The 56876-nt window shown below is 65.6% G+C and carries 52 protein-coding genes, 1 pseudogene and 1 riboswitch (2 of these 54 cut by a window edge); of the genes and pseudogenes, 13 read left to right on the forward strand and 40 right to left on the reverse strand.

The features are described 5' to 3' along the window. The 5 genes from ACFUTU_RS07160 to ACFUTU_RS07180 form a co-directional block, all read right to left on the reverse strand. Positions 1 to 71: the 5' portion of a gamma-glutamyl-gamma-aminobutyrate hydrolase family protein gene (locus ACFUTU_RS07160; RefSeq protein WP_377962596.1), read on the reverse strand. The gene continues 670 nt to the left of window position 1, outside the view; only the first 71 of its 741 coding nucleotides appear in the window; it begins with the start codon at positions 69 to 71; the stop codon falls past the left edge of the window. A 1-nt stretch (position 72) separates the two neighbouring features. Further along, complete coding sequence (locus ACFUTU_RS07165; protein WP_377962600.1) at positions 73 to 846, reverse strand: SDR family NAD(P)-dependent oxidoreductase; 774 nt, start codon at positions 844 to 846, stop codon at positions 73 to 75. A 60-nt stretch (positions 847 to 906) separates the two neighbouring features. Then, positions 907 to 2298, reverse strand: coding sequence for a glutamine synthetase family protein (locus ACFUTU_RS07170; RefSeq protein ID WP_377962603.1), 1392 nt, complete (start codon positions 2296 to 2298; stop codon positions 907 to 909). A 276-nt stretch (positions 2299 to 2574) separates the two neighbouring features. Then, a complete protein-coding gene (locus tag ACFUTU_RS07175) occupies positions 2575 to 4281 on the reverse strand; it encodes a sulfite reductase flavoprotein subunit alpha (RefSeq protein ID WP_377962606.1) in 1707 nt (568 codons plus the stop codon). Next, positions 4271 to 5644, reverse strand: a complete 1374-nt coding sequence (locus ACFUTU_RS07180) for an aldehyde dehydrogenase family protein (RefSeq protein WP_377962609.1) — start codon at positions 5642 to 5644, stop codon at positions 4271 to 4273. Before ACFUTU_RS07180 ends, ACFUTU_RS07175 begins: the two co-directional genes overlap by 11 nt. A gap of 436 nt (positions 5645 to 6080) precedes the next feature. Between ACFUTU_RS07180 and ACFUTU_RS07185 the strand changes: the two genes are divergently transcribed. The 5 genes from ACFUTU_RS07185 (at position 6081) to ACFUTU_RS07205 (ending at position 13389) form a co-directional block, all read left to right on the forward strand. Continuing rightward, on the forward strand, positions 6081 to 7541 hold the full coding sequence (locus ACFUTU_RS07185) for an APC family permease (protein WP_377962612.1): 1461 nt from the start codon (positions 6081 to 6083) through the stop codon (positions 7539 to 7541). A gap of 134 nt (positions 7542 to 7675) precedes the next feature. Then, entirely contained in the window at positions 7676 to 9040 is a 1365-nt protein-coding gene (locus tag ACFUTU_RS07190) for an aspartate aminotransferase family protein (protein WP_377962615.1), read from the forward strand. A gap of 167 nt (positions 9041 to 9207) precedes the next feature. Beyond that, positions 9208 to 10317, forward strand: a complete 1110-nt coding sequence (locus tag ACFUTU_RS07195) for an alcohol dehydrogenase catalytic domain-containing protein (protein ID WP_377962618.1) — start codon at positions 9208 to 9210, stop codon at positions 10315 to 10317. Positions 10318 to 10479: 162 nt separating this feature from the next. Further along, positions 10480 to 11973 carry an aldehyde dehydrogenase family protein gene (locus ACFUTU_RS07200; RefSeq protein ID WP_377962621.1) on the forward strand — a complete coding sequence of 498 codons (1494 nt, stop codon included), beginning with the start codon at positions 10480 to 10482 and terminating at the stop codon, positions 11971 to 11973. 144 nt (positions 11974 to 12117) lie between these two features. Continuing rightward, entirely contained in the window at positions 12118 to 13389 is a 1272-nt protein-coding gene (locus tag ACFUTU_RS07205; protein WP_377962624.1) for a M20 family metallopeptidase, read from the forward strand. 397 nt (positions 13390 to 13786) lie between these two features. On the opposite strand, the pseudogene ACFUTU_RS07210 reads toward ACFUTU_RS07205, so the two are convergent. The 14 genes and pseudogenes from ACFUTU_RS07210 to ACFUTU_RS07275 all read right to left on the reverse strand — a co-directional run. Then, positions 13787 to 14470: pseudogene (locus ACFUTU_RS07210) on the reverse strand (magnesium chelatase domain-containing protein); the annotation flags it as partial. Continuing rightward, a complete protein-coding gene (locus ACFUTU_RS07215; RefSeq protein WP_377962627.1) occupies positions 14470 to 14826 on the reverse strand; it encodes a YraN family protein in 357 nt (118 codons plus the stop codon). The gene ACFUTU_RS07215 and the pseudogene ACFUTU_RS07210, both read right to left, overlap by 1 nt. A gap of 139 nt (positions 14827 to 14965) precedes the next feature. Continuing rightward, a complete protein-coding gene (locus ACFUTU_RS07220) occupies positions 14966 to 15292 on the reverse strand; it encodes a DUF2469 domain-containing protein (protein WP_003806068.1) in 327 nt (108 codons plus the stop codon). A gap of 60 nt (positions 15293 to 15352) precedes the next feature. Beyond that, positions 15353 to 16024, reverse strand: coding sequence for a ribonuclease HII (locus tag ACFUTU_RS07225; RefSeq protein ID WP_377962630.1), 672 nt, complete (start codon positions 16022 to 16024; stop codon positions 15353 to 15355). A 2-nt stretch (positions 16025 to 16026) separates the two neighbouring features. Next, the gene (lepB, locus tag ACFUTU_RS07230; protein WP_377962633.1) at positions 16027 to 16866 is read right to left on the reverse strand and encodes a signal peptidase I; all 840 of its coding nucleotides are present in this window, start codon (positions 16864 to 16866) and stop codon (positions 16027 to 16029) included. Then, positions 16867 to 17547 carry a signal peptidase I gene (gene lepB, locus ACFUTU_RS07235; protein WP_377962636.1) on the reverse strand — a complete coding sequence of 227 codons (681 nt, stop codon included), beginning with the start codon at positions 17545 to 17547 and terminating at the stop codon, positions 16867 to 16869. It abuts the gene before it with no gap. An 85-nt stretch (positions 17548 to 17632) separates the two neighbouring features. Beyond that, the gene (gene rplS / locus ACFUTU_RS07240) at positions 17633 to 17992 is read right to left on the reverse strand and encodes a 50S ribosomal protein L19 (protein WP_111905994.1); all 360 of its coding nucleotides are present in this window, start codon (positions 17990 to 17992) and stop codon (positions 17633 to 17635) included. A 213-nt stretch (positions 17993 to 18205) separates the two neighbouring features. Next, positions 18206 to 18994 carry a tRNA (guanosine(37)-N1)-methyltransferase TrmD gene (gene trmD, locus ACFUTU_RS07245; RefSeq protein ID WP_377962640.1) on the reverse strand — a complete coding sequence of 263 codons (789 nt, stop codon included), beginning with the start codon at positions 18992 to 18994 and terminating at the stop codon, positions 18206 to 18208. Beyond that, positions 18995 to 19576, reverse strand: coding sequence for a ribosome maturation factor RimM (rimM, locus tag ACFUTU_RS07250; protein ID WP_377962644.1), 582 nt, complete (start codon positions 19574 to 19576; stop codon positions 18995 to 18997). Positions 19577 to 19722: 146 nt separating this feature from the next. Beyond that, complete coding sequence (locus ACFUTU_RS07255) at positions 19723 to 19965, reverse strand: RNA-binding protein (RefSeq protein WP_076802241.1); 243 nt, start codon at positions 19963 to 19965, stop codon at positions 19723 to 19725. A 1-nt stretch (position 19966) separates the two neighbouring features. Beyond that, entirely contained in the window at positions 19967 to 20380 is a 414-nt protein-coding gene (gene rpsP / locus ACFUTU_RS07260) for a 30S ribosomal protein S16 (RefSeq protein ID WP_102972220.1), read from the reverse strand. Positions 20381 to 20573: 193 nt separating this feature from the next. Then, positions 20574 to 21008: a hypothetical protein gene (locus tag ACFUTU_RS07265; RefSeq protein WP_377962647.1), complete on the reverse strand. Its 435-nt coding sequence runs from the start codon at positions 21006 to 21008 to the stop codon at positions 20574 to 20576. A 118-nt stretch (positions 21009 to 21126) separates the two neighbouring features. Further along, on the reverse strand, positions 21127 to 22002 hold the full coding sequence (locus tag ACFUTU_RS07270) for a VOC family protein (protein WP_377962650.1): 876 nt from the start codon (positions 22000 to 22002) through the stop codon (positions 21127 to 21129). Positions 22003 to 22080: 78 nt separating this feature from the next. Then, positions 22081 to 23163 (reverse strand): amidohydrolase family protein, encoded by a 1083-nt coding sequence (locus ACFUTU_RS07275; protein WP_377962653.1) that lies wholly within the window; start codon positions 23161 to 23163, stop codon positions 22081 to 22083. Positions 23164 to 23237: 74 nt separating this feature from the next. Continuing rightward, positions 23238 to 23345: riboswitch (TPP riboswitch) on the forward strand. Here ACFUTU_RS07275 and thiC point away from each other — a divergent pair. Continuing rightward, positions 23341 to 25158 carry a phosphomethylpyrimidine synthase ThiC gene (thiC, locus tag ACFUTU_RS07280; RefSeq protein ID WP_377962656.1) on the forward strand — a complete coding sequence of 606 codons (1818 nt, stop codon included), beginning with the start codon at positions 23341 to 23343 and terminating at the stop codon, positions 25156 to 25158. (Overlaps the previous riboswitch by 5 nt.) On the opposite strand, the gene ACFUTU_RS07285 is transcribed toward thiC, so the two are convergent. Next, positions 25159 to 25893, reverse strand: a complete 735-nt coding sequence (locus ACFUTU_RS07285; protein ID WP_377962659.1) for an alpha/beta fold hydrolase — start codon at positions 25891 to 25893, stop codon at positions 25159 to 25161. 56 nt (positions 25894 to 25949) lie between these two features. Further along, positions 25950 to 27530 (reverse strand): signal recognition particle protein, encoded by a 1581-nt coding sequence (gene ffh, locus ACFUTU_RS07290; protein ID WP_377962662.1) that lies wholly within the window; start codon positions 27528 to 27530, stop codon positions 25950 to 25952. Between the two features lie 83 nt (positions 27531 to 27613). Between ffh and ACFUTU_RS07295 the strand changes: the two genes are divergently transcribed. Then, positions 27614 to 28990, forward strand: coding sequence for a glucose-6-phosphate dehydrogenase (locus ACFUTU_RS07295; protein WP_377962664.1), 1377 nt, complete (start codon positions 27614 to 27616; stop codon positions 28988 to 28990). Between the two features lie 68 nt (positions 28991 to 29058). On the opposite strand, the gene ACFUTU_RS07300 is transcribed toward ACFUTU_RS07295, so the two are convergent. Both ACFUTU_RS07300 and ACFUTU_RS07305 read right to left on the reverse strand, forming a co-directional pair. Then, on the reverse strand, positions 29059 to 29397 hold the full coding sequence (locus tag ACFUTU_RS07300) for a P-II family nitrogen regulator (protein ID WP_009356573.1): 339 nt from the start codon (positions 29395 to 29397) through the stop codon (positions 29059 to 29061). Continuing rightward, positions 29394 to 30770 (reverse strand): ammonium transporter, encoded by a 1377-nt coding sequence (locus tag ACFUTU_RS07305; RefSeq protein WP_377962667.1) that lies wholly within the window; start codon positions 30768 to 30770, stop codon positions 29394 to 29396. The genes ACFUTU_RS07300 and ACFUTU_RS07305 overlap by 4 nt, the downstream gene beginning before the upstream one ends. 226 nt (positions 30771 to 30996) lie before the next feature. Between ACFUTU_RS07305 and ACFUTU_RS07310 the strand changes: the two genes are divergently transcribed. After that, complete coding sequence (locus ACFUTU_RS07310) at positions 30997 to 32238, forward strand: MFS transporter (RefSeq protein ID WP_377962670.1); 1242 nt, start codon at positions 30997 to 30999, stop codon at positions 32236 to 32238. Positions 32239 to 32245: 7 nt separating this feature from the next. Here ACFUTU_RS07310 and ftsY read toward each other — a convergent pair whose 3' ends face one another. The 7 genes from ftsY to coaD form a co-directional block, all read right to left on the reverse strand. Further along, on the reverse strand, positions 32246 to 33460 hold the full coding sequence (gene ftsY, locus ACFUTU_RS07315) for a signal recognition particle-docking protein FtsY (protein WP_377962673.1): 1215 nt from the start codon (positions 33458 to 33460) through the stop codon (positions 32246 to 32248). 42 nt (positions 33461 to 33502) lie between these two features. Beyond that, positions 33503 to 37102: a chromosome segregation protein SMC gene (gene smc / locus ACFUTU_RS07320; protein WP_377962676.1), complete on the reverse strand. Its 3600-nt coding sequence runs from the start codon at positions 37100 to 37102 to the stop codon at positions 33503 to 33505. 117 nt (positions 37103 to 37219) lie between these two features. Further along, on the reverse strand, positions 37220 to 38191 hold the full coding sequence (gene mutM, locus ACFUTU_RS07325; protein ID WP_377962679.1) for a bifunctional DNA-formamidopyrimidine glycosylase/DNA-(apurinic or apyrimidinic site) lyase: 972 nt from the start codon (positions 38189 to 38191) through the stop codon (positions 37220 to 37222). 6 nt (positions 38192 to 38197) lie between these two features. Next, positions 38198 to 38899 (reverse strand): ribonuclease III, encoded by a 702-nt coding sequence (rnc, locus tag ACFUTU_RS07330; protein WP_377962682.1) that lies wholly within the window; start codon positions 38897 to 38899, stop codon positions 38198 to 38200. A 21-nt stretch (positions 38900 to 38920) separates the two neighbouring features. Further along, the gene (gene rpmF, locus ACFUTU_RS07335; RefSeq protein ID WP_009356569.1) at positions 38921 to 39124 is read right to left on the reverse strand and encodes a 50S ribosomal protein L32; all 204 of its coding nucleotides are present in this window, start codon (positions 39122 to 39124) and stop codon (positions 38921 to 38923) included. 36 nt (positions 39125 to 39160) lie between these two features. Next, positions 39161 to 39685, reverse strand: coding sequence for a YceD family protein (locus tag ACFUTU_RS07340; protein WP_377962684.1), 525 nt, complete (start codon positions 39683 to 39685; stop codon positions 39161 to 39163). A gap of 168 nt (positions 39686 to 39853) precedes the next feature. Beyond that, the gene (gene coaD / locus ACFUTU_RS07345; RefSeq protein WP_377962687.1) at positions 39854 to 40333 is read right to left on the reverse strand and encodes a pantetheine-phosphate adenylyltransferase; all 480 of its coding nucleotides are present in this window, start codon (positions 40331 to 40333) and stop codon (positions 39854 to 39856) included. 104 nt (positions 40334 to 40437) lie between these two features. Between coaD and ACFUTU_RS07350 the strand changes: the two genes are divergently transcribed. Both ACFUTU_RS07350 and ACFUTU_RS07355 read left to right on the forward strand, forming a co-directional pair. After that, the gene (locus ACFUTU_RS07350; protein WP_377962690.1) at positions 40438 to 41646 is read left to right on the forward strand and encodes an aminotransferase class I/II-fold pyridoxal phosphate-dependent enzyme; all 1209 of its coding nucleotides are present in this window, start codon (positions 40438 to 40440) and stop codon (positions 41644 to 41646) included. Between the two features lies 1 nt (position 41647). Continuing rightward, positions 41648 to 42430 carry a spermidine synthase gene (locus ACFUTU_RS07355; protein WP_377962693.1) on the forward strand — a complete coding sequence of 261 codons (783 nt, stop codon included), beginning with the start codon at positions 41648 to 41650 and terminating at the stop codon, positions 42428 to 42430. Positions 42431 to 42451: 21 nt separating this feature from the next. Here ACFUTU_RS07355 and rsmD read toward each other — a convergent pair whose 3' ends face one another. The 4 genes from rsmD to ACFUTU_RS07375 are packed head-to-tail and all read right to left on the reverse strand — an operon-like array spanning position 42452 to position 47353. Then, positions 42452 to 43057, reverse strand: a complete 606-nt coding sequence (gene rsmD, locus ACFUTU_RS07360) for a 16S rRNA (guanine(966)-N(2))-methyltransferase RsmD (RefSeq protein WP_377962696.1) — start codon at positions 43055 to 43057, stop codon at positions 42452 to 42454. Positions 43058 to 43102: 45 nt separating this feature from the next. Continuing rightward, a complete protein-coding gene (locus ACFUTU_RS07365; protein ID WP_377962699.1) occupies positions 43103 to 45322 on the reverse strand; it encodes an ATP-dependent DNA helicase RecG in 2220 nt (739 codons plus the stop codon). Beyond that, complete coding sequence (locus ACFUTU_RS07370) at positions 45319 to 46305, reverse strand: DAK2 domain-containing protein (RefSeq protein WP_377962702.1); 987 nt, start codon at positions 46303 to 46305, stop codon at positions 45319 to 45321. The genes ACFUTU_RS07365 and ACFUTU_RS07370 overlap by 4 nt, the downstream gene beginning before the upstream one ends. 22 nt (positions 46306 to 46327) lie before the next feature. Then, positions 46328 to 47353 carry a thiamine-phosphate kinase gene (locus ACFUTU_RS07375; protein WP_377962705.1) on the reverse strand — a complete coding sequence of 342 codons (1026 nt, stop codon included), beginning with the start codon at positions 47351 to 47353 and terminating at the stop codon, positions 46328 to 46330. Positions 47354 to 47472: 119 nt separating this feature from the next. On the opposite strand from ACFUTU_RS07375, the gene ACFUTU_RS07380 reads away from it, so the two are divergent. Beyond that, the gene (locus ACFUTU_RS07380) at positions 47473 to 48024 is read left to right on the forward strand and encodes a DUF3515 family protein (RefSeq protein WP_377962708.1); all 552 of its coding nucleotides are present in this window, start codon (positions 47473 to 47475) and stop codon (positions 48022 to 48024) included. A gap of 47 nt (positions 48025 to 48071) precedes the next feature. Here ACFUTU_RS07380 and ACFUTU_RS07385 read toward each other — a convergent pair whose 3' ends face one another. From ACFUTU_RS07385 to leuC, 6 genes are all read right to left on the reverse strand, one after another. Then, the gene (locus ACFUTU_RS07385; RefSeq protein ID WP_377962711.1) at positions 48072 to 49208 is read right to left on the reverse strand and encodes a D-alanine--D-alanine ligase family protein; all 1137 of its coding nucleotides are present in this window, start codon (positions 49206 to 49208) and stop codon (positions 48072 to 48074) included. 17 nt (positions 49209 to 49225) lie between these two features. Beyond that, on the reverse strand, positions 49226 to 50278 hold the full coding sequence (locus tag ACFUTU_RS07390; protein ID WP_377962714.1) for an NAD(P)H-dependent glycerol-3-phosphate dehydrogenase: 1053 nt from the start codon (positions 50276 to 50278) through the stop codon (positions 49226 to 49228). After that, entirely contained in the window at positions 50275 to 51021 is a 747-nt protein-coding gene (locus ACFUTU_RS07395; RefSeq protein WP_377962717.1) for a lysophospholipid acyltransferase family protein, read from the reverse strand. Before ACFUTU_RS07395 ends, ACFUTU_RS07390 begins: the two co-directional genes overlap by 4 nt. Positions 51022 to 51031: 10 nt before the next feature. Beyond that, positions 51032 to 52357 carry a UDP-N-acetylglucosamine 1-carboxyvinyltransferase gene (gene murA, locus ACFUTU_RS07400; protein ID WP_377962720.1) on the reverse strand — a complete coding sequence of 442 codons (1326 nt, stop codon included), beginning with the start codon at positions 52355 to 52357 and terminating at the stop codon, positions 51032 to 51034. A 190-nt stretch (positions 52358 to 52547) separates the two neighbouring features. Next, entirely contained in the window at positions 52548 to 53150 is a 603-nt protein-coding gene (gene leuD, locus ACFUTU_RS07405; RefSeq protein WP_377962723.1) for a 3-isopropylmalate dehydratase small subunit, read from the reverse strand. 9 nt (positions 53151 to 53159) lie between these two features. Next, positions 53160 to 54614, reverse strand: a complete 1455-nt coding sequence (leuC, locus tag ACFUTU_RS07410; protein WP_377962726.1) for a 3-isopropylmalate dehydratase large subunit — start codon at positions 54612 to 54614, stop codon at positions 53160 to 53162. Between the two features lie 112 nt (positions 54615 to 54726). Here leuC and ACFUTU_RS07415 point away from each other — a divergent pair, with 112 nt between their 5' ends. Together ACFUTU_RS07415 and ACFUTU_RS07420 are read left to right on the forward strand one after the other, a co-directional pair. Beyond that, a complete protein-coding gene (locus ACFUTU_RS07415) occupies positions 54727 to 55446 on the forward strand; it encodes an IclR family transcriptional regulator (protein ID WP_377962729.1) in 720 nt (239 codons plus the stop codon). Positions 55447 to 55626: 180 nt separating this feature from the next. Continuing rightward, positions 55627 to 56876, forward strand: the 5' portion of a protein-coding gene (locus ACFUTU_RS07420) for an HNH endonuclease (protein ID WP_377962732.1). The gene runs 607 nt beyond the window's last position; the window shows 1250 of its 1857 coding nt (coding positions 1-1250); the start codon lies at positions 55627 to 55629; its stop codon lies off the right edge, out of view.

Raw genomic sequence — 56876 nt, forward strand, 5'->3', positions numbered from 1 at the left:
GAGGGCATCGGGCCAAACGCGGTGTCGACGGTTTGTCTGGCCGCTGAAATGGCGATGAGGGGGGCCCGCATGTCAGTACACCAGCCAACCGCCGTCGACGTGGATGGTGGTACCGGTCACCCAGCTGGCCTCGTCGCTGGCCAGGAACGCGACAGCGTTGGCAACGTCGGATGGCCGGCCGATCCGTCCGAGCGGCGTACGGTCGAGGAGGAACTTCACGGCTTCCTGGTTTTCCAGGACGGATTTGGTGAACGGGGTCTCGATGAAGCCGGGGGCGACAGCGTTGACGCGGATCTTGGAAGCCGCGGTTTCGATGGCCAAAGCCTTCGTGAACATCAGGAGTGCACCCTTGGAAGCGTTGTAGTGCACCTGGGGATGCCCGCTGCTGGCGATGACGATGTGGGCTTCGACAGAGGTGATGTTGACGATGGCGCTGGTTGAATCGTCGCCACGGGCGGCGGCGCCCTTCTCCAGCAGCGGTCGTGCCGCCTGGCTGACCAGGAACGGTCCGGTTGAGTTTACGGCGAAGACCTGGTCCCATTCGGCTACGCCGAGGTCGTCGAAGTTGCTGCCCTTGACAATGCCTGCGTTGTTGACAAGGGTGTCCAGCCGGCCGAACTTCGCGTCGATCTCGGCCATGCCGCTGTGGACCGAGGCTTCGTTGGCGACGTCCATAACAACAGGAACCATCTCCGGGTGCTGGGCGACCAAGCGCTCGAGGGCAGCCTCGTCACGGTCGAGGGCTACGACGGTGGCGCCCTCCTTGAGCAGCTTTTCTGCGATTGCAAGGCCGTTTCCGGACGCGGCTCCGGTGACTGCAGCGATCTTTCCGGGGTGAGTAGTCATTGTGTGCTTCTTTCTGGGTATGAAATGTGGAGAATGAACGTTCTTTAGCTGCTCTGTGCGCTAGATCCGTTCCAGGTAACGGGCGATTTCGAAGTCGGTGACACTGGTCTGGAGCTTGCGGAGCTCCCAGCGCCTCGTCTGGACGTAGTGGTTCACGAACGTTTCGCCGAAGTACGCCTTGGCGACCTCGCTTTTCTCGAACTGTTCGATGGCCTGGTCAAGTGTTCCGGGCAGCTGCTTGACCTGGTGTCCTTCTTCCAGGGCATAGGCGTTGCCTACGACCCGCTTGGGAGCGGTCATTTTGGTGTCCACGCCGTGCAGGCCGGCGGCGATGCTTGCGGCGATGACCAGGTAAGGGTTGGCGTCGGCTCCCGGCACCCGGTTTTCGATGCGTGCAGCACTGCCCTTTGACGGGATCGACCTGATGGCGACTGTACGGTTGTCCAGCCCCCAGGTGGCACTGGATCCGGCCCACTGACCGCCTTCGGTCCGCTTGTAGGAGTTGATAGTGGGCAGGTAGAGGGCTGTCAGCTCCGGTGCCGTCTCGACGACGCCCGCCAGGTAGTTGTACCCGATGGCGCTCAGCTCGCCGGGTTCTTCGGCATTGGCGAAGGCTGACTTGCCGGATTCCGGATCCCAAAGACTTTGGTGCATGTGCCCGGACGATCCGGCCCACTCGGGATTGATCTTGGCCATGAACGATGCCGTGTAGCCGGCCTCAGCGGCCACTTCCTTGACGGTGACCTTAAGCCGGAGGGCGTTGTCCGCTGCTGCAAGAGCATCGGAATAGTGGATGTTCATCTCGAACTGGCCGGGTCCGTTTTCGCTGTTGCTGGCCTCGATGAAGATGCCCTGCTCGGACAGGCGGCGCCGGATCTCACCGATGAGGAACTCGGTGCCTGTGTCCCTGACGAGGCTGTAGGTGTGGCTCCCGGCAGTAATGGGGGTCAGATCCCGCCAGCCTTGGGCAGCAAGCTCCGTCGGAGTGCCCTTGAACAGGTAGAACTCGAACTCGTAGGCGCAGACCGGCGAGTAGCCGAGGTCTTCGGCTTTCTTGATGACCCGCTTGAGAATGCTCCGGGGGCAGATCGCCGCAGGTTCGCCCGACATCTCGTAGGCGTCGCAAATGACGGAAGCCACGCCGGGTTCTCCGGGAACGACCTTCAGGGTGCTGAGATCCGGGAGGAGCGTCACGTCAGGGTAGCCTGAGTCCCAACCCGTATAGCTGAGATCGGAAATGATTTCGTCTTGAATATCCCAGCCGAAGATGATGTTGCAGATATTCGTCCCGCGCTCAGCGACACTTTCGAGGAAATACCGGGCGGGGATGCGCTTACCGCGCCACACACCGTCCAGGTCCACCACGCCCACCTTGAAGGTTCTGATGTCGTTTTCGGAGACGAACTTTTGCAGTTCGTCGTGGGCTGACGCCGTTGCGGATTGATCCTGCATGTCAATAGCCTCGAGTTCTTGGAGGTCCTCCGGGACCTGTGTGATCGGATTCACTGTGTACCTCTTTATCCTCATTGATATTGGTTACTAAAAACACTAAATGGGGGGTGTGCTTGGCGTATGTGCAAGATGCACATCATGATTGCCGGCTGCATGCATCCGGTAAGCCAGCTCACATTTGAAGGCCCTCGCATCGCACGGGCCAAAGACTTTTACGTGTTCCTGCCCGGTTCCAAGGGCCCGAAGTCTTCTCGGAACCGGGCAGGGTGAGTGGGCCTAGTAGACATCCTTGACGTAACGTCCTTCGCCCTTCATGGACTGCAGGTAATCGTGCGCCTTGTCGGAGGTCATTGCGCCGTAGCTGCCGAGCACGGCCAGCAGGGCTTCGTCGATGTCAGGTGCTATCTGTTTGCCACCGCAGACATACACCGAGGCTCCTCCGGATAGCCACGCAAAGATCTCTTTACCTTCTTCGCGGATCCGGTCCTGGACGTAGACCTTGCCCTGTTGATCCCGCGAGAAAGCCAGGCTGAGACGATCCAGCACGCCGGTTCCCTGCAGTTCTTCCATTTCCGCCTGGTACAGCCAGGACGGCCTTTCGTGGCGGTCCCCGAAGAAAAGCCAGTTCCGTCCCCGGGCCTGTGAGACTTCACGTTCACGGAGGAAGCCACGGAACGGGGCAACTCCGACACCGGGACCGATCATGATCACGTCAGCTGAGCTGTCGGGGGGCAGGTGGAACTCGTGCGCCGGAAGCGGGAACACTTTCATGGCCGTCCTGGTCTGTGCGGCGGACTGGAGGAAACCGCTGCACGCACCCGTATGCCGGCGGCCGGCAATCTCGTATCGCACGGAGGAGACCGTCAGGTGGACGCGGTCCCCGTCAGCGAGAGGGCTGGATGCGATGGAGTACGACCGGTGCTGCAGAGGCCTCAGCATGGAGAGGAACTCCTGGGGGTCGACGTCCTTTGAACGGGTTTCCTGCAACACGTCCAGCATGTCCCGTCCCCACAGCCAGTCCTCCAAGGCGTTCCGGTCACCGGACTCGACCAGGCTCCGCACAGGATGGTCCATCCCAAGATCCTCGACAAGCCAGGCCACGATGCCCAGATGGGGCAGCCGGAGCTCATAATCGTCTTGAAGCGACTCGCGTACAGTCTTGCCGTCATCGCCGAACACCTCGCTGCCCTCAAGGCCAAGGAACGCGAGCAGGTCTGCCACGAGCTCGATGGAGTTGGTCGGAATCACAGCAAGTGAGTCACCTGGCCGGTAGTTGCGGCTGTCACCGCTGACCTCAAGCTCGTAATGCCAAACCTCTTTTTCGGAACCCGGCGCGCTCAGGAGACGCGCCTCGACGACCGTGGCGGTATCAGGCTCCCGGCGTGTGCTTTTGGGCTGCTCGGCAGCCCTTGTTCCCTGGACAGTGGAGCCGTCCGGGTTCGTCCCTGGCTTCCTCGGAGCAACGGTCTTGAAGGTCTCAAGCATGCCCTTGATCCACTTGCCCGACGTCAGGTCATAGTCAACGTCGCAATCGAGGCGGTCGAGGATCCTTGTGCCGCCGAGCTCGCCGAGGCGCCCGTCAAGGTCGATGCCGGCCTTGCAGAAGTCCTCGTACATCGAGTCGCCAATGGCGAGGACCGCGAAGGGAACATCCTTGAACAGGTCAGATTCGGCGCTTTGGAGCTGGTCCCAAAACGGCTGCGCGTTGTCCGGCATGTGACCGTTGTCGTGTGTGGCGGTAACGATCAGTACGCGTTCCTTGCGTGCCGCATCTTCCGGGCTCAGCATGTCCAGGCTCATGAGCTCCGCCGCATACCCCTGGGCATTTGCCTTGTCCACGATGTTGGAGGCAAGGAATTCCGCGTTCCCGGTCTGGCTGCCGTAAAGGACGCTGAGGGCCTGCACAGCGGTGCCTGTTTCGCTGGAAACTTCGGAAGAGGTGCCTTGGTCAGTGCGGACCAGTTCCCCTGTATCAGTTGTCACGATCAGTCCTTACAAAGACGGTTTTGAGTTCGGTGTAGGCCTCGATGGCCGCTTGGCCCAGTCCGCGGCCGATGCCGGACTGTTTGAAGCCGCCGAAGGGCGTTTGCATCCGGATTGAAGAGTTGGAGTTGACTGAGAGCGCGCCGGACTCCACTCCCCGTGCCGTCCTGAGCGCCTGGCCCACATCGTTGGTCCAGATTGAGCCGCTCAGCCCGTAAATGGAGCTGTTTGCCAGAGCGATGGCTTCTTCTTCGGTGTCAAAGGGAATGACCGAGGCGATGGGGCCGAAGATCTCATCAGTTGCCACCCTGCTCTTGGGGTCCGGCGCAATGACAATTCGAGGTGCCATCCAGAAACCGGGACCCTCCGGTGCTTCGCCGGCGGTGACAACGTTCAGCCCTTCACCCAGGAAGCTCGAAACGGATTCGCGGTGGCCCGCCGACACCAGGGGGCCGAGGTTCGTTGTGGCGTCGAGCGGGTTACCGATCTTCAGGGCCCGGGTTGATTCGATGAACCCTTCAACGAACTCGTCGAAGACTCCCCGCTGCACGAGAAAGCGGCTGCGGGCGCAGCAGTCCTGCCCGGTGTTGTCGAAGACTGACATGGGAGCCGCCTGAACACACTTGGCAAGGTCGACGTCGTTGTAAACGACACTTGCAGACTTGCCGCCCAGCTCAAGTGTCACCCGTTTCATCGTCTTGGAAGCAGCCTGGATAATCGACCGGCCGGTTTCGGTGGAACCGGTGAAACTGACCTTGTTCACGCCGGGGTGTTCGGCAAGGGCGTTACCAACGCGTGCCCCGGATCCGGTAATAACCTGGAGCGCGTCGCCTACGACGCCCAGTTCGTTCACGATTTGGCCGAGACGGACAGTGGACAGCGGGGTAAGGGCCGCCGGTTTGACGATGACAGCGTTGCCGCAGGCGAGGGCGGGTGCAATACCCCATGACGCAATTGGAAGGGGGAAGTTCCACGGGGAGATTACGGCTACGACGCCCATGGGCTCGCGGAAAGTCATGCTGATGCCGCCGTCCACGGGGATGGTGTCTCCGAGGATCTTGTCGATAATGCCCGCATAGTACTTGAAGCATTCAGCGACTCCGAGCACTTCCTGGCGGGCGGCGGCCAGCGGTTTGCCGACGTCGGTTGATTCGAGCAACGCCAGCTCATCGCTGTGGGCTATGACTGCATCGGCGATGGCCCAAAGTGCATCACGGCGCTCGGCTATCGGCTTCCGCGCCCAGATGCTTTGCGCCTTCCTGGCACGTTCGACGGCGGCGTCGACTTCTGCCAGGTCGTGCGAGGGGACTTCGCCGATCAGTTCCTCGGTAGCGGGGTTGTAAACGGAAATGATGCTGCTCATACTCGGTGCTCCTTCAGGAGAGTGGTCTTCGTCGGAAGATTCCTAGTCCGTATGGGAAGTCTGGGAAGCTCCGTTGTTACCGAGCATGCCCGCGCACCCGTTCCATGAGCGAGTGCGACGGGCACCACATCAATGAGCGCCATGTGCAAACTGCACACTGAAGCGATCGGGCGCGGAAACTGTGCATTGCGACCATGAACGGTGGCGACAGTGTGCAGGGCTGACACAGGCACGGGCAGCACCGGACCTTAGGCTGTAACGCAGTTCACACGCTTGTGCGGCAAGGGGGCCGCCAAAGCTGAGTTCCGCGACGCCTGATTCGGTTCCGTCTTATCGAAGGCGTCGTGAAGATCATCGAACTTCGAACGTCCTGGAGGGACGAATGGCAACTAACGATGTTAAATTTGAGCCCGTGGATGCGGGACCCAACGGAATCTTGAGTCCGGACAAGCTACTTGGCCGCGGGCTCGGTGTCGGGTCGATCGTGTTCATGGTCGTGGCGGGTGCCGCACCGATGACAGCTGTGGTCGCCGGCTGGCCCGTGGTGGTCTCTGCTTCCGAAGGCACGGGCGGCCCACTGTTTTTCCTGATTGCTACGGCGATCCTGTTCCTGTTCGCCGTGGGCTTCACACGGATGACACCCTACGTGAAGAACGCAGGGGCCTTTTACTCGTACATTCAGACGGGCCTCGGCCGGGGCATGGGGCTTGGTGCATCAACCTTCGCACTCGGCACATACCTGCTCCTGTTTCTCGCACTGTGTTCCTACTTGGGATCGGCGGCCCAGACCACTGTCCATGACCTGGGTGGTCCGGATCTTCCCTGGTGGCTGTGCAGCCTTGTGCTAATGGCAACGTGCGGTGCCCTTGCGTACCGGGATGTCGAGCTCTCCGCCAAGGTCCTTGGCGTGGTCCTGGTCATCGAAACTGTCGTTCTGTTGACAGTGAATATCGGCGTCGTCGTGCATGGTGGTGCCGAGGGGTTGAGTGCTGACTCGCTCTCCCCCGCACGCTTGGGGGAAGGTGTGCCCCCGTTGGGTGTCATGTTTGCCTTCTTCTCGTTCATCGGCTTTGAGGCGACCGCGGTTTTCCGCAACGAGGCGCGTGACCCCGACCGGACAATACCGCGCGCGACGTACATTGCCGTTCTCGGCGTCGGCATCTTCTACACCTTCACCGCATGGGCCATGCAGGCCGGCGTCGGTGACAGCCACATCGTCGAAGTGGCAACAGACGATCCCACCAGTATCGTGGTCGGTCTGGCTGCCAAGTACGTTTCGCCTGTCCTTGCCACTCTCCTTCAGGTCTTCCTGATCAGCAGCCTCTTCGCGTGCATTCTGACGTTCCAGAACGTCCTCACGCGCTACCTGTTCACCCTGGGATCCCAGGGCGTGCTGCCGGCAGGGCTTGGCACCGTCCATCCTCGCCACCGGGCTCCCTCGAAGGCCTCCTTGACTGTGTCGATTGTGGCAATTGCCCTGCTTGGAGTCGAGGCGCTCATCGGGCTTGACCCGGTGACGGAGGCCTACACCTGGTTCTCCGGATCTGCGACGCTCGGTGTGGTGGTTCTGATGGCCCTGACCTCATTCTCGGTGCTCGTGTTCTTCCGGAGAAAGGCAAAGGGAAAGCTTTGGGCCACGCTGTTCGCGCCGGCACTTGCAGTGATCGGTCTCGCGGTGATTGTCTTCCTGGTCGTGCAGAACTTCGGCCTTCTTGTCGGCGGCGAACTCGCGGCAGGCATCCTGCTGTCGGTGATGGGAGCCCTGTTTGTCGGCGGTTTGATGACCGCCCTGGTAATGCGTTCAAAGCGGCCCGCTGCCTACGCCGCGCTGGTGCCAGCGATGTCAGACCAGGAGCACGAACCCGCTGAAAGCCGGAACGGCGCAGCCGCGGAATAAGAGCGGCACACCCCGCCTCCGGTGCCCGGGTCGTTGTCACCAACGACCACACGGGCACCGGAGGCACTGCCGTCGTATCCGTCTCGTCGTGGCAGTGCCAAAGAAGCCAAACCTTAAAGGAGTTTTCCAGTTCCATGAGCGCTCTGTTGAAGCAGACCATTGACAAGAGGTATCCGGTGGTCACGCATGGCCAGGGAGTCTACCTGTACGACTCAGCCGGTCGGCAGTACCTGGACGGTTGCAGCGGCGCCATGACTGCAAACATCGGCCATGGGGTTGAAGAAGTTGCAGAGGCCATGAAGGACCAGGCCGGCCGCGTGGCTTTCACATATCGAACCCAGTTCACCAATGCGCCCGCCGAGGACCTGGCGCGTCGGCTCACCGCTATGGCTCCCGGCGACCTTGACTGGGCGTTCTTCGTAAACAGCGGCTCGGAGGCGTCCGAATTCGCCATTCGGTCAGCCGTCAGCTACTGGCGCGAAAGGGGCGCCCCGGGCAAAGTCAAAGTCCTCGGCCGGAACATCAGCTATCACGGCATGACTATGGGAGCGCTGTCGATGTCCGGGCACGCAGCACGCCGCCCCGACTACGGGCCGTTGTTGCATGCGTTCTCCTTCGCCCCGCCAGCCTATGCATATCGCTTCGCTCAGCCGGGCGAGAACGAAGAAGACTACGCGCTGCGGGCTGCGAAAGCCTTCGAAGAAGCCATTCGGAACGAGGACCCCGGCACAGTCGCAGCAGTGATCGTGGAACCAATAGTGGGAGCCGCCGGCGGGGTCCTGACACCTCCGGCCGGCTACCTCTCCCGGCTGCGCGAAATCTGTGACCGGTTGAATGTGCTGCTGATCATTGATGAGGTAATCACGGGTATCGGGCGCACGGGAGATTGGTTCACGAGTTCCTACGAGAACGTCGTGCCGGACCTTCTTCTTATGGGCAAAGGATTGAGTGCCGGTTATTCCCCTGTTGCTGGCGTCCTGCTGCGAAGCCACATCGTCGAGGCGCTCAGGGACGGCAGCGGCGTCGCTCCGTTCGGGCACACCTTCTCGGGGAACCCCCTCGGGGCAGCCACCTGCCTGGCGGTCCTGGACTTCATGGAACGCCGGAACGTCCTCGCAAACGTCCGGCAACGGGGGGAACAGCTCGAAGAGGGTCTGCTCTCCCTGGCAACCCGGTACCGGTGCATGGCCGACGTCCGCGGCCGGGGCCTCCTGTGGGGCTTCGAGTTCGTTATGGACCAGGAAAGCAAGCAGGCACCCGATCCGTCGCTCGGAACGGCCAACACATTCGTGCAGGAATGCCTCGCCCAGGGACTCATTGTCTATCCGGCCGGCATCGCCCCGCTGAACAACGCTGTGATCCTGTCCCCGCCCTTGGTGATCAACGAAGAGGAGACACGGGTACTCCTGGCGAAGCTGGAGAAAGCGCTCCGCGCCATGGAACGCCACGTTGAGCGCTGGGCAGCAGCGGGTGACAACCGGCGTGGAATCCGAGTTTGAACTGGAAGCTGACCTCATCCCTTCAGGTCAACAGTGGAGCCGGCGCTGGTCACCTTGCACATAGCGGTCGTAAAGGCTGTTCCCTCCACACACTTTTGAAATTCCACCAGGGCTGAAGATGGTCGAAGCGACCCATCTGCAAGCACCTCAACCAACGAGGAAGCCAAGTGACTACACCGATTCTTGCCGCCGTGCTGGAAAAGCCCGGATCCCCTCTCCAGATCCGCGAACTGCTGCTGGACGATCCGGAGGACCATGAGGTTCTCATCCGGACCGAGCGCGTGGGACTGTGCCATAGCGATCTGCACTACCTGAAGGGGTCGCTGGATATCTCTCTGCCGGCTGTCCTCGGGCATGAAGTCGCAGGCATTGTCGAGCGTGTTGGCTCTGCGGTCACAAGAATTAAGACCGGTGACCGGGTCGTGGCAACGGTCACCCCCTCCTGTGGAGCCTGCCGTAACTGCATCAGCGGGCGCCCGACCCAGTGCGAACGGGTCGATTCAATGCGTGAGCGGGCTCGCCCCAGGCTCCTCTCACCTGATGGATCAAGCGTTGAGTCGCTCGGCGGTATCGGCGCATTTGCAGAGGCCTTCCTGGTGAAAGAGGCATCCGTTGCAGTGGTCGGCTCGGACCTGCCTCCCCAGGTGGCGTGTCTTCTCGGTTGCTGCATCAGCACGGGAGTCGGCGCGGTTATTCACGGCGCAAAGGTGGGGTCAGAAGATACTGTTGCCGTAGTCGGTTGCGGCGGTGTTGGAATAGCTGCCATTCAGGGTGCCAGGTTGGCTGGGGCCCGACGAATCATTGCCATTGACGCCGTGCCGGCGAAGCTGGAGCTCGCCCTCAACTTCGGAGCCACAGACACTGTCGTCTCATCACCCGACCCGACAGAAACCCTCGGCCAGGTCCGATCACTTCTTCCCCAGGGTGTCAGCCATGCAATCGAGGCGGTGGGCCGCAGCCAGACAGCGGAACTCGCCTTTTCGCTCCTGAGCCCGACCGGAACCGCCACCATCCTCGGTCTCATGCCCACAGGGTCCGAACTGCGTATCCCCGCAGATGCACTTGTCTACGGTGACCGACATCTGCAAGGCGCCTACATGGGCGCGAACAGGTTCCTCAGCGACGTCGACATGTTCACAGACCACTACCTGAACAACCGACTGGATCTCGATGCAATGGTCACCAAGGAACTGCCCTTCGAACGCATCAACGAGGGGTTCGAAGCGATGGCGGAAGCATCAACCATCCGCGTGGTGCTGAACATGACCGACAGGTAATCGTGATCCGGAGAACCTTGTAAATCGTTCCGGCACGAAAGCGGCGCGACGAGGCGCTGCAAATCCTCCCACACATGAACAGCCATACGTCCGGGCCCAACATTCGCCATCGCTGGCCATGGACGAAAAAGACAACAAACGAAACCAGAGGAGCCACCTTAAATGACTGCTGAAGGACTAGCACAACTGACAGACATTGCCCCCGACCTCGTCGAGCAACGCTCCTTTGTTGACGGTGCATGGCTGCAGCTCGAAGAAAGCGGCCGCTACCTCACCAACCCGAATACCGGCGAACCCCGACAGCCGATGCGCAAGACCGCGAAGAATGATGTCGAACGCGCACTCGCCGCAGCAGCGACACTGCACGGGTCCGGAAAACTTGAAGACATCAAACTCCGCGACCGTCTTGAGCTCCTGACAGAGGTAGCGGCGTCCCTCGATGCCAAGAGCGAAGAAATCGCATTACAGGACAGCATCAACACCGGAGTCCCTATCCGGACCACCCGCCTGATTGCCGGCGCACTCGGGGACAGAATCCGCGGAACTATCAGTGAAGCAGAGCAGCTTGGTGAATCGGAGACCCTTGACCATGACAGGTCTGTGGTCATCCTGCGCAAGCCACTCGGCCCCGCCCTCATCGTCGGTCCCTGGAATGCCCCAACCTTCACCGTGGTCGGCAAGGTGGCGGCAGCCATCGCGGCAGGTTGCCCGGTGATTCTCAAACCCTCCGAGAATGCCCCCGGCGGTTGCCAGCTCTTCGCCGAGTCGATCGTGGCTGCCATGACCGAGCTTGATTACCCGAGCTCCGCGTTTCAGCTGGTTCATGGAAATTCGGAGACAGGGTCACTGCTGACATCAGACCCCAGGATCGAGGCTCTTTCGTTCACGGGCGGCGATTCCGCAGGCCGCACAGTCGCGCAGGCCGCCGCATCCAATCTGGCGGTGATGCAGATGGAGCTCGGATCCAACAATCCCGTGATCATTCTGGATGATGCCGATGTCAGCTCTGCGGCTCGGTCCATTGTGCAGGGCATGACCCGTCTCAACGGCCAGTGGTGCGAGGCGCCCGGCAAGGTCCTGGTTGACGAGTCCATTCACGACCGTTTCGTTGAGGCCATGAAGTCCGAACTCAGGAAGCTCCGGGTCGGAAACGCCCTGGATGAATCGACGCAAGTGGGTCCCCTGGCATTCCAGCGGCAGCGCGATGGCTTGAAAGCCTCAGTGAACCGGCTCCTCGAGCTGGGGGGCAAGCTCGTCACTGGCGGCGAGCTGCCGGATCTTGACGGTTGGTTCATGGCGCCGGGGATGATCGTCGGATGTGCCGCCGAGGCAGCCTCCGAAGAGCTTTTCGGGCCGCTCGTAACGGTACATGCCGTACACACGGTTGAGGAGGCGATTAGCCATGCCAACGGCCTCGCAACCGGCCTGGACGCCTACGTTTTCGGCGGCAACGAAGCAAGGGCCGTCGAAGTGGGATCCCGTATTCGTGCCGGTGAAATCCGCATCAACGGCACCTTCATGAGCGACCTCGCCGGAAATTCGCGCCAGAGCTTTTGGGGCACCAGCGGTATCGGTGGTCACGGTCCGCAGTATGGGGTCCGTTTCTTCACCGGCGACCGCGTGATTGGCGTGGACAGGACCGACCTTCCGCTCTAAGGGTCATATCCGACCGCAACATGAAGCCACGCCCCGCGGCGTTTGAGACAAATTTCCGGGAAACGTGACTCACGGTCACGAAGCGGGTCCCCGCGTATGTCAGGAATGGCGCAGCGGGGCGGCCAACACGAGAAAGTCCTTCAAATGACAGATACGACAACAACAGATGCGGTGCCGTTTTCAGCGCTGAGCTTCCTTGAGGGTGCCTCGGCGGCGATCCCGTCCTTTGGAAGTGACTTGGTTGATTTCCGCAGGGAAATGCACGCAGAACCTGAAGTCGGCCTGTATCTGCCCCGTACCCAGGCACGGGTCCTGGAAGCGCTCAAGGAACTCGACCTCGAAGTAACGCTCGGACAAGCCGCCTCCTCGGTGGTTGCGGTACTACGCGGCGGGGCCACCCCGGCCCCGCCCGGCATCCGCCCCACTGTGCTGCTCAGGGGTGACATGGACGCATTACCCGTGGCGGAAAAGACTGGTTTGTCGTTTGCCTCGACCAATGGAGCGATGCATGCCTGCGGCCATGACCTGCATACAGCGGGCCTCATAGGTGCTGCCCGTTTGCTCTCGTCCATACGTGACCGCCTGACCGGTGACGTCATCTTCATGTTCCAGCCGGGGGAAGAGGGACATGACGGGGCCCGCATCATGTTGGAAGAAGGTGTTCTTAGCGCGGCTGGCAGACGCCCGGATGCTGCCTACGCCCTCCATGTCGTGTCGGACATGCCGTCAGGTGTGTTCACGACCCGCGCTGGCGCCTACATGGCAGCCTTCGGAGATCTCTCCGTAAAGGTTATCGGGCGTGGCGGGCATGGCTCCCGGCCCTTCCAGGCCCTGGACCCCATTCAGGTAGCTGCTGAAATGCTTGGTGCCCTACAGACGTATGTCACCAAGCGCTTCAACGTTTTTGATCCCGTAGTCCTGTCCGTGGGCCAATTCCATGGCGGTTCAGCCTCTAATGTCATACCAGACTCGGCGGAATTCTCGGCCAGCGTCAGGTCCTTCAGCCCCGGTGTTGAAGCGCGGCTCGCCCAGGAGCTGCCGGACCTTATCCGGCAACTGGCGACCGCGCATCAATTAACCGCTGAGGCAGCGTTCACTCCGATAATGCCGGCGACCACCAATCACGACACCGACGCCGAACTTTGGAGCAGGACTGCGCGCACATTCTATGGTGAGCAACGGTTCGTACCGAGCCCCAACCCCCGGACAGGCTCTGACGATTTCTCACGTGTCCTCGTTGAGGTCCCCGGAGCGTACGGGCACCTCGGAGCCGGGTCTCCGGATGTCGACCCCATGGAGTGGGCTCCCATGCACTCGCCCAGGGCAACGTTTGATGACAGCATCCTGGTCGACCAAGCACAATTTATGGCGGGCGTGGCACTGGGAAAGCTACAGGAGCTGGAGGTTTTGGGGTAGCGGCGGGCGCAGCTTGATCGTTCCCGGAACATCCAGCACCTCCACTTGAAGCAGTGCGCGTGGCAGCACTGGCGTAGGAGCTCCGAATGGACGGCAACCCACTCACTCAAGTTGACGCAAGCCCAACCTGACGTCAGGCAGGTACTCACAACGAGTGGGAACGGGGATCGATTCTTCTCTTCCTGAAACTCGCAGAACTAAATCCGGGCACGGCCCCAAGCGGCAGCGCAGCGTATTGGTTCTGGTTGGAACGTCTTCGCCAGAAGTGGCCATCGTCATCGGTGGGTTGGAGCATACATGATGCGGTGCCATGAGGATCTCCGCACATTATCGACCAGAGACCGCAGTGAGGCGGCTCAACCTGAACGCTTTGAAGCATCCTCACTTTAGGATGGACTCCCGGCGGACCGGTCAGCAGAAGGTGGTGGGCACCGGCGGCAGCTACCTCAAGGGCACAACGCGCCTCGGCCTGGCCGGACACGTCGCACATGTCCGGCACGGGCACTTCCACTGGTGCAGGCTCCGCCGCCGCCGGCTCTTCCTCCGGTACGAAATCCAAAGCGAGGTCCTGCGGATCAGCGCCACAATCAAACACCAGCCGCGCCAGGGTGCTGTACCCCCGGACCCTGGCGCCGGGAACAAGCTCCGCCTCAACCACATTGGCCTGCGCCACCACAATGTCGGAGAATCCCGCCTGCACCGCAGACATCACTGCCGGAAGGATCCCGCGGACAGGCCTGAGCCGACCGTCCAGTCCGAGCTCGGCAATGAAAACGGTGCGCCCGGTGGGCCTGATGTCCTCCGCGGCCCGCAGCACGGCCATCGCGATGGCAAGATCGAAGCCGGAACCCCGCTTGGGGAGCGACGCCGGGATGAGGTTGGCCGTGATTTTCCGTCTGCTCAGCGGAATGCCCGAATTCTGTGCCGCTGAGCGGATGCGGTCCCGGGCCTCATTGAGGGAAGCATCGGGCAGGCCGAGAAGCACGAATGCCGGCAGGGTCTGGCCAATGTCGGCCTCGACCTCCACCATGTAGCCATTCAGGCCGACGAGGGCCACCGAATAGGCCCGTCCCAACGCCATCACAGCACCTCCTTGAGGTGCTCAACGGTGGGTGTGCCAGTGCCATCGTCCAGCACAGCAATGACGTCCACCCGGCGCAGCGGCAACCGCAGCCCGTGCTCCCGGCACCAGGCCAGTCCCAGGCGGTGCAGCCGGGCAAGCTTGTCTGCGCCCACCGCTTCGAACGGGTGACCGTAGGCGAGGGAGCGCCGCGTCTTCACCTCCGCGATCACCAGCGCATCCCCGTCCAGCGCGACGATGTCGATTTCGCCGTCCGGGCAGCGCCAATTGCGCTCGACAATGAGCATCCCCAGTGATTCCAGGTATTCCGCCGCAAGCTCTTCCCCGCGCCGGCCCAGCAGGTCCTTGGCTTTCATATCCACCTCCGCATCAAGACTGCGGGGGCGGACTCACACGGAAAAGACAGGTTTCACGCTATGTGGAAAGGCAGGTGCAATCCGCGGAAACACGGGCTGTGGAGGAATGGTGCCACCGAGGCGGGCAGTGGCAGCAGCCTCAGTTGCCGAGGTCGACGTCCTTGGGCAGCGCGAGTTCCTCGTTGCGCGGCAGTTCCTCCACGTTGACGTCCTTGAACGTGATGACCCGGACGCTCTTCACAAACCTGGCTGAGCGGTAGACATCCCAGACCCACGCATCCTGGAGCGTGAGGTCGAAATAGACTTCACCGTCGGCGCTGCGTGCCTGCAGGTCCACATGGTTCGCCAGATAGAAGCGCCGCTCGGTCTCGACCACGTAGCTGAACAGACCCACAACATCGCGGTACTCCCGGTAGAGCTGGAGCTCCATGTCGGTCTCATAGTTCTCAAGGTCTTCGGCACTCATGGTTCCATCTTGCACCATGCGGCGGAAACCCGCGCACCCGCTGCCCGGACAGCCGCTTCGCTACCCGGTCAGCAGGTTCCAGCTCACCCGGTGGTAGGGGCTCGGGCCGCACGCGCGGATGGCTTCGCGGTGCGCCGCCGTGCCGTAGCCTTTGTTGACGTCCCATCCGAATGCCGGGAACTCGAGGTGCAGCGCCTGCATGGCGGCGTCCCGCTCCACCTTGGCGAGGACGCTTGCGGCGGCAACGCTGAGGCACTGCATGTCCGCCTTGACCAGCGTGTGGACCGGCGCGTCGCACCCCGGGTCCACCACAACCTCGTCGAACAGCGAGGGCTGCACGGCGGGCGAGAGCCAGTTGTGGCTGCCGTCGAGCAGGACCACGTCCGGCGTGATACCGGCACCCAGGATCTGAAACCAGGCCCTGTTTCCCGCAGTCCGGAGGGCACCCATGATGCCGAGTTCGTCGATTTCGCGGGCACTGGCATGCCCCACAGCAGAGGCGGCGCTCCAGGCGCGCACCAGCGGATCAAGCCGTTCACGGTCCGCTGCCTTGAGCAGTTTGCTGTCCCGGACGTCGGCGAGCAGTTCCATGTTCTGCAGGTCCACGACCGCGATGCCAACGCTCACCGGCCCGGCGAGGGCGCCGCGGCCTACCTCGTCGACGCCGGCCAGGAACCGTGCGCCGCGGGGCAGGAAGCGCTTCTCGTAATCAAGCGTGGGTGCAACGGACATGGCTAGCCTGCCGAGGGCACGTTCTTGAAGACGTCGGGGTAGTTGTCCAGGGCTGCCCAGCGGTTCATTGGCCAGGCGATGACTGCGGCCTTGCCCTCGATATCGGCGATATCGACGAAGCCGCCATTGGTGTCGGTGTGGGCACGGGAGTCCGCCGAGTGGTTGCGGTTGTCCCCCATCACCCAGACCTTGCCCTGGGGCACCACGACGTCGAAGGTGCGGACCGCGGGAACTTCCGCCGGATTGACGTACTTCTCGTCCAGCGCGGCACCGTTGACGGTGATCTTCCCGCCGGCGTCGCAGCAGACAACATGGTCCCCGGGCAGCCCGATGACCCGTTTGACCAGGTGCTGCTCGGAGTTGTCGGGCAACAGCCCGACGAAGGTCAGCCCGTCCTCCACAACGCTGAACGGGCCGTCGGCCTTGGGCGGTGTGGGCGGCAGCCAGCCCTTGGTGTCCTTGAAGACAACGACATCACCGCGCTCGAGGGCGAACGGCTCCGGAACAAGGAGGTTCACAAAGATGCGGTCGTTGATGTCCAAGGTGTTCACCATGGACTCGGACGGAATGTAGAAGGCCCGGAACAGGAACGTCTTGATGAGGAAGGAGAGCACGACGGCGATCACAACCACCGTGGCAATCTCCTTCAGCCACAGCAGGAAGGGGTTGCGGGCATGGCGCTTTTCCTGGCGGCGGGCACCGGCGGGAGCAGCCGACGCCGGTTCGGGGCCGCCGCTTGCGCCGGGGGCCGGAGCTTCCGGAACGGGCTCTTGGGCGGCATGCCGTCCCGGCCCCGCAGCAGTCTGCCGCGGCTCTGAACTCCCGGGATCGATTTCCGGCATCTACTGTCCGTCCTTTGTTGTTGTTTGGGCCGCCAGCGGCGGCCGTGCCACTGACGCAAATCTATCAAGCGGCCAGAGAATCTGTACCGGCCTGCCGATCACCCTGTCCAGCCGCACCATGCCGCCGCCGGGCGCCCCCAGCAGGCTGCGGGAGTCCGCGGAGACGGAACGGTGGTCGCCGAGCAGCCACAGCCTGCCCTCCGGAACGGTTACGTCAAACTTCTGGGTGCTCGCTGCGTCGCCCTCATACAGATAGGGTTCCACGAGTGGCTGACCGTTGACTGTGAGGCGTTTGCCGGCGTCGCAACAGACCACGCGGTCGCCGGGAAGCCCGATGACCCGCTTCACATATGTAGTATCACTGCCGGTGAGTCCCAGCCAGTGCCCCGCTGCGGCCGCCGCTTCCTGCAGCGGGCCTTTTCCGCTGTTCAGCGGGGCGAACGAACCGCGGCCGTCGAAAACGACGACGTCGCCGCGGCGGATCGGTTCGGACTGGAAGGCCGTGCGGGATACCAGGATCCTGTCGCCGGTGCCGAACAGCGGCTCCATGGAAGCGGACGGAATGTAATACACGTCCAGCCAGAGCGAGCGGATCAGCCCGCTGACCAGGACAGCGGCCAGCACTGCCAGCAACGCAAAACGCCAGCCGGGTTTCCCTGGCTGGCGTTTTGTCTGGTCCATAATCCGTATCCTGTGGCGCTGTTGCGGATGGCTCCGGCGCTGGCCGGACACGGGGTCAGGACCCGCCGTGAAAGTCCGGCTGGACTTACTTGGCGGTGCTGAAGTCGCGCTTTTCCTTGATCTTCGCAGCCTTACCGCGCAGTGCGCGCATGTAGTAAAGCTTGGCGCGGCGGACGTCACCCTTGGTGACAACCTCGATCTTTTCGATGATCGGGGAGTGCACCGGGAAGGTACGTTCAACGCCGACACCGAAGGAAACCTTGCGGACGGTGAAGGTTTCGCGGATGCCGTCACCCTGGCGGCCCAGGACGAAGCCCTGGAACACCTGGACACGGGAGTTCTTGCCTTCGATGATGTTCACGTGAACCTTGAGGGTGTCACCCGCGCGGAACTCGGGAACGTCGGTGCGCAGCGAGGCTGCATCTACGGAATCGAGGATATGCATTGATCCACTCCTGGTGAACGCCACAGGTCATCCACTTTGGGTCACGGCGGCCAAGCCCGGACAAGTTCCGGGAATTGCCGCCGAAGTGTTGAAGTCCGGTCCCGCCACCGTTTGGCAGCACCGGGGTGCCTTGCTGTTGGCTACGCTCCCCCTGTGGCAGGCGCGGACCCAGCAGACACAAGGATTAATTTTGCCACATGTGGCACGGATTGGTTAATCACGGAGCCGGAGGTGACCGTCGACGACGTCGTACCCCAGGTCCGCGAGAGCCGCGCGGTCCGCGCGGGGCAGGGCCCCGGCGTCGAACGTCCGCAGCAGGTCAGGACGGCGTTCGGCCGTCCTGCGGTACTGCTCATGCCGCCGCCACTGCGCGATCTTGCCGTGGTTGCCGCTCAGCAGGACGGCCGGGACCTCCCGGTCGCGCCAAACTGAGGGCTTCGTGTAGACCGGGTACTCGAGCAGCCCGTCCGAATGCGACTCCTCCACGAGGGACTCGGGATTGCCCACGACCCCCGGAAGCAGCCGGCCGATGGCTTCCACCATGGCCAGCACGGCCACTTCACCGCCGTTGAGGACGTAGTCGCCAAGGCTGACCGGGCGCACCGTGAAGTGCTCTGCGGCCCATTCAATGACGCGCTCGTCGATGCCTTCGTAGCGCCCGCAGGCGAACACCAGCTGCTCCTCCTCGGCCAGCTCGTACGCCAGTGCCTGGTTGAACCGCTCCCCCGCCGGGGACGGGACGATCAGCACGGGCCTGGCTGCGCCGGCAGGCCGGGCAGCCGCCACGGACTCAAGCGCCTGCGCCCACGGCTCGGCCTTCATCACCATACCGGCGCCGCCCCCGTACGGGGTGTCGTCCACGGTGCGGTGGCGGTCCGTTGTGAACGAGCGGAGATCGTGCACGTTCAGGTCCAGCAGCCCGTCCTGGCGGGCCTTGCCGATGAGCGACAGGTCCAGCGGTGCCAGGTACTCGGGAAAAATACTGACGACGTCGATTCTCATCTACGCTTTGGCCTCCGGCTCGGCGTCGTCTTCGGCAGAGTCCGAACCCCTGGTTTCAGGGTCGTCGGCGCCTTCCTCGTTGATTTCGAACAGGCCTGCCGGCGGGGTGAGCAGGACATAACCGTCCTCGATGTTCACTTCCGGGACGATCTGTTCCACGAAGGGGATGAGGATTTCCTTGCCCTCGGGTGTTTCGACGACGAGCAGGTCCTGCACGGGCATGGTGTTGAGGGCGGTGACCTTGCCCACCGGCTGCGCGCCGACGCGCGCCTCAAGGCCGACAAGTTCGTGCTCGTACCAGCCTTCGTCGGCGTCCTCGTCCAGCTCCTCGGTCTCGATGAACAGCTTGGCGCCGCGGAGCGTTTCCGCACGGTTGCGGTCAGCGACTTCCTGGAAGCCGAGCAGGAGGATGTCCTTGTTCCAGCGGGCACTGCGCACGGTGAGCGGCCCGGCCGAGGCCGGCTCCACCACGAACTCGGTGCCGGGGACGAACCGGTCCTCTGGCGCGTCGGTGAGCACCTGGACGGTCACCTCGCCGCGGATTCCGTGGGGCTTGCCGATACGGGCCACCTGAAGCTGCATGTGTTCCTCTGTTTGGGCTGCGTGGATACGTGGGGGATTTTCGCGGGACCTGGGCACGCGCGCAGGCGTGAGGGCCCAAAGCAGTCCGGCCCCTCCACCAGGAACTGGTGGAGGGGCCGGACGTTAAGGCAAGTGCTGCAGGCGCGTTACCGGCGGCGGTCGGTGTCGACGACGTCGACCCGGACCTGCTCGCCATCCGCCAGTGCCGCCACGACAGTGCGCAGTGCACGCGCGGTGCGTCCCTGGCGTCCGATTACCCGTCCGAGGTCTTCCTGGTGAACGCGCACCTCGAGGGTATCCCCGCGGCGGTTGTTCTTGGCACTGACCTTGACGTCCTCAGGGGAGTCGACAATGCCGCGGACAAGGTGTTCGAGCGCTTCTGCCAGCAATTTACTCAGCCTCGGTGGTCTCTGCTTCAGCCTCGGCGGGGGCTTCCGATGCCTTGGCCTTCTTGGTGATGGCTTCCGGGATGATTACGGAACCCTTCTCCGGAGCAACGAATGCTTCCTTGTCGGCCTTGGTCTTCAGGGTGCCTTCCTGGCCCGGCAGACCCTTGAACTTCTGCCAGTCGCCGGTGATCTTGAGGATCGCGGCAACCTGCTCCGAAGGCTGCGCGCCGACGGACAGCCAGTACTGGGCACGCTCGGAGTTGACCTCGATGTATGAGGGCTCCTCGGTGGGGTGGTACTTGCCGATCTCTTCGATGGCACGGCCATCACGCTTGGTGCGCGAGTCGGCGACAACGATGCGGTAGTACGGTGCGCGCATCTTACCGAAGCGCTTAAGGCGAATCTTTACGGCCACTTTTGTGGTCACTCCTGTTTCTGAAACGGGGTTGAACCCGCGTTCTGCACCCGTGGGGCGGGCCGTACTTGGGGGTTCGAAAAGGACAGGATCCAGACGCGGAGAGAGGGGCCACGCAGATCGAGTACCTGTTCATTGTGCCAGATCGTCCGCGTTATTTCGACTTGACACGAGGACCCGCTCCCATCGCCGGCTAGGAAGACCAGACGTAGAGCCCGGTCCTGCTGCTTTCGTCCACGGTACCGGCGAGCTCTGCCAGCTGCTGGACGTACTTCCGTGCCTCCCCGGCGCCGAACGGCATGTCATCCTCGGCTGCCCAGCGCTCGGCGACCTCGTCCAGAACGTTGCCCTCACCCTCGGACTCATAGGTGAGGAGCTCCGCCAGCGCCCTGACCATGGCCGCGGGCACGCCGAGGAGGGAGTCGCTGGCCACGTCCACCATGGCCAGCTCGTAGTCAGCCCCTGCGGCGTGCACAGCGGCGCCGGCAAAGTCACCGAGCTGTTCAATCTCGAAATCGCTGATGCCGGCGATGCGGATGCCGTCACCGGCGGCGGCGCCGCCTTCCAGCGCCTCTGCGCGCTTGAGGGCGTCATTGTGGGTGGCGACAAACACTTCGGTGAAGCCCATGGATTCGTCCTCATTCCGTTGGCGGTGCATGCCCCGGCAGCGCTGGGGCCCTTCGGATGTCAGCCTAACCCAACCGGGTCGGCCCGGCTCAGCGCGCAGAATTTTCGAACAGCGGCGCTTACCGGACAGCGACCCGGAGCCGGTTGCGCCACGGGTCCTCGAAGCGGAGCTCGGCACCGGTGTGGTGTGATCCGACGCCGGCTGCCCTCAGCCGGTCGGCCAAAGCGCCGACGTCGTCGCCGGAAGGGACTTCGATGAGGACCTCGCCGAGGCCGAGAGTGTCGCGGCGAGGTCCGGCGCCGCGGCTGTTCCAAACGTTCATGGCCATGTGGTGGTGGTAGCCGCCGGCCGACACGAAGAGGGCCTGGCCGTGCCAACCCGCCGTCTTTTCGAACCCCAGGGTGCCGACGTAGAATTCGTGGGCGGACTGCACGTCCCCCACCTGCAGGTGGACGTGCCCCACCTCCGCGCCGGCGCCGTGCTGGCCGACGACGGATTCCTGCGTGAGGTGGTCCTGCAGGTACTTCTGCGGCGGCAGCGCGACGTTGTCCATGACCACGTTCTTACCGTCCCAGGACCAGGCCTCGCGGGGCCGGTCCCAGTAGAGTTCGATCCCATTGCCTTCCGGATCAGTGAAATAAAACGCCTCGCTCACCAGATGGTCGGCACTTCCCACGAAGGACTGCGGCTCATACCGGGCCGCACTGGCAATAGTGGCGGCGAGGGAGGACTGGTCCTCGAACAGGAGGGCGGTGTGGAAGAGGCCGGCTTCACCGCGGCCGGGGATGTTGAGTCCCGGCGCGGGGGCGAGGTGCACCAGCGGCGTCTTCAGCCGGCCAAGGTAGAGACCGCCGTCCTGCTCGGCGATAACGTCGAGGCCGAGGGCGCGCTGGTAGTAGTCGGTCATGAGCTTCATGTCGCCCACCTTGAGCATGACGGTGCCCATGGTGAGGTCGGCAGGAAGCAAGTCCTGGCTGCTGACTGCTGCTGTCATTGAATACTCCCGAGTGTCCGGACCGCCGGACTTCGGCAGTCTTTACATCTCTAAATTACTTGAAGCTTCAATTTATTCCTAACGGACGATCCCGCCCCGCAAGATCACATTCCCCAGGTTGCGGATGGTTTCCGGCACGGTGCGCGGGTCCTCGCGGCAGACCACCACGTCGGCGTCTGCCCCCTCCGCTACCCCATCGGCTCCCAGCCACCGGCGCGCCCGCCAGCAGGCGGCATCCAGCGCCGCTGCGGCCGGCAGCCCCGCTGCATGCAGTTCGAGGATTTCGTCGGCAATGCGGCCGTGCCGGATCACGCTGCCGGCGTCAGTTCCCGCATAGATTTCGATGCCGGCCTCGTACGCTTCCAGGACACGCTCGCGACGGCGGGCCCAGAGTGCGCGCATGTGTGCGGCATACTGTGGGAACTTAGGTTCGGCCTGATCCGCAATGTCGGGGAAGGTGGCGATGTTGATGAGCGTGGGAACGATCGGCACCTGCTGCTCGATGAAGCGGGGAATGTGCCTGGGCAGCAGCCCGGTGGCGTGCTCAATGCAGTCGATGCCGGCGTCGAGCATGTCATCCAGCGTGTCCTCGCCGAAACAGTGCGCCGTGACCCTGGCTCCCTCGTCATGGGCTGCCCGGACAGCGTCACGCACCGCGGCGGCCGGAAACGACGGCGCGAGGTCACCGGCCGGGCGGTCGATCCAGTCCCCCACCAGCTTGACCCAGCCGTCACCTTGCCGCGCCTGCTTGCGCACCGCCTCGACGAGGCCATCCGGTTCAACTTCGACGGCGAAGTTCCGAAGGTAGCGGCGGGACCTGGCAACGTGCCGGCCCGCCCGGATGATGCGCGGCGCGTCAGGCCTCTGCTGCAGCCAGCGGGTGTCGCTGACCACCCCCGCATCCCGCACCAGGAGCGTGCCGGCGTCGCGGTCCGTCATGGCCTGGTCATACGCCACGGCGTCGTCCACCGGACCGCCCGGACCGAGGCCGACATGGCAGTGGGCGTCCACGAATCCGGGCAGGACCCAGCCGTCCAGGACGGCATCAGGCCGTTGGCCTGGCGGGTTGAACGTCAGTTTCCCGTCCACAGCCCAGAGCCCCCGGCGTTCCTCATCCGCCGCTGTGAGCACAGTGCCGCTGAATTCAATAATGTGCGCCATTCCACCAGCTTAGGCCGCAGCTTTGGCCTCCTTCACAGATGGACAGGCACAATCCGGGCTGTGGTAGCTTCGTCTAACGACCACACGGGTGCCCTTGCAGGGGCTGAGATCAGGCTGACGCAGCCTGCGACCGTCGAACCTGTCCGGGTAATGCCGGCGAAGGAAGTGAGCAGTAAATTGAGCACCCAGAAATCACAGCTGACCCCTGCCCAAAATGAATCAGCCCAAAGCGGATCAGAATCCGTCACGCAGTCGCTGAAATCCCATTCACTGGCCTATCTCGAAGGCGACGGCCTGCGTGTTCCGGTAACGGAAATCGCCCTGGAGCCGTCACCGAACGGTGAGCAGAATGAGCCGTTGCGCGTTTACCGCACGGCGGGACCGGGCAGCGACCCGGTGGTGGGCCTCGCACCCTTCCGTGCGGAATGGATCCAGGCACGGGAAGACACGGAAACGTACGACGGACGCGAACGGAACCTGCTCGACGACGGCAAGTCGGCCGTGCGCCGCGGCGCGGCTTCGGCCGAGTGGAAGGGCGCCAGGCCGGTGCCCCGCCGCGGGGCGGAGGGCAAAACCGTAACGCAGATGCACTATGCACGGCAGGGCATCATCACCCCCGAAATGCGCTTTGTGGCCCTCCGCGAAAACTGCGACGTGGAACTGGTCCGCAGCGAACTCGCCGCCGGGCGGGCCATCATCCCCAGCAACATCAACCACCCCGAATCCGAGCCCATGATCATCGGCAAGGCATTCCTGGTGAAGATCAACGCCAACATCGGCAACTCAGCTGTGACCAGCTCCATCGCGGAGGAGGTGGACAAGCTGCAGTGGGCCACCCAGTGGGGCGCGGACACCGTGATGGACCTGTCCACGGGTGATGACATCCACACCACGCGGGAGTGGATCATCCGCAACTCCCCCGTCCCTATCGGCACGGTGCCGATCTACCAGGCGCTGGAAAAGGTCAACGGCGAAGCGAACGCGCTGACGTGGGAAATTTTCCGTGACACCGTGATCGAGCAATGCGAGCAGGGCGTGGACTACATGACCATCCACGCCGGAGTGCTGCTGCGGTATGTGCCCCTTACGGCGAACCGCGTCACCGGCATCGTTTCGCGCGGCGGCTCGATCATGGCCGGCTGGTGCCTGGCGCACCACCAGGAGAACTTCCTGTACACCCACTTTGACGAGCTCTGCGAGATTTTCGCCAAGTACGACGTCGCCTTCTCGCTGGGCGACGGGCTGCGGCCGGGCGCGACGGCGGACGCCAACGATGCCGCGCAGTTCGCCGAACTGGATACCCTGGCCGAGCTGACCCAGCGCGCCTGGGAGTACGACGTGCAGGTGATGGTGGAAGGCCCGGGCCACATCCCGTTCCATCTGGTGCGTGAGAACGTGGAACGCCAGCAGGAGCTCTGCAAGGGTGCGCCCTTCTACACCCTGGGACCGCTGGTGACAGACGTCGCCCCGGGCTACGACCACATCACCTCGGCCATCGGCGCCACGGAAATCGCCCGCTACGGCACCGCCATGCTGTGCTACGTCACGCCCAAGGAACACCTGGGCCTGCCCAACAAGGATGACGTCAAGACCGGCGTCATCACGTACAAGATCGCTGCCCATGCGGCCGACCTTGCCAAGGGCCACCCCGGCGCGAACGAGCGGGACGATGCGCTGTCCAAGGCCCGGTTCGAGTTCCGGTGGCGCGACCAGTTCGCGCTTTCGCTGGATCCGGTGACTGCCGAGTCCTTCCACGACGAGACGCTGCCCGCGGAGCCTGCGAAGACGGCGCACTTCTGCTCGATGTGCGGACCCAAGTTCTGTTCCATGCGCATCAGCCAGGACATCCGTAACGAGTACGGCTCTGCGGAAGCGCAGGCCGCCCTCGCCGAGATGGCGGAAGGCATGCGCGAGAAGAGCGAGGAATTCCTCGCTGCCGGCGGAAAGGTGTACCTGCCGGAGCTGCGGCTGCCGGAATCGGCCCGCCGGTCGTAATCAGGACGCTTTGGGCTGCTGCCGCCGGCTGACCTCGGCGATAAACAGCCTGATGTGCCGGTCGCCCTCCGGTGAGTCGTGGGGCCGGTGCCCTCCCGCAGCGATGCGGTGCAGGGCACCGGTCTCGCGCAGGTAGCCCGCGATCTCCTCATACAGCGGCTCCCAGCCGCCGGTGAGGACCAGCGTGGGAACACCGGGCACGATCTGCAGCGGCGCCTGCCACGGAGGTGCCTGCAGGCGAAGCCGCCTGGCAGCACGCTTCGCCTCCGGCGTACTGGGCTCCGGGGTGTCCGCAGCGAACGCCCGGCGTAAAAATTCGCGTTCGTAATCGTCGTCGCCGAGCTGGTGCCGGACGTCGAACAGCGGCTCCATCAGGGCACGGTGAGCGGCGGTAGCCGGCAAATCCGCGGTGAGCGACAGGCAGGCCGGCTCCACAAGCGTCAGCGAGAAGACCAGATCAGGGCGTTCGACGGCGGCCATCATCGCGGCGATTGCGCCCTGCGAGTGCGCAACCACGTGGCCCCCGGCGGCCCCCCGGCCGTCGTCGGCCAGCGATTGCAGCACGATGCGGGCGTCCTCGGCGAAGTCGGTTTCCAGCGGCTCTGCCTCGGCGTCAAAACCGTGGCGCCGCAGAAAGAGGGCGTCATACTGCAGAGCCATGCCATGCTGGCGCGGCCACGCCGCGGAGCCGAAGCTACCGGCACCGTGGACGAAGACTACCCGCTGCTTATGCATGACCCAACCCTATGGCAGCGGTCTGACACCGGCGCTGGCCGACATGACCGAGCGCCCTATTTGCCGCCCAGGAACTTGTCGAAGCCCTTGGGAAGGTTCAGCTGGGAGGGATCGAAGTCGCCGGACTGCTGCCCGAAGGCCGCTCCGGTGGGCACGGCCTTCGCCCCGGCCGCACGCCTGGCCTCCGCTTCGCGGAGCTCCTGCGCCGCCTTGGCGGGATTGCCTGAGCGCGCCTTCTTCTTGGGCGCGTTCTTGCCGCCCTTGCGGGCACCGCCGCCACCCATGCCAGGCATTCCGGGCATGCCCGGCATGCCGCCGCCCTGGGCCATCTTCTTCATCATCTTCTGGGCCTGGCCGAAGCGCTCCAGCAGGCCGTTGACCTCCGAGACGTGCACGCCCGAGCCGCGGGCGATACGGGCCCGTCGCGAACCGTTGATGATCTTCGGGGCCAGCCGCTCATGCGGGGTCATCGAGCGGACAATAGCCTCCACCCGGTCGATTTCGCGCTCGTCGAACTGCTCCAGCTGCTGCCGGATGTTCTGGGCACCGGGCATCATCATGAGCATCTTCTTCATGGAGCCCATTTTGCGAATCTGCTGCATCTGGGCGAGGAAGTCGTCCAGGGTGAAGTCTTCCTGGTCGGCGAACTTCTTCGCCATCCGGGCGGCTTCTTCCTTGTCCCAGGACTTTTCCGCCTGCTCAATCAGCGAGAGGACGTCACCCATGTCCAGGATGCGCGAGGCCATCCGGTCCGGGTGGAAGAGCTCGAAGTCGTCCAGGCTTTCACCGGTCGAGGCGAACATAACCGGCTTGCCGGTGACCGACGAGACGGACAGCGCTGCACCGCCGCGGGCGTCGCCGTCGAGCTTTGACAGCACGATGCCGGTGAAGTTCACGCCCTCATCGAACGCCGTGGCCGTGTTGACGGCGTCCTGGCCGATCATCGAGTCGATGACGAAGAGGACTTCGTTGGGCACGATGGCCCGGCGGATCTGGCGCGCCTGCTCCATCATGTCGGCGTCGACGCCGAGGCGGCCGGCGGTGTCCACGATGACGACGTCGTGCAGCTTCTGGCGTGCTTCCTCGACGCCGGCACGGGCGACGGCGACGGGGTCGCCGGCCGGGTGCTCCAGTTCGGAGGTGGCGCCCGGGTGCGGGGCGAAGACGGGAACGCCGGCGCGCTGGCCCACAACCTGCAGCTGGGTCACGGCGTTCGGGCGCTGAAGGTCACAGGCAACGAGGATGGGGCTGTGGCCCTGGGCCTTGAGCCACTTGGCCAGCTTTCCGGCCAGGGTGGTCTTGCCCGCGCCCTGGAGGCCGGCAAGCATGATGATGGTGGGGCCCGTCTTGGCCATCCGGATTCGGCGGGTCTCGCCGCCGAGAATTTCAACGAGCTCCTCGTTGACGATCTTCACGATCTGCTGGCTGGGGTTCAGCGCCCCCGAAACCTCGGCGCCGAGTGCGCGCTCACGGACCTGCCCGGTGAACTCGCGGACCACGGGCACGGCAACATCCGCATCCAGCAGGGCGCGCCGGATCTCGCGGACCGTGGCGTCGACATCTGCCTCGGTGAGGCGGCCCTTGCCGCGGAGGTTCTTGAAGGTTGCTGTCAACCGGTCAGAGAGTGAATTGAACACGCGCCGTGCACTTCTTTCAGTGGATGTACGGGACTCGACTATCTAGGGTATCAAGTCAGCCTTACAGGTGGCATGCTGGCAGGGTGACGAGCCAAACGACTGTGAAAACCCTGCTCATCCTCGGTGCCTCCGGCGATCTTACCGGCCGGCTCCTCCTTCCCGGCCTGGCCAGGCTCGTGGCCAAAGGCCGTGCCGGCGGCCTGAAGCTTGTGGGTGCCGGCTCGGACCCATGGTCGCCGGAACAGTGGCGGGAGCGCGTGCACAGAGCTTTTGAGGCGGCCGCCCAGTCGGCGGACGACGCCGGCAAGGACGCACTGGCCGCCATGGAAAAATCGACGGAATACCGCCAAGCGGACGTCACCGCCGACGGCCCACTCGCGCAGCTCCTGGCCGATCTTGAGGGGCCGGTCGCCGTCTACTTCGCGCTGCCGCCGCAGGTGAGCCAGAAGGCCTGTGAAATCCTGCGTCCGGAACAGGTCCCCGCCGGAACACGCCTGGTGATGGAGAAGCCCTTCGGCTCCGGGGAGGAATCGGCGCGTGAACTCAACCGGACCCTCCTGACCCTGGTCCCCGAGGACCACATCCACCGCGTTGACCACTTCCTGGGCAAGGCCACAGTCCTGAATATCCTCGGCCTCCGGTTTGCCAATAATTTCCTGGAGCCGGTCTGGAGCCGCGACCACATTGCCAAGGTGGAGATCATCTTCGAGGAGGACCTGGCCCTTGCGGGGCGCGCCCGCTACTACGACGGCGCCGGCGCCCTGCGCGACATGATCCAGAGCCATCTGCTGCAGATCATGGCACTGCTGGCCATTGAGCCGCCGGCCACCATCGGCGAGCGCGACCTCCGCGATGCCGTCGCCGCAGTGCTGCGGGCCAGCAGCATCAGGCAGCCCTACACGGAGAGCACGGTCCGGGCGCGCTACCTGGCCGGAAGCCTGGGCGGCAAGGACGTCCCCGACTACGCCGCCGAGGAGGGGGTGGACCCGGACCGGAACACCGAGACGCTGGCCGAGGTGCAGGTGAAGATTGACAACTGGCGCTGGAAGGGCGTGCCGTTCATCCTCCGCTCAGGCAAGGCCCTGGGGACCAAGCGCAAGGAAGCGGTGGTGACCTTCCGGCCGGTTCCGCACCTTCCCGCCGGCTTCACAGGCAGGGACACCCCGAACACCCTGCGGATCGGTTTCGGCCCGGACACCCTGGAGCTCGACGTCGATGTTAACGGGCCGGGGGACATCTTCAGCCTGGACCGGGCCGCCCTCGTGGCCGAGCTCAACGCCTCAGACCTGCTGCCCTACGGGGAGGTGCTGGAGGGCGTCCTGACCGGGGACCCCCTGCTGTCCGTCCGGGGTGACACCGCGGAAGAGTGCTGGCGGATCGTGGAGCCGGTGCTTGCGGCCTGGGAAGCGGGCAAGGTTCCGCTCGAGGAATACCGGGCGGGCTCGCAGGGGCCTGCTTAAAAGCGGAGAAGGCCGGTCACCCAGGTAAGGTGACCGGCCCTCCCGCTGCGTTGGGCTGGTTTCCGGTGCTAGATGGCGGCTACGCCGCGTTCACCCGTGCGCACCCGCACTGCTTCGAAGACATCGACCGTCCAGACCTTGCCGTCGCCGGCGCGGCCCGTGTTGGAGCTGGCGATGATGACATCCAGGATGTCGTCAGCCTGTTCGTCCGTGGCCAGCACCTCAACGCGGATCTTGGGCAGCAGGTCCACGTTGTACTCGGCGCCGCGGTAGACCTCGGTGTAGCCGCGCTGCCGTCCGTAACCGCTGGCTGCGCTGACGGTCAGGCCCTGGACCCCGTAGGCCTCCAGGCCTTCGCGGATCGTTTCGAGCTTCTCCGGACGAACGATTGCTGTGATCAGTTTCATGCCCCCACGCTTTCCTTGCCTGTTACTTCTTCTGCCTTCTTGCCATCGGTGGCTGCGGGAAGCGCATCCGTGCCGCTGGTCTGTCCGCCGGTGGCCGGGACCTTGCCGGTGATCAGCTCGTGCAGGGGCTGGAAGCTGCCGCCGTGGCCGCCGACGCCGAATTCGTAAGCCGTTTCGGCGTGCAGGCTGAGGTCCACGCCCACTGCTTCCTGCTCCTGCGAGACGCGGAAGCCCATGGTCTTGTGGATGGCCAGTGCGATGATCGTGGTCAGGACCGCCGAGTATGCGATGGCGATGCCGGCTGCTGCCACCTGTGCCCACAGCTGGGCGAAACCGCCGCCGTAGAAGAGGCCGCCGCCGACCCCGTCGGTCGGCAGGGCGATGAAGCCCAGGGCCACGGTGCCGATGATGCCGGAGACGAGGTGGACGCCCACGACGTCCAGGGAGTCATCGAAGCCCCAGCGGAACTTCAGGCCGACAGCGAGTGCAGAGGCCACACCGGCTACCACGCCCAGTCCAAGGGCACCGACCGGGCTGACGTTTGCACAAGCCGGGGTGATGGCGACGAGGCCGGCGACAACACCGGAGGCGGCACCCAGCGAGGTGGGGTGGCCGTCACGGATGCGTTCGGTGACCAGCCAGCCAAGCATCGCGGCGGCGGGGGCAGCCAGGGTGTTGATCCAGATCAGGCCGCCCTGTTCCGCGGTGGTGGCGGCGCCGCCGTTGAAGCCGAACCAGCCGAACCACAGGATGGCCGCGCCGAGCATGACGAACGGAATGTTGTGCGGGCGGTGGTTCGGGTCCTTGCCGAAGCCCTTGCGGTTGCCGATGATGAGGACCAGGATCAGCGCGGCAACACCGGCGTTGATGTGCACCACGGTACCGCCGGCGAAGTCGATGGCCGGGCCGAGGGCCTTGCCGATGGCGCCTTCGGGGCCGAAGAGGCCGCCACCCCAGACCATGTAGGCGAGGGGGCAGTAGACCAGCGTGACCCAGACGGGGACGAAGACGCTCCAGGCGCCGAACTTGGCGCGGTCTGCAATGGCGCCGCTGATGAGGGCGACGGTGATGATGGCGAAGGTGGCTGCGTAACCGACCTTGATGAGTCCGTCAGGGGTGTTGATGCCCTCAAGGCCGAAGGTGGCGAACGGGTTCCCGACCATCTGCAGGAATCCCTCACCGGAGCTCATCGATGCGCCCCAGAGTACCCACACCACGCCGACCATGCCGATGGAGATGAAGCTCATCATCATCATGTTCAGTGCAGCCTTGGCGCGCGTCATGCCGCCGTAGAAAAATGCCAGACCTGGTGTCATGAACAGCACAAGTGCCGCCGCCACCATGAGCCATACGTGACCTGCGGTAAGTTCCATGGTGCACGTCCTCTCTTGATCGAATGCGCGGAGTGATCCGCCTGCCCAACGCCTTTTGCGTCCTGAATCAAGTTTTGCCCCGGTGTGTTTCGCTGGCTGAGGATTTAGATTGCCGGTCTGTTACATCAACCTCCCTGACGTAAATGGTGCATATCCTGCTTGTTACGGTTATGTTTCAGCCGCCCCAAACGCCCGTTCCGCCCGTTTTGCAAGGATCCCCCGCAACATGCCCCCACTCCCCCGTAACGCCGCGGGAAAACTCCGGTTCAGTGCGGTCCGCCGCCCCGACGGCGCTCCGCTGCCCCGTGACATCAAGGTGATGCTCGTCGCAGCATTCCTTATAGCCCTGGGCTTTGGCCTGGTGGCCCCGGTGCTGCCGCAGTTCGCCACCACGTTCGACGTCGGAGCGACGGCCGCCGCCGTCATCGTCAGTATCTTTGCGTTCATGCGGCTGCTGTTCGCCCCCGCCGGCGGGGCGCTCATCGGCCGGCTGGGCGAGCGCCCGATCTACGTGGCAGGCCTGCTCATCGTGGCGGCGTCCACCGCGGCGTGCGCCTTCGCCCAAAACTACTGGCAGCTGCTGGTGTTCCGCGGGCTGGGCGGTGCGGGATCGGTCATGTTCACCGTGGCGTCGATGGCGCTGGTGGTCAGGCTCGCTCCGCCGGAGAGCCGCGGCAGGGTGTCGGGAGCCTACGCGTCGGCTTTCCTGATCGGCAACGTCTGCGGGCCGGTTGTCGGCGGCCTGCTGGCCGGCCTCGGCCTGCGCATCCCGTTCCTGGCCTACGCCGGAGCGCTGGTCCTGGCGGCCCTGGTGGTGCAGACGCAGCTCAGCCATGTTCCCGGCTCAGCCCGCGGACAGGCGGGCGGCGCACCGGCCATGAAACTCAAGGAGGCGATCGGCGACAGCGCCTACCGGGCTGCCATGCTCTCCAGTTTCGCCAACGGGTGGGCGACATTCGGTGTGCGCATGGCAACGGTGCCGCTGTTCGCCGTCACGGCCCTGGGGTCCGGGCCGGAGGCGGCCGGCTGGGCGCTGGCTGTCTTCGCCGCCGGCAACGCCCTCGCCCTGACCGTGTCGGGGAGGCTGGCGGACAGCCTGGGCAGGAAGCCCATGATGGTGGCCGGCCTGTTAGTCACGGGCGCGGCCACCGCTGGAATCGGGCTCACCCACGATTTGGGATGGTTCCTGGCGGCGTCGATCCTGGCCGGGATAGGAGCCGGCATGCTCAACCCGGCGCAGCAGGCCGCGGTTGCCGATGTGATCGGCCGCGAGCGCTCGGGCGGCCCCGTGCTGGCGGCCTTCCAGATGACGTCCGATATCGGTGCCATCCTCGGGCCTGTGCTGGTCGGGCTCCTGGCGGACCGGTTTGGCTACAGCTGGGCCTTCGCTGCCACAGGGGCTGTGCTGCTGGTCGCCGCCCTCGGCTGGCTGGCCGCCCGGGAGACGGTGCAGAAGCAGCCAGCCTAACCTGCTTTCAGTTCAGGAGGGCGTCGACGAACCCCTCGGTCTCGAATGGTGCGAGGTCGTCGGCGCCTTCACCGAGTCCAATGAGCTTCACGGGCACGCCGAGGCTCTTCTGGATGGCGACGACGATGCCGCCCTTCGCGGTGCCATCCAGCTTGGTCAGCACGATGCCGGTGATGTTGACGACTTCAGCGAAGACGCGCGCCTGGTTCAGCCCGTTCTGGCCGGTGGTGGCGTCCAGCACCAGGAGGACCTCATCCACCTCTGCCAGCTTTTCCACGACGCGTTTGACCTTGCCGAGCTCGTCCATCAGCCCGACCTTGTTCTGCAGCCGGCCTGCGGTGTCGATCATGACGACGTCGACTTCCTGGTCGATGCCGGCCTTGACGGCCTCGTACGCCACCGACGCCGGATCTGCACCGTCGATACCGGACTTCACGGTGGGAACCCCCACGCGCTGCCCCCAGGTGGCCAGCTGCTCGGAGGCGGCCGCACGGAAGGTGTCCGCGGCACCGAGCAGGACGTCCTTATCCTCCGCGACGAGGACACGGGCCAGCTTGCCCACCGTGGTGGTCTTGCCCACGCCGTTGACGCCCACCACCATCATGACCGCGGGACGGTCCGCGTGCCGGTCGATCCGCAGGCTCCGGTCCATGGACGGGTCCACGATCTTGATGAGCTCTTCGCGGAGCAGGGCCTTGACGTGCTCGGGATCGCGCGCACCGAGCACCTTGACGCGTTCGCGGAGCGCGTCCACGAGCTGCATGGTGGGTTCCGTGCCAAGATCCGCCAGGAGCAGGGTTTCCTCCACCTCATCCCAGACGTTCTCATCGATCCTGTCGCTGGAGAGCAGCGCCAGCAGGCCCTTGCCCAGGACGTTGTTGGACTTGACCAGGCGCTCACGGAGGCGGGTGAGCCGGCCGGCCACGGGCAGCGGGGTTTCCACCGCGATGGTCTCAAGCCCGGCCGCGTCATCCGGGACCTCGGCTTCCAGCCTTTCGAGGTCGACGCCGTCCGGCGCCTTCCGGTCGGCGGGCGCCGGCGCGGCGGGACGGTCCTCGAGGAGGGTCCCGCCGCCTGCGCGGGGCTCGACGGGATCGTTGGCGTCCCGGGTGCTTGGGTACTGCGTGCCGGATTTCCGGGCCTTCATGAGGACCGGAATCAGCCCGCCGATGACCACCAGGGCAGCAAGAATGGGCAGAAGAATGGGGATAATGTCATTCACACCCCTAGCTTCTCACAAGCAGCCGGGGCGCTTGGCGTCCGCCTAGACGTCCGCTCCCAGCCGCTGGCTGATGACGGTGGACACGCCGTCGCCGCGCATGGTCACGCCGTAGAGGGCGTCGGCGACCTCCATGGTCCGTTTCTGGTGCGTGATCACGATCAGCTGGCTGGATTCCCGGAGCTCTTCAAAGATCGTGATGAGCCGGCCCAGGTTGGTGTCGTCAAGGGCCGCTTCTACCTCATCCATGACATAGAACGGCGAGGGCCGGGCCTTGAAGATGGCCACGAGCAGGGCCACCGCGGTCAGGGACCGCTCACCGCCGGACAGCAGGGACAGCCGCTTGATCTTCTTCCCGGCGGGCCGGGCTTCCACCTCGATGCCGGTGGTGAGCATGTCGGTGGGATCGGTCAGTACCAGCCTGCCTTCGCCGCCGGGAAAGAGCCGGCCGAAGACCCGCACAAACTGGGCCGAGGTGTCGGCGAACGCCTCCGAAAAGACTTTCTGCACCCGGTCATCGACTTCTTTGATGATGTCCAGCAGATCCTTGCGGCTGGCCTTCAGGTCCTCCAGCTGGGTGCTGAGGAACTGGTGGCGTTCCTCGAGCGCGGCGAACTCCTCGAGTGCCAGGGGATTGACCTTTCCCAGGGAAGAGAGGTCCCGTTCCGCCTTGCGGAGCCGCTTTTCCTGTTCCTCCCGTACGAACGGCACTCCCTCCACGAGCGGCTGTCCTTCGGCATCCACCGGCGCCCGCAGGGCGGCCCACTTGTCCGTGGACGCGGCAGCGGGCAGGGGAACCGGCTGGTCCGGGCCGTAGTCCGCCACGAGCTGGTCGGCGGTCAGCCCCAGCTCATCGACCGACTTTGTTTCCAGCGCTTCGATCCGGAGCCGCTGCTGGGCGCGCGCCAGCTCGTCGCGGTGCACCGAGTCGGTCAGTTCCGCGAGTTCGCGGGCCAGGGCGTCATTGGCTGTGCGGATATAGGCCAGTTCCCGGTCGCGCTGCTCGCGGACCTGTTCGGCGTGGTCCCGCTCCCGGCTTGCCAGCTCTACGGAAACGTCGCTGAACCGGATCAGCTGCGCGGCGGCGGCCGAGACTGCGGCGGCCCGCCTGGCCTGGATCCTCCGGCGGCGGGCCCGTTCGGCTGCCTGTTCCCGCGCCCGACGTTCCGAGGCCGCCGCCCGTTCCAGCGAGGCGGCCCTGTTGCGGATGGCCGTCAGCTGCTCCTCCCTGCTGCGGAGCGCGAGCCGCGCTTCCATTTCGGCGGACCGGGCCTGGGACGCGGCCAATGCGAGTGCGTCCCGCTGCCCGGTGGACGGCTCTTCTTCGATAGGCGCGTCCTGGGCCGCGGCCAGGCGCGCGGTCACCGTCGCCAGCGCCTCCTGTTCGGTGGCGATATTCGCCTCGGCGCGGGCCAGCGACGCGGCCAGTCTTTCGCTTTCCCCGACGGCGCTGCGCAGGACCGAGTTGAGGTGGCCCAGCCGTTCGGCCACCGCCGCCAGCCGCGCATCCGATTCATGCAGCCGGTCCAGGGCGGCGTCTGCCCGTTCCTGGGCGTCGGCGCGCCGCGCTTCGGCTCCGGCCAGGGCAAAGCGGCACCGTTCCAGTGCGGCGGTAACCGCCGCGAGGCGGGCTGCGGCGTCGTCGACGGCGGCCTGGACCTCGAGCAGCGAGGGCGCCTTCGCGGAACCACCCGTGACGGTCCAGGCAGTGAACACGTCGCCGGCCAGCGTCACGGCGGTGAGCTCCGGGCGCATCGCGACGAGTTCCGCGGCAGTGTCATGGTTCTCGACGACGGCGGTGGCGGAGAGCAGTGTGCGCACGGCTGCGGCCGTGGTTCCGGAGGCCGTTACCAGGTCCGCCGCCGGCCTGGCCGCGGCCGGCAGGACAGCGCCAGCGGCGGAAGGGATAGAAGCCGGGTGTCCATCAGCGTCCGCAGCCTCAAGCAGCAGCGTGGCCCGGCCGGCGTCGTCGTCTTTGAGGAGGCGGACCAGTTTGGCCGCCGTATGGGCGTCCCGGACCACGATGGCATCCGATGCACTGCCCAGGGCTGCCGCCACTGCGGCCTCGTACCCCGGTTCGACGGTCAGGGCAGCAGCGAGGGGGCCAACGGTCCCGGCCACGCCTGCGCCAAGGACGTGCTCGGAGCCGTCCTTGCGGCTAAGTCCCAGTTGCAGGGCTTCGTGCCGTGCCTTCAGCGCGTCGCGTTCACGGACGGAGTCCCGCTCGGTGCTCTTTAGCTCATCAATCTCGGCGAGGATGCCGTCCAGGGCCGCACTGGCATCCTCGTATTCGGCGTCGAGGGTCTCCTCGCCGTCTTCGACGCCGGCCACTTGCGATTCCAGCGCAGTGAACTCGGTCTGGGCATGCCGGCGGCGCTCCTCGCCGGCGGCCAGGGATTCCCGGAGCCGGCCAACTTCCGCCTGGGCGGATTCCACCTTGGACCGGGCGGCGGCAACCTGGCCTGCCAGCCGGGCCAGGCCCTCGCGCCGGTCGGCGGCGGCGCGGAGGGCAGCGGTGAGCCGCTTCTCTTCGGCAGCGGCGGCGTCCTCAGCCGCTGCCTTGGCGGCAGTCGCGGCTTCCAGCGCGGCGCGCCCGGCCAGGATGTCCTGTTCCAGGTCCGCCTGTTCGGCACGCACCCGTGCGGCCTGCCGCTCCAGCTGCTCCGGGTCCCGGCCGGGATCCGGTGCAGGATCAGCAGACCCCAGCAGGCGGCAGCGCTCCTGCGCCAGGGAGGCGAGGGAACGCAGGCGCTCCCGTCCCGCTGAGAGCTGGTACCAGGTGTCCCGGGCCGCGTTCAGCCGGGGAGTGGCCTCCGCCGCGAGCTGTTCCAGGGCCGCCTGCCGCCTGCGTCCGTCCTCAAGCTGGGATTCGACGACGCCGCGCCGCGCCTTCAGCGCGGACTCGTCGGCGATGTCCTGCGCCAGGGTGTTCTGAAGCTGGACAAGGTCATCGGCCAGCAGCCTGGCGCGGGCGTCACGGACCTCGAACTGGACCGTCTGGGCGCGCCTCGCCACCTCCGCCTGCTTGCCCAGCGGGGTGAGCTGCCGCCGGATCTCCCCGGTCAGGTCGCTAAGCCGCTGGAGGTTCGCCTGCATGGCCTCCAGCTTGCGGACAGTCTTTTCCTTGCGCCGCCGGTGCTTGAGGATGCCGGCGGCTTCTTCAATGAAACCCCGGCGGTCCTCGGCGGTGGCGTGCAGAACCCGGTCCAGCTGGCCCTGTCCCACGATGACGTGCATTTCGCGGCCGAGTCCGGAGTCGGAAAGGAGTTCCTGGATATCCAGCAGTCGGCACGCCGAGCCGTTGATGGCGTACTCGGAACCGCCGGTGCGGAACAGTGTCCGCGAGATGGTGACCTCGCTGTATTCGATCGGGAGGGCGCCGTCGGTGTTGTCAATGGTGAGCGAGACGTGCGCGCGGCCCAGCGGCGGGCGGCCGGACGTGCCGGCGAAGATGACATCCTCCATCTTGCCGCCGCGGAGGGTTTTGGCGCCCTGCTCCCCCATGACCCAGGCCAGGGCGTCCACCACGTTGGACTTGCCCGAGCCGTTGGGCCCGACGACGGCCGTGACGCCAGGCTCAAAGTCGAACGTCGTGGCCGACGCAAACGACTTGAAGCCCCGGACGGTCAGACTTTTGAGGTGCAAGGTTTTTCAGATCTCCATAGGTGGCGGCAGCGGCTGCTTGCCACCAAATTTACCGGCAAGCCGGTCAGGAACCCGGATTTGCAGCTTTTCGGGCCTTCGGCAACGCCGCGGCAATGGTCACCAGCGGCCGTTGCGCGGCCGCGGCTGGCAGACCGGGCAGGTGTAGGAGGAACGGTTCATGAACTGCTCCCGCCGCATGAAGCTGCGGACCCCGGCGGCGGCACAGCGCCGGCACTCCTCACCCTCCCTGCCGTAGGCATTAAGGGACCGTTCAAAGTAGCCCGATGCGCCGTTGACGTTGACGTACAGGGAATCGAAGCTGGTGCCGCAGGCTGCCAAGGCGTCGGTCATCACGTCGCGGGCAGCAGTGAGGACGCGCTCGGCTTCGGCCCGCCGAAGGGTGTCGGTGGGCCTGGCATAGTGCAGCTTTGCCCGCCAGAGGGCCTCGTCCGCGTAGATGTTGCCGATCCCGGAAACGAGCCCCTGGTCCAGCAGCGCGCGCTTGAGCCCGGTCTTCCGTTTCCGGAGCCGGCGGTAAAAGGTGTCGAAGGAAAAATGCGGGTCCAGGGGGTCGCGCGCGATGTGCGACGCTTCCTCGGCGATGACCGGCACGGGGTCCTCAGCGCTCCCGCCGGGGCCGCCGTCGTCCGTGGGAACGAGGGAGGTGACGAACAGGCCGCCGAAGATCCGCTGGTCCACGAAACGCAACTGTTCCGGCATGGTTCCGTCCCGGCTGAGTTTCAGCCGGACCTTCAGGTGCTTCTCGTCCGGGACGGAGCTGTCCTGCATCAGGAGCTGCCCGCTCATGCCAAGGTGCGCCATGAGCGCGACGGCGGGGAGCCCGGAGCCGCTGCCATCTGCAGTAAGGCGCGGTGCGCCGTCCCCCTGCAGCGGCATCCAGAGGAACTTGCCGCGGCGGACGACGTCGAGGACTTTGGCCCCTTCAAGGTTCCCGGCAAAATCCTCGGGACCCAGGGCATGCCGGCGAACTGATCGCGGGTCCACCACGTCGACTCCGGTGATGGTCCTGCCGCGGACCCAGCTGACCAGGCCGCGGCGGACCACCTCGACTTCGGGAAGTTCAGGCACGGGTGCTTAGCTGCCCGCGGCGGAATCCGAGGGGGCGGACAGCTTCCGCCAGGCGTCAGCTGCAGCTTCCTGCTCGGCTTCCTTTTTGGAGTGGCCGGAACCCTTGCCGTAGGCGGTTCCGCCGATCTGGAGTTCGGCGACGAACGTGCGCGCGTGGTCCGGACCGGAGCCCTCGACGGCGTAGTAGATGCTGCCAAGCTGGCGGCCCGCCGCAAGTTCCTGGATGCTGGTCTTCCAGTCCGTGCCGGCGCCCAGCGCCGCAGCGTCCTTCAGGAGAGGTCCGATGAGGCGCATCACCAGTTGGCGGGCGGTCTCGATGTCGTTGGACACGTAGGTGGCACCGATGAGTGCTTCCATGGTGTCGGCCAGAATCGAGGCCTTGTTCTTGCCCTCGGTGAGCTTTTCGCCCTGGCCGAGGTAGATGTACTCACCGATGCCCAGGCTGCGGCCGATGCCGGCGAGGGCCCGTGTGCTCACCACGGCTGACCGGCGTTTGGCCAGGTCGCCTTCGGGGAGCGTGGGGTTGTCGCGGTACAGCGCATCGGTGACGGAGAAGCCCAGGATGGAGTCACCCAGGAACTCAAGGCGCTCGTTGGTGGGTATGCCGCCGTTTTCGTAGGCGTAGGAGCGGTGTGTCAGAGCAAGACGAAGCGTCCCGGCGTCAATGAAGACACCGAGACGCTTCAGAAGCTCTTCAGTTGAAGACATCCTGATCAGCTTGGAGGCCGATTAGACGTCCGCGACCTTGCGGCCCTTGTACTCAAGGAACAGCGCAGTGCCAGCCGAGTCGGTGACGACCTTTGCCTGGTGCGGCAGGCTGTAGGTGACCTGGCCGTTCTCGACGGTCTTCACCAGGTGGGGCGCAGTTGCCTTCCACTGGGAACGGCGGGCGCGGGTATTCGAGCGAGACATTTTCCGCTTGGGAACAGCCACGGCTAACTCATTTCTCTCTAGAAAAACACTTACAAATCAATTTTGCCGGTCAGGCTTAGCAAGATCAGCCAGGGCAGCCCAGCGAGGATCTACGACCTCGTGGTGGTGCCCCGGATCGTCTTCCAGGCGCGCCCCGCATTCGGAGCACAGACCCTGGCAGTCTTCCCGGCACACCGGCTGGAACGGCAGCGCGGTCACGACTGCGTCCCGCAACACCGGCTCAAGATCGATCAGATCGTGCTCGACTCGACGTTGCTCTTCATCGTCTTCCTCGTCGGAAGGCAGGGCGCCTTCGTAGAAGAAAAGCTCTTGCACATTGACCTCAAGGTCATACGCAAGGGGATCCAGGCATCGGCCGCACTCACCTTTTACTTCGGCGAGGGCAGTTCCTGATACCAGAATTCCTTCGTGTACGGCCTCCAGCCTCAGGTTGAGCTCGATGTCCGAGCCTTCCTGAACGCCAATGAGCGCCACGCCGAGATCTTCCGGCGCGGGTACATGTTCCGTCAGTGTACGCATGCTCCCCGGGCTTCGCCCGAGGTCCTTGACATCAAACATCAAGGGCGAACTTGCATCTCGCTTAATGAGAACTCCTGTTGAACATATGACCGACGTATTATCTTAGCCTGAACTCCCTGACGGACTCAAACCGGATGCCACGCCCGGGCTCGCGGCCGGCGTGCACCGGAAACGTACCGGACAAGCCTACCCCTTTTACGGCGTGGCGGCCTAAGGCGCGCCGCCGGCAAGCAGCCTCTTGAGGACGGACCTGGGAACGTACTCGGAAACACTGCCGCCCAGGGTGGCCACTTCCTTGATCAGCGTCGACGAGAGGTGGAGGTAATGGGCCTCCGCCGGGAGGAACACCGTCTCCACACCGCTCAGCTGGCGGTTCATCGTGGCCATGGGGAGTTCATAGTCAAAATCCGACGACGACCGCAGCCCCTTCACGATGGCAGACACGCCGCGCTGCCGGCAGTACTCCGCCAGCAGCCCTTCTCCGACCGGCTCGACGATGATCCCGCGCAGCGAGGCCAGTGTCTCCCTGGCCATGTCAATGCGTTCCTCCAGCGGGAAGCGGTACTTCTTGGCATAGTTGGTGGACACGGCGACGATCACCTCGTCAAACAGGCTCGCGGCTCTGGCGATGACCTCCAGGTGTCCATTGTGGATGGGGTCGAAGGAGCCTGGGCATACGGCGCGTCTCATGCTCCGAACCTACCGTATCCGCAGGCCGGGATACCATGACTGGGGCACCGACCGGGAACGCGCCCGCGGCCGAAAACAGTGCCGGACAGACAGGCAGGAAACCAATGACACAACCACTTCCGGCACCCTGGCAGCGAGCGGCCACCGGGGCTAACCTGCTGGCAGGTGACGGCGCGCTGGGCGTGACGATCTTCGAGGAGATGACCACGCTGGCCATGCAGACCGGCGCCATCAACCTCGGCCAGGGATTTCCCGACGAGGACGGCCCGGCCGGGATCAAGGCGGCCGCGCAGGCGGCAATCGCAGAGGGCTCCAACCAGTACGCTCCCGGCAAAGGGATCCCCCAGCTGCGGCAGGCCGTCTCCGCACACCAGAGCCGGTTTTACGGCCTGGAACCGGACCCGGACACGGAGATCATCATCACCACCGGCGCCACCGAGGCGATCGCCGCATCCCTGCTGGCTTTCGTCGGCCCCGGCGATGAAGTCCTGACCTTCGAGCCGTTCTACGATTCGTACGGCGCCATCATCGGGCTCTCCGACGCCACGCACGTCACTGCTCCGCTGCTCGCCCCGGATTTCCTTCCCGACGCCGGCGCCCTGGAAGCGGCGTTCAGCGATCGCACCAAAGTAGTCCTGCTGAACAACCCGCACAACCCGACAGGCGCGGTCTTCCCCCGCGAGGTGCTTCAGCGCGTCGTCGACCTCGCCCGGAAGCATGACGCGATCATCATCACGGACGAGGTCTACGAGCACCTGACGTTCGGTGTCCGCCACATTCCGGTGGCCACACTGCCGGGGGCCGCCGACAGGACAATAACCATCTCCTCGGCTGGAAAGACCTTCTCCTTCACCGGCTGGAAGATCGGCTGGCTGAGCGGCCCGGAGCACCTGGTGGCGGCGGTACGGACGGTGAAGCAGTTCCTCACCTACAGCTCCGGCACCCCGTTCCAGAGCGCCATCGCCACCGCCCTGGCCCTGCCCGACAGCTTCTATGCCGACATCTCCGCCACGCTGCGGAAAAAGCGCGACATCCTCAGCGCGGGGCTGCGCGCGGCCGGCCTGAAGGTGTTCACGCCCGACGGCACCTACTTCGTCAACGTCGACACCTCTCCGCTGGGCATCCGCGACTCCGTGGACCTGGCCCGGCGCCTGCCCGGGCTGGTGGGTGTGGCTGCCATTCCGGTGCCCGTGTTCTGCCACCCGGAGGGCGCTGAACGGACCCGCAGCCTGCTGCGGTTCGCCTTCTGCAAGCGCGATGAGGTCCTCGAGGAGGCCGCCGCCCGGCTGGCGACCCTCCAGGAAAGGCTCTGAGATGGCCGACAGCGCACGGGCATCGCGTTTCCTACGGGCCACCGGCCAGCACGCGGTCATAGAGCCGGATGAGTATACGGACGGCGGGTACGTGCTGAGCATCGGCGGGGCTGAACAGTCCCACGTGGACCTGGCCGACCCCGAGGACATCTTCTACGAGTACCTGCGCCGCATCGGCCATGTCGTGGACCTCACCGCACCATGGGGCGAACCCATCAGCGCGCTGCACCTGGGCGCCGGCGCCCTGACCCTGGCACGGTACATCCAGGCCACCCGCCCCGGATCCGTGCAGTATGCCGTGGAACTGGAGCGGGAACTGCTGGACTTCGTGCTGGAGCGGTTGCCGCTGCCGGAAGGCACAAACCTCCACACAGTCATCGGTGATGCGCGCGCCGCCCTGGCGGAGCTGCCCGCGGACCTTCGGTTCGACGTCGTTATCCTCGACATCTTTTCCGGTCCAGATGCGCCCGGCCATCTCGCCTGCACGGAGTTCTACCAGGAGGCCGCGGCGCTCCTCACGGAACGCGGCGTGCTGATCGTGAATGTCGGCGATGAGCCGGGCCTGACGCTGGTCCGGAGCCAGGTGGTGGCGCTGCGGCGGGCCATGACGGACGTGGCCGCCTGCGCCGAGGCGGGCATGTTCACCGGAAAATACCCGGGCAACATTATCCTTGCCGGCACCCGGACGCCCTGGCCGCCCGCATGGACCAACGCTCTTACGGCCCGCGGTCCCCATCCGGCGAAGGTCCTGTCCGGCGTCGAGCTGGACCGGTTGTCGGACTAGCGCCACCTGTCAGGTCAGAGGCTATTCCTCGGCCTCCAGCGCGAGATCGACGTCCTGGCCGCTGGACGGTTCGGCGTACCAGAGCCGCGTCTCGCCGTATTTTTTCTCCGCGAAGCGCTCCAGGCCGTCCGGCCAGCCGGGTTCGGCAGCGCGCGAAGACCGTTCGACCACCACCACAGCCCCCTCGTTGAGGTGCGGCGCGAGCTTTTCCAAAACGGACGCCAAGGCCGGCTCGCCGAGGGGGTAGGGCGGATCAAGGAAGGCGACGTCCCATTTGGTCTCCCCGGCCGTCCGTTCGAGGAAGGACTCAACTTTGGAGCGGTGGACCGTGACGGCTTTGCGGTCCAGGACCCCGTTGATGAGGTCGGCGTTCCGCTGGCAAATGGCGCTGGCCTTGGCGTCAAACTCCACCAGGTCAACGGTTTCCGCTCCCCTGCTGGCGCTTTCGACCCCCAGTGCGCCGGATCCGGCGTACAGGTCCACTACCCGGGCGCCGCCGAGCACGTTGAATGCATCCAGCCGTGAAAACAGGGCCTCCTTGACCCGGTCGGTGGTGGGACGGGTCAGGGAACCCGGAACGTTGGCCAGCGGGGTACCGCCCGCGGCGCCGGCGACGATTCTGCTCATGCCCGGTCCCCCGCCCATGGCCGCCCGGATCGCAGTGGGTTGGTGCTAGCCGCGTTCAAGGAACGCCTCCTTCTCAGGATTCAGGTACTCGTCAATGGCCTCGGCAAGAGCCGCGTGTCCGGTCAGCGCGGGGTCTGCGGCAACAATCTTCTGGGCGTCCTGCCTTGCCCGGGCAATGAGGTCCTCGTGTTCCAGCACGCGGAGCAGCTTCAGCGTGGAGCGGCCGCCCGACTGCGAGGCGCCGAGGATGTCACCCTCCCGGCGCAGCTTCAGGTCCTCCTGCGAAAGCTGGAACCCGTCCGTGGTGGATGCCACGGCATCGAGCCGGCGCCGGCTGGGGTGGCCGGGTTCGAGTGTGGTCACGAGCAGGCATGTCCCCGGCAGGCCTCCCCGGCCCACGCGCCCGCGAAGCTGGTGAAGCTGCGAGATGCCGAACCGGTCAGCATCCAGGATGACCATCAGGGTGGCGTTGTGCACGTCCACGCCCACCTCGATCACTGTGGTGGACACCAGCAGCTTGGTCTGGTTGGCGGTGAAGGACGCCATGGTCCCGGATTTCAGCACCGGGTCCTGGCGTCCGTGCAGCGGGGCCAGCGGCACGCCGGCAAGCGCCGGCTCCCCCTTGAGATGCTCGACGACGGCGGTCACGGACGCCAGCTCGCGTCCGGGGCCGTCCCCCTCCAGTTCCCCGGGATCAGGTTCCGCTTCACCGGGAGTAAAGTCGCCGTCGTCGTCCGCCCCGATCTTGGGGCACACGACGTAGACCTGGTGGCCGGACTCGATCTCCTCGCGGGAACGGGACCAGATCCTGGCAGCCCAGCCGGGGTTCTCCGCGAGGCCCACCACATGTGTGGTGATCGGTGCCCGGCCGGCGGGCAGCTCGTCCAGCACTGACGTTTCGAGGTCGCCGAACACTGTCATGGCCACGGTCCGCGGGATCGGGGTGGCAGTCATCACCAGCAGGTGCGGCGGCTTGCTGGCCTTGGCCCGCAGGGCATCGCGCTGCTCCACACCGAAGCGGTGCTGCTCGTCCACCACGATGAGGCCCAGATCAAAGAAGGTGACGTTGTCGCTGAGCAGCGCGTGCGTGCCGATGACGATCCCGGCTGTCCCGGAGGCGGCGTCGAGCAGCGCCTGCTTCCGGGCGGCGGCCGGCATGGAGCCGGTGAGCAGGCTGACCTGCACAGAGTTCCCGCCGAGGCCGCCCAGGAGCCCGTCGCTTGCCAGCGGACCGAGCGTCCGCCGGATGGATTCGAAGTGCTGCGCCGCCAGGACTTCCGTGGGTGCCAGCAGGGCAGCCTGTCCTCCGGCATCCACCACCTGCAGCATGGCCCGCAGCGCCACAATGGTTTTGCCGGAGCCCACCTCGCCCTGCAGCAGCCGGTTCATGGGCCCGTCCTGTGAGAGCTCCTCCGAGAGGGTCTTGCCGACGGCGGACTGGCCCGCGGTCAGGGTGAACGGCAGCTGGCGGTCGAAGGCTGTGAGCAACCCGTCTTGGACGGGACGCCGGGCGGTGGCCTCCTCCGCGGAAAGCTGGGCGCGGCGGCGGGCAAGGGCGGACTGGAGGACCAGCGCCTCCTGGTAGCGGAACCGGTCCCTGGCCTTGCGCCAGTCCTGTGCGTTTTCGGGGGTGTGGATGAGCCGGTAGGCCTCCGGCACCGGAAGGAATTTTTGGCGCGCTGATATGGCCGGCGGCAGCGGATCCGGCAAGGCGTCCAGGTCGGCGGTTTCCAGCAGGGCCTTCACGACATTGTGGATGGCCCAGCTGGTGATTCCTGCGGTGGCCGGGTAAATCGGGATGGGCATGGCCGCGAGCTTTTCAGGGTCCATGCCAGCGATTTCCGGGTCCTTGTCCAGCAGCTGGTAGTTCGGATTGGTCAGCCCCAGCGAACCCTGATAGCGCGTCACCTTTCCGGAGAACATGACACGCCGTCCGGGATGCAGTTCGACCTTGGGCAGACGGGCGTTGAAGAAACTGATCTTCAGCGTGCCCGTTCCGGCGTCATCGGTGACGACGACGTCGGTGATGGAGCCCTTGCGTTGCCGCATCTGCCTGGTGCTGTTGGAGACGACCCGGGCGATGAGCGTCACTTCCTCATCAAACGGCAGTTCACTGATGCGCGTCAGTTCACCGCGGTTGATGTACCTTCGCGGAAAATGGTTGAGCAGGCCGCCCACAGTGGTGATGCCCAGGTGCTTCCCGATCGCGTTCGCGGAGCGTTTGCCGATCCGGCGCTCGAGGCCGAGTTCCATTTCGACGTTCATCTTCCCTCTGCGCCCACTTCTCCTGACGGATCCCGGGGCAGGGCGAGGTCACTGACGGACACGTCCGACGGGTCACCCAGCGACCTGACGATCGCCAGGGCCGGGCCCGATTCCGGAACGTGGACGTGGACCCGCCAGCGGTACCGGCCCTCGGCGTCGGCGGACGGGCCCACCTGGCTCATGATGACCGAGTCACCGAGCTCATCCAGGCGCTGCCGGAGCGTGGCGGCGTCCAGCGGGGAGAGGCTGATGGTGCACATGACCTCCACGCCGTCGTCGTCCGGCATGTCGGTGTGGATGTGCGGATCCTGCAGGTCGTAGCCGTGCAGGCCGTCCAGCAGTTCGTTGCGGAGTTCCTCGCCGAGCACTGCGGAGCGGAGGCAGTCCAGAATCAGCAGCATGCCGACTCCGCCGGCATCGACCACGTGCGCGGCCTGCAGCGCGTCAAGCTGTCCCTCGGTGCGGACCACGGCTTCAAGGGCGGCCTCCACCGCTGCGTCCAGGACAAGGCCCAGCGCATGGTTGCTGTCATTGCCGTTGTGGGCGGCGTCGACGGCGGCCGCCGCCCGGCCTGCCGCTTCCATGACGGAGAGCATGGTGCCGGGGACGGGGTCGCTGAGCGCGGACCAGGCCCTGATCTGCGCCCGGTTAAGGGCTGCGGCCAGCAGCGACGACGTGAGGCGGGCATGGCCGGCCAGCGGTTCGGCAGCGGCGCAGAGAAATACGGAGAACAGCGTGCCGGAGTTCCCCTTGGCCTGCTCCATGGCCGCCTGGCCGGCGCGCGCCAGCACGGCGCCCACGTCATTGAGCTGTTGACCGGCATCTGCCGGGGCGGCATCCTGCAGCGCGCGGGCCGCGGCACGGACTGTGAGGTACAGGTTGGTTCCGGTGTCGCCGTCTGCTACCGGAAAAATGTTGATGGCATTGAGGCGGTCGCTGTGGTTGCCCAGTGCGGTTTCGGCCTTGCCCAACCACCGCTTCATGGCTTGCGCGTTCGCGGCAACCTTAGTCTGCAAAGTGATCCCATCCCACGGAGTCAGCGGGCCGTCCCGCGATCGTCACGCCCGGCGCCTCGTCGGCGCCGCAGGCCTGTACTGAGCCTATCCCAGTAAACCCGGGCGGCACCTGCAAGCCGGCCGGGAATGTGGCCAGGAGCCCGTGGTCCTCCCCGCCGCCGAGCACCCAGGCGCGTGGATCAGCCCCCAGCAGGGTGGCTGCCGGGCGGAGCGCCTGCGCGAGGCCGTCGAGTTGCCGGGGATCAAGATCCAGCCGAACGCTGCTGGCCGCCGCGAGCCTGGTACCGTCCCGCACCAGGCCGTCCGAGATGTCCATCATGGCGGTGGCACCGGATACACGCGCCAGCGGCCCCGCTTCCAGGGGCGGCTCGGGCCGGCACTGAAGCTCAAGCAGCGCCAGCAGCTCCGGTGCAAGCGACCCCACCTGGTGGCTGGATTCGAGCAGCGCCAGCCCGGCGGCGGCCCATCCCGCCCGGCCGGCGATCGCCACGGTGTCGCCTTCCTGCGCGCCGGACCGGAGGACGGGCTGCCCGCCGCCGAGCGTGCCGAGTACCGCAACGGTGACCGACAGCTCACGGCCGCGGCCGAGGTCGCCGCCGGCTACGGAGCACGCGCCCGCCCCCAGCTTGCTGATGGCGGCCGTGAGGCCGTCCGCCAGGTCCTCCACCCATGACACCGGAGTATCCGGCGGCATGGTCAGGCTGACCACCATCGACGTTGCGGACGCGCCCATCGCGTTGATGTCGCTGAGGTTCTGCGCGGCGGCCTTCCACCCGACGTCGTATCCGGTGGTGCGGTAGCCGTTGTTCCACTCGAGCCGGAAATCCTGGTCCTGGACCTGGGTGTCGATGCTGATAACCGTCCTGCCGTCCGGCACGGCGACGATGGCTGCGTCATCGCCTGGTCCGAGCACGACGGCGGCACTGTGCAGGGCGCCGAGTTCCAGGCGCGGGAAAATCCTGGCCAGAAGCTCGCCTTCGGACAGTTGGGCGACAGTCAATGGTGTTTGGGGCACGCCACTACGCTACCGCCACGGACAGACATTTATGGCGGGCTGTAAAGGCTGCCCCGGTCACGACGGGCCCGCGGCGCCGGCGGTCAGTCCGGGTCCCGGCCGAACGATAGGCTGGAGGGATGCGTTACCCCCTTGTCCGGAAACCCGTCCGGAATCCCGTCCGGAAACCCGCCCGGAAGCCTGTCCAGAAACCCCTCCTCGGGCTGGCCGTGGCAGCAGCCGCCGCCGCGGCGGGGCTGGCGCTGGGTGGTTGTTCACCCGCCGTCGATGTTGCCCCGGCCGCCGATGCGGCCAATCCGGCCTGTGCCCCGATGATGGTGGCCCTCCCGGACGCCATCGGCGATGCCCGCCTGCGCAAGACGAACAGCCAGGCCACCGCCGCCTGGGGCGACCCGTCGCTGGTGATCCTGCGGTGCGGCGTCAACGTTCCGGGCCCCACCACGGACCGCTGCGTGAGCGTCAACGACGTCGACTGGGTCATCAAGGAGGGTAACCCGGTGTGGACCCTGACCGCCTACGGCCGGGAACCGGCCACCGAGATCCTGATGGACCCGAACAAGATCAGCTCGGCCACCGTCCTGGCTGACCTGTCCGGTGCAGCAGCCAAGATCAAGGCCAGCCGGAAGTGCGTTGGCCAGGCGGACCTGCAGGACGTGCCCACCAGCAAGTAGGTGGTGCTCGGCAAGCCCGGCCAGCCGCGCACGGCCAGCCGCCGACGCTAGCGCAGACCCGTCTTGCGGTTCAGCGCCAGGTGGATCAGCTCGTCGATCAGGTCCGGATAGGACAGGCCGGTGGCCGCCCACATCTGCGGGTACATACTCTTCGGGGTGAAGCCAGGCATGGTGTTGATCTCGTTGATGATGAGGTCGCCGTCCGGCGTATAGAAGAAGTCGACGCGGCTCAGGCCTTCCGCCCCGACCGACTCAAACGCCGCCGCGGCCAGCTCGCGGACGCGGCCAATCGCTTCCTCAGGCATGTCGGCGGGGCAGCTCAGGGCCGCCGCGTCGTCCACGTACTTGGCCTGGAAGTCGTAGAACTCGTGCTGGTCGCCGCCCACCGAGATCTCACCGGGCAGGGACGTGCGGGGCGCGTCGGCGCCGCGGCCTTCGAGCACGGCGCACTCGATTTCCCGGCCCACGATCCCGGCCTCGATCACCAGCTTGGGATCATGCTCGCGGGCGGCCTCGATGGCGGCGTCCAGGCCGTCAAGCGAGTCAACCTTGGAGATGCCCATCGAGGATCCTGCGCGTGCGGGCTTCACGAAAACCGGGAAGCCCAGCAGGTCAACCTGCTTGCGGACGGATTCGGGGTCGTTGCGCCACTGCCGGTCGGTCACCGCGATGTACGGGCCAACCTTCAGGCCGGCCGCCTCGAAGACCACCTTCATGAAGTGCTTGTCCATGCCCACTGCGGACGCCAGCACGCCCGCGCCGACGTAGCGGGTATCGGAGAGCTCCAGGAGCCCCTGGATGGTGCCGTCCTCGCCGAACGGCCCGTGCAGCAGCGGGAACACCACGTCCACGGTGCCAAGTTCCTGCGGTACCTCGTTGGGGGCCGTCACGATGAGCTGGTGCTCGCCGCCGATCTCGGTGAGGGTCACCGTCTGGGCCGACGGCGGGACCTCCGGAAGCGAGGTGGCAGACAGCGACCACTGGGCCGTGTCCGCTGATGCGAGGACCCACTGGCCGGATTTGGCAATGCCGATGGGGACGACGTCGTACTTGTTCCGGTCGATGGCCCCCAGGACACCGGCCGCGGTCACGCAGCTGACGGCATGCTCGCTCGAGCGGCCGCCAAAAAGGACGGCCACGCGCGGCTTCTTCGGGGTTGCAGTGGTAATGTCCGCTGGGGTCAAGTTTTCTTCCGACACTGTCAGTAATCGCCTTCGGCTTTGAGTTCCCGGGAAAGCAGCAGCGGCCCGAGTTGGTCAACGGACAATTTTCCGGCGAGGACCGCGACAACGGCCGCCGTGATGGGCATTTCGACGCCGACCTTGCCGGCCAGCTCATGCACGGCCGGGCCGGACTTGATGCCTTCGGCCGTCTGGGTCATTTTCTGGGCCACCTCGTCCAGCGTGAGCCCCTGTCCCAGCAGCCGGCCGGCGGTGTGGTTCCGGGACAGCGGGGAGGAGCACGTGGCCACCAGGTCCCCAAGTCCGGCCAGGCCGGCCATGGTGTGGGCTTTGCCGCCGAGCGCCAGGGCCAGCCGGGACGTTTCGGCCAGCCCGCGCGTGATGACGGAGGCCTTGGTGTTGTCCCCCATCTGCTTGCCCTCGCAGATGCCCACCGCCAGCGCGATGACGTTCTTGACGATGCCGCCGATTTCAACACCCACGATGTCGGAAGTCGTGTACGGGCGGAAGTACGGGGCCGTGCAGCTTCTGGCGATCCAGCCGGCGACGGCGGCATCGGGGCAGGCAACGACCGAGGCCGTTGGCTCTTCGCGGGCGATCTCCATGGCCAGGTTGGGCCCGGACACGACGGCGATGCGTTCAGCCGGGATGTCCAGTTCCTCCGCGATGACCTCGCTCATCCGCGCGTCCGATCCCAGCTCAAGGCCCTTCATCAGGGACACCACCAGGGCGTCAGGACCGATCAGGGGCTTCCACTTGCGCAGCTGCAGGCGCAACGACTGCGCGGGAACGGCGAGGACCACCAGGTCCGCTCCGGACAGCACCTCGGTCACATCGGTGGAGGCGGTGATGCTCCGCGGAAGGTCGATGTCGGCCAGGTATTGGGGGTTGCGGTGGCTGCCGTTGATCTCGGCCACGACCTCCGCCCGGCGTCCCCAGACGCGGATGCTGCGCTCCACGCCGGAGGCGGTGGCGGCGTCACCAAGGATCTTCGCGAAGGTGGTGCCCCACGACCCCGCGCCCAGCACTGCCACGGACACGGCAGAGCCGGGCCGGGCGGACACAGGCGTCATTTCCCGCCCCGCTCAACGTCGCGGCCGTGCTTCGTCTGGTTGTGGGCGGTCGGGTCCCAGCGCCGGGCCGGCGGCTGCTCCCCGCGGAGTTCGGCCAGGAGTCCCGTCACGGCATCCATGATGACGTCGGTAGCCTCGGCCAGGGTGGCCTTGTCCCGGGAGCGGCCTGCGAACCGGGAGAGGTCAACGGGGTCGCCGATGCGGATCCTGGACGTCTTGCGCGGAAACAGGTGGAACCGCTTCGCGTAGCGGGGAAAGAGTTCATGCGCGCCCCAGTGCGCCATCGGCACCACGGGGATGCCGGTCTCGAGCGCCAGGCGGGCCGCGCCGGTGTGGCCTTTCATCGGCCACAGGCCGGGGTCACGGGTCAGCGTTCCCTCGGGGTAGATGATGATTGCTCCGCCTTCAGCAACGATCTCCTGGGCGAGCTGCAGCGAGCGGTTGGCACCCGCCGTCGAGCGTTCCACCGGAATCTGTTTGGTGGCGTGCAGCACGGCGCCCACCACGGGAACCTTGAAAAGGCCCGCCTTCGCCAGGAAGTGCGGGGCGCGCTTCTGGCTGTACAGCATGTGGCCGATGACGAGGGGGTCGATCTCGGTGCAGTGGTTGGGCACGGCGATGAAGCCGCCCGCGGGAAGCTTGTCCGTGCCTTCCCATTTCTTGTTCATGATCAGGTTCAGGACCGGCCGGACAATGCCGGCGATAATCACGAACGTTATGTGGCTCTTGGCCGATTCCTTCACCGGGCCCCCGCTACTTTGCCGACGAGATGTCGAAGTCGGCGCCGAGCCCGGCCAGCTTTTCGGTGAACCGCTCGTAGCCGCGGTTGATGATGTCGATGCCCGTCACCCGGGAGGTACCCGTGGCGGCCAGCGCGGCAATCAGGTGGCTGAAGCCGCCGCGGAGGTCCGGCACGTCGATGTCGGTTCCCTTGAGCTGCGTCGGACCCGAGATGACCGCCGAGTGCAGGAAGTTCCGCTGGCCGAAGCGGCAGGGCACGCTGCCGAGGCATTCCCGGTGCACCTGGATGCTGGCGCCCATGCGGATAAGGGCATCGGTGAAGCCGAAACGGTTCTCGTAGACGGTCTCGTGCACGATCGAGACGCCCTCGGCCTGGGTCAGGGCCACGACGAGCGGCTGCTGCCAGTCGGTCATGAAGCCGGGGTGGACGTCCGTTTCCAGGACGAGGGGGCTGAGCTTCCCGCCGCGGTGGTAGAACCGGATGCCGTCCTCCCCGATGTCCATGCCGCCGCCCACCTTGCGGAAGGTGTTCAGGAAGGTCATCATGTCCCGCTGCGAGGCGCCTTCAACGAAGATGTCACCGCGCGTTACGAGCGCCGCGGATGCCCAGGAGGCCGACTCGTTTCGGTCCGAAAGTGCGCGGTGGTTGTAGCCGCCGAGGTCGCGGACGCCTTCGATCCGGATGGTCCGGTCCGTCTGGACGCTGATGATGGCGCCCATCTTCTGGAGCACGGCGATGAGGTCAATGACTTCCGGTTCGGTGGCGGCGCCGGAGAGTTCCGTGATGCCCTCGGCGCGCGTTGCACTCAGGAGAACCTGCTCCGTGGCACCGACGGAGGGATACGGCAGGGAGATCTTGGCTCCGTGCAGGCCCTTGGGTGCGGAAATGTGGATGCCGCCGGGGCGCTTCTCGACGACGGCGCCGAACTGCCGAAGCACGTCCAGGTGGTAGTCGATGGGGCGGTCACCGATCTTGCAGCCGCCCAGGTCCGGGATGAAGGCCTCACCGATCGCGTGGATCAGGGGGCCGCACAGCAGGATCGGGATCCGGGAGTCTCCGGCGTGTGCGTCGATGGCCGTGCTCGGCGCCGTCTTGGCTGCCTTGGGATCGAGGGTCAGGTCGCCGGTGACGGGGTCCTTCTCGACGGTCACGCCGTGGAGCTGGAGGAGGCTGGTGACCACCTCGACGTCCTTGATTTCCGGCACGTTCCGCAGCACGGAGGGCTCGTTGCCCAGCAGCGCCGCCACCATGGCCTTGGGTACAAGGTTCTTGGCACCGCGGACGCTGACACGGCCAGTTAGCGGGACGCCTCCGCGGATTGTCAGAACACTACTCATTTACCGGTTTCCTCACGACTACTCGCCCCCCAAATCCTTACAAAGGCACCAGCTAAGCATATGAGTTCGCGTTACCGAACCGAAATACTGACGCGGGTGTGTGGGCTTCGGCACGCGAACCGCGGGCAGCGGAAAGGCCCGCCGCGGCTGTGCACGGCGGGCCTTTCGGGACTGCTTCCTTGCCTGTTGCCTAGGCGGTTTTCGCCGGCAGCGTGAGGGGTTTGAAGGACGGCCGCGTGGCCTCGTAGGCCGTGATGTCCTCCTCGTGCTGCAGGGTCAGGCCGATGTCGTCCAGGCCCTCGAGCAGGCGCCAGCGCGTGTAGTCGTCGATCTCGAAGGGCGCCACCACGTTGCCGCAGGTGACGGTCTTGGAGACGAGGTCAACAGTTACTTCGGTGCCGGGTGCGTTCTCGAGAGCCTTCCAGATGAGCTCGATGTCATCCTGGGCTACCTGGGCGGCCAGGAGTCCCTGCTTGCCCGAGTTGCCGCGGAAGATGTCGGCGAACCTGGAGGACAGCACGGCACGGAAGCCGTAGTCCTTCAGCGCCCAGACGGCGTGCTCGCGGGAGGAACCGGTGCCGAAGTCGGGACCGGCCACCAGCACGGACCCGGCATTAAACGGTTCCTGGTTCAGGATGAAGGAAGGATCCTTGCGCCAGGCGGAGAAGAGCGCGTCTTCAAAGCCGGTGCGCGTGATGCGCTTGAGGTACACGGCCGGGATGATCTGGTCCGTGTCGACGTTGCTCTGGCGCAGCGGGACGCCAATGCCGGTGTGGGTGGTGAACTTTTCCATGGCGTCTTCCTAGGCGGCGTCGGTGGTGAGGGCTGCGGATTCCGGTGCCGGGTCGAGGTCCGACGGCGAGCTCAGCGTTCCGCGGACGGCCGTGGCGGCTGCGACAACCGGAGAAACGAGGTGGGTGCGTCCGCCCTTGCCCTGCCGGCCTTCAAAGTTGCGGTTGGAGGTGGAGGCGCACCGCTCCCCCGGCTCCAGCTGGTCCGGGTTCATGCCCAGGCACATGGAGCAGCCGGCGAAGCGCCATTCCGCGCCGAAGTCCTTGAACACGCGGTCCAGGCCCTCGGCCTCGGCTTCGAGGCGTACCCGGGCGGAGCCGGGAACCACCAGCATCCGCACCTGCGGGTCCTTCTCGCGGCCGCGGATGATGTCCGCCGCAGCCCGCAGGTCCTCGATGCGTGAGTTGGTGCAGGAGCCGAGGAAGACCGTGTCCACGCGGATATCCTTCATGGGCGTTCCGGCTGCCAGGCCCATGTACTGCAAGGCGCGCTCGGCGGCGGCCTTGGCATTCTCGTCGCCGAAGTCCTCCGGGGACGGCACGTTGGCTGAGAGGGAGACACCCTGGCCCGGGTTGGTCCCCCACGTGACGAACGGCTCGAGCGTGTTGGCATCCAGGTCAACCTGGGCGTCGAAGACGGCGTCATCGTCGGTGCGCAGCGTGTTCCAGTATTCGACGGCAGCGTCCCAGTCGGCGCCCTCCGGCGCGTGCGGCCGGCCCTTCATGTAGGCGTACGTGGTTTCGTCCGGGGCCACCATGCCGGCCCGGGCGCCTGCCTCGATGGACATGTTGCAGATGGTCATGCGTGCGTCCATGGACAGGGCGCGGATGGCCGAGCCGCGGTACTCCAGGACGTAGCCCTGGCCGCCGCCGGTGCCAATCTTGGCGATGACAGCGAGGATAATGTCCTTGGCGGTCACGCCGGGGCGCAGCGTGCCCTCGACGTTGATGGCCATGGTCTTGAAGGGCTTAAGGGACAGCGTCTGGGTGGCCATGACGTGCTCCACCTCGGACGTGCCGATGCCCATCGCCAGGGCGCCGAAGGCGCCGTGGGTGGAGGTGTGGGAGTCGCCGCACACCACGGTCATGCCGGGCTGGGTCAGTCCCAGCTGTGGGCCCACAACGTGCACGATGCCCTGCTCGGCGTCCCCGAGCGGATGCAGGCGGACACCGAACTCCTCGCAGTTGTTGCGCAGGGTCTGGATCTGGGTGCGGCTGGTGAGGTCGGCGATCGGCTTGTCGATGTCCAGGGTGGGGGTGTTGTGGTCCTCGGTGGCGATGGTGAGGTCCGGACGGCGCAGCTTGCGGCCGGCCAGGCGGAGACCTTCGAACGCCTGTGGGGAAGTCACCTCATGGACGAGGTGCAGGTCGATGTACAGAAGGTCAGGCTGGGCGTTGGCGCCGTCGCCGTCGCCTTTGCGCACCACGTGCGCATCCCAGACTTTCTCGGCCAATGTTTTGGCCATGGCCATCTCCCTTCGATGCTGTTTTGCTGTTGGTTCCACTGAAACAGCAGAGCCGTGTAATAAGCCAGTCCGATGATTTGCATCTCAGATAATGAGACGGCAATATCAATACATGGACAATTCTAGTGGAGTCGGTGTCATTGATAAAGCAGCGCAGGTGCTCGACGCGCTTGAAGCCGGACCCACCACTCTTGCGCAGCTTGTAGCTGCCACGGGGTTGGCACGCCCCACGGTGCACAGGCTTGCACTGGCGCTGGTTCACCACCGCCTGGTGAGCCGTGACATCCAGGGCCGCTTTGTGCTCGGCAGCCGGCTTGTCGAGCTTGCCTCCGCCGCCGGCGAGGACAGGCTGATCGCCTCCGCGGGGCCGGTCCTCATGCAGCTTCGCGACGCCACCGGCGAAAGCGCGCAGATCTTCCGCCGCCAGGGTGACTGGCGCGTATGCGTTGCCTCCGCCGAACGGCCCATCGGCCTCCGCGACACCATTCCCGTGGGAACCCAGCTGTCCATGAAGGCCGGCTCAGCCGCCCAGGTGCTGCTCGCCTGGGAAGATCATGACCGCCTCCTGGAAGGCCTGCAGTCGGCGCGCTTCACGCCCACCGTTCTGGCGGGAGTACGACGACGGGGCTGGGGCCAGAGCCTCGGCGAACGCGAGCCGGGGGTCGCCTCCGTCTCTGCACCGGTGCGTGGCCCCTCCGGCCGCGTCATTGCCGCCGTTTCCATCTCCGGCCCCATCGAACGGCTCACCCGCCAGCCCGGACGGCTGCACGCCGAAGTCGTCTGCAACGCAGCCCGGGTCCTGACGGACGCCCTCCGCAAGAACAACGACTAGGGGCGGCGCACTACCACCGGTTGAGCTTGTCTGAACCCGCGCCCGTCCAAATCCGGGCCGGTGCTGGCCTACGGGTCCAGCTGGGTGCGTCCAAAGAAATTTTTAAAAAACTTCCAAGTCCCGTCCAGATCCAGGTCTATCCGCCCGATTAATGTCGTACCCCCTTGGCAGACTGTGGTCATGGAGGTTCTGGGGAATTCAGCAGTGAAAGCGGGGGTGCCGAACGGTGATGCTCCGCTTGCTGCCGCGGGTCCGGAGGCCCTGTTTGCAGGCGCAGTTTTCCCTGGCGACACGGTTCCGCACGGTTGGTCTTCCGGCGAGGTCTTTCCGTTCGACGAGTTCGCGGGCGATTGCTTTGCCGGCGATGACTTTCCCTATGGCGCCGATCCGGAGTCCGCGTATCCGGAGGACCCTTTCCCCGGCGGAGAGTATGACGACGGCGATCTCCCGGAAGATCCGTTTCCCGAAGCGCTGTTTTACGAGGCATCGTTCACCGGTGGCGATCGCTCGGGCGGTGATGCTCCCGGGCTGGGTCTCGGCAACCGGGTCGGGGCCGTGAAGACGCTCTTGCAGGCCGATCTCACTGCCGACGGTCCCGCGCTGATCGACCAGACCACGGCGCTGGAGAAACTCAAACACTGGGCCACCGGCCAGCAGGCCCGGCTCGCCGTGGAGTTTGAAGCCAGGCAGCGGCAGGAACAAACCGAATTCGCGACTGTGGACGGTACGGCGCAGGCCGCTTCCGGGCTGGCCACAAGCAACACCCTGGCGGCCGAGGATCTCGGCAAGAAACGATCCAAAGAACAGAGCCTGGGTGTGGCTGAGCAGATCGCCCTGGCCCGGGGCGAGTCACCGCACCGCGGCGGCCGGCTGCTGGGCATGGCCAAAGCCCTCGTCATCGAAATGCCCCACACCCTCACCGCCCTGGATACCGGCCGGCTCAGTGAAGAAAAGGCGATGCACGTGGTGAAGGAAACAGCCTGCCTGACCGTCGAAGACCGTGCCGCGGTCGACGAAGAGCTCGCCGCCGACACCGGGACCTTCGACGGGGTGGGGACCCGCGGCGTCATCGCCGCGGTCAAGGCCGCCGCGATCCGGCGGGATCCGCGCTCGGTCACCCAGCGCGCCAGCCACGCCGCCACCGAACGGGGCGTGAGCCTGCGCCCGGCACCGGACTGCATGACCTACCTCACCGCGCTGCTGCCCGCCCACGAAGGCGTCGCCGCCTACACAGCCCTCACCCGGCAGGCCGACACCCTCCGCTCCGCCGGAGACCCGCGCTCCAAAAACCAGGCCATGGCCGACACCCTCGTCGAATCCATCACCGGCACCCCCGGCGGGATCAGCGGCATCAACATCAACCTCGTCATGACCGACCGCACCCTCCTCCAAGCCGACCCCGAACCAGCCCGCCTCACCGGCTACGGCAC

The sequence above is a fragment of the Arthrobacter sp. NPDC057388 genome, assembly GCF_042668165.1.
In the GTDB taxonomy this organism is placed as follows: Bacteria; Actinomycetota; Actinomycetes; order Actinomycetales; family Micrococcaceae; genus Arthrobacter.

Excerpts from the sequence above, each read along its gene's own strand:
- ACFUTU_RS07165 (WP_377962600.1), bottom strand. The coding sequence starts at position 846 with ATGACTACTCACCCCGGAAAGATCGCTGCAGTCACCGGAGCCGCGTCC.
- ACFUTU_RS07170 (WP_377962603.1), bottom strand. The coding sequence starts at position 2,298 with ATGCAGGATCAATCCGCAACGGCGTCAGCCCACGACGAACTGCAAAAG.
- ACFUTU_RS07180 (WP_377962609.1), bottom strand. The coding sequence starts at position 5,644 with ATGAGCAGCATCATTTCCGTTTACAACCCCGCTACCGAGGAACTGATC.
- ACFUTU_RS07190 (WP_377962615.1), top strand. The coding sequence starts at position 7,676 with ATGAGCGCTCTGTTGAAGCAGACCATTGACAAGAGGTATCCGGTGGTC.
- ACFUTU_RS07200 (WP_377962621.1), top strand. The coding sequence starts at position 10,480 with ATGACTGCTGAAGGACTAGCACAACTGACAGACATTGCCCCCGACCTC.
- ACFUTU_RS07205 (WP_377962624.1), top strand. The coding sequence starts at position 12,118 with ATGACAGATACGACAACAACAGATGCGGTGCCGTTTTCAGCGCTGAGC.
- ACFUTU_RS07215 (WP_377962627.1), bottom strand. The coding sequence starts at position 14,826 with ATGAAAGCCAAGGACCTGCTGGGCCGGCGCGGGGAAGAGCTTGCGGCG.
- ACFUTU_RS07220 (WP_003806068.1), bottom strand. The coding sequence starts at position 15,292 with ATGAGTGCCGAAGACCTTGAGAACTATGAGACCGACATGGAGCTCCAG.
- ACFUTU_RS07225 (WP_377962630.1), bottom strand. The coding sequence starts at position 16,024 with ATGTCCGTTGCACCCACGCTTGATTACGAGAAGCGCTTCCTGCCCCGC.
- lepB (WP_377962633.1), bottom strand. The coding sequence starts at position 16,866 with ATGCCGGAAATCGATCCCGGGAGTTCAGAGCCGCGGCAGACTGCTGCG.
- lepB (WP_377962636.1), bottom strand. The coding sequence starts at position 17,547 with ATGGACCAGACAAAACGCCAGCCAGGGAAACCCGGCTGGCGTTTTGCG.
- rplS (WP_111905994.1), bottom strand. The coding sequence starts at position 17,992 with ATGCATATCCTCGATTCCGTAGATGCAGCCTCGCTGCGCACCGACGTT.
- trmD (WP_377962640.1), bottom strand. The coding sequence starts at position 18,994 with ATGAGAATCGACGTCGTCAGTATTTTTCCCGAGTACCTGGCACCGCTG.
- rimM (WP_377962644.1), bottom strand. The coding sequence starts at position 19,576 with ATGCAGCTTCAGGTGGCCCGTATCGGCAAGCCCCACGGAATCCGCGGC.
- ACFUTU_RS07265 (WP_377962647.1), bottom strand. The coding sequence starts at position 21,008 with ATGGGCTTCACCGAAGTGTTTGTCGCCACCCACAATGACGCCCTCAAG.
- ACFUTU_RS07270 (WP_377962650.1), bottom strand. The coding sequence starts at position 22,002 with ATGACAGCAGCAGTCAGCAGCCAGGACTTGCTTCCTGCCGACCTCACC.
- ACFUTU_RS07275 (WP_377962653.1), bottom strand. The coding sequence starts at position 23,163 with ATGGCGCACATTATTGAATTCAGCGGCACTGTGCTCACAGCGGCGGAT.
- ACFUTU_RS07285 (WP_377962659.1), bottom strand. The coding sequence starts at position 25,893 with ATGCATAAGCAGCGGGTAGTCTTCGTCCACGGTGCCGGTAGCTTCGGC.
- ACFUTU_RS07300 (WP_009356573.1), bottom strand. The coding sequence starts at position 29,397 with ATGAAACTGATCACAGCAATCGTTCGTCCGGAGAAGCTCGAAACGATC.
- ACFUTU_RS07305 (WP_377962667.1), bottom strand. The coding sequence starts at position 30,770 with ATGGAACTTACCGCAGGTCACGTATGGCTCATGGTGGCGGCGGCACTT.
- ACFUTU_RS07310 (WP_377962670.1), top strand. The coding sequence starts at position 30,997 with ATGCCCCCACTCCCCCGTAACGCCGCGGGAAAACTCCGGTTCAGTGCG.
- rnc (WP_377962682.1), bottom strand. The coding sequence starts at position 38,899 with ATGTCTTCAACTGAAGAGCTTCTGAAGCGTCTCGGTGTCTTCATTGAC.
- coaD (WP_377962687.1), bottom strand. The coding sequence starts at position 40,333 with ATGAGACGCGCCGTATGCCCAGGCTCCTTCGACCCCATCCACAATGGA.
- ACFUTU_RS07350 (WP_377962690.1), top strand. The coding sequence starts at position 40,438 with ATGACACAACCACTTCCGGCACCCTGGCAGCGAGCGGCCACCGGGGCT.
- ACFUTU_RS07355 (WP_377962693.1), top strand. The coding sequence starts at position 41,648 with ATGGCCGACAGCGCACGGGCATCGCGTTTCCTACGGGCCACCGGCCAG.
- rsmD (WP_377962696.1), bottom strand. The coding sequence starts at position 43,057 with ATGAGCAGAATCGTCGCCGGCGCCGCGGGCGGTACCCCGCTGGCCAAC.
- ACFUTU_RS07365 (WP_377962699.1), bottom strand. The coding sequence starts at position 45,322 with ATGAACGTCGAAATGGAACTCGGCCTCGAGCGCCGGATCGGCAAACGC.
- ACFUTU_RS07370 (WP_377962702.1), bottom strand. The coding sequence starts at position 46,305 with ATGAAGCGGTGGTTGGGCAAGGCCGAAACCGCACTGGGCAACCACAGC.
- ACFUTU_RS07380 (WP_377962708.1), top strand. The coding sequence starts at position 47,473 with ATGCGTTACCCCCTTGTCCGGAAACCCGTCCGGAATCCCGTCCGGAAA.
- ACFUTU_RS07390 (WP_377962714.1), bottom strand. The coding sequence starts at position 50,278 with ATGACGCCTGTGTCCGCCCGGCCCGGCTCTGCCGTGTCCGTGGCAGTG.
- murA (WP_377962720.1), bottom strand. The coding sequence starts at position 52,357 with ATGAGTAGTGTTCTGACAATCCGCGGAGGCGTCCCGCTAACTGGCCGT.
- leuD (WP_377962723.1), bottom strand. The coding sequence starts at position 53,150 with ATGGAAAAGTTCACCACCCACACCGGCATTGGCGTCCCGCTGCGCCAG.
- leuC (WP_377962726.1), bottom strand. The coding sequence starts at position 54,614 with ATGGCCAAAACATTGGCCGAGAAAGTCTGGGATGCGCACGTGGTGCGC.
- ACFUTU_RS07415 (WP_377962729.1), top strand. The coding sequence starts at position 54,727 with ATGGACAATTCTAGTGGAGTCGGTGTCATTGATAAAGCAGCGCAGGTG.